Consider the following 57,671-nt stretch of genomic DNA (forward strand, 5'->3'; position numbering starts at 1 on the left):
GTCTCGACTGGTTCGCAAAACCTTGTCATTTTCAAAATCCGTAGAGAATCATATTGGTGCCCTTTGGTATTTCATCCATCACTACAACGCATCATTACTTGTGTAGCACTACCCAGCTTAGTTCAGAGGCGTGAAAGCCTTATTTTAAGCGGTTTTAGCCATCCAAAATTCTGCGCTACTCATTTGCTAGCAACTTTAAATAGCTGTTTTTATGGGAGAGCAAGTTTTGCATCACCTACTTCGGCCCTTGGCGAACTAAAGTCTTTATAAATCAATAGTTTCAGCGACCAAAATTCTGCGCTACTCATTTGCTAGCGCCTTTCAAAGCAGATTCTCATCCGAAAGATTTTGGTCATCGTCAGAGAATAGTTTTGCGCTATTGATTTGCTAATAAGGGTTATCAGAGCTTGAAAGGGGTAAAAAACCTAAAAGTTAATCTGAGCAACAATTTTAGCCATTAAAAAACTGCGCCACCTATTTGCTAATTGCGCCATTTTACGTGCCTAGTCACAACTGCTGAAGGACTGAAAGTCTTGTTCTCCAAAGGATATAGCGATCGTAAATTCTGCGCAACTCATTTGCAAGTGCTTTAGAAGGGAAATTTGCAGAAGCAACAGACTTTGTGCGTGATTACTTACGACGCGGATTTAACTAAGCCTAGAACCCTTTCGTAGTAGTGACTTCAGCGATTAAAATTCTGCGCAACTTATTTGAAAGCGCCTAAAAAGGGCAATTTTCGCCTGAAAGATTATTTGATTCTCTAAAGAATAATTCTGCGCAACTCGTTTGCTCTTAGGGTTGATGGGGGTGTGCAAGTTCTAAAAAACTTGAAGTTGCTGCTGTATAAAGATTTCAGCCTTTAAAAGAAAGCGCAAGTCATTTGCAAATTGCGCAATATAATGTGCTCAGTCACAACCCCAGAACAGGCTCCTACAGGTGTACGCTTGCCTGCTAAATGTCGCTATTTGCACGATCATGTCGCTCATCCAAAAATAGCTACAACGTTCCTCCAGCAAGCGTTTAAGCCATATTAGCTCGTCAAATAGTCTTTGCACGCTAAATGTCGCTACCATCCGATTTGCACGCTCTATGTCGCTACACGCTTAAAAAAGCTTAATATATCATTTGCGAGCTAGGTGTCGCTACTTGGGTCAGTTTGCAGTACGCTTGGGCTAGAACTTCTTCTGTCAACGAAGCCAAGGCGATGCCTTCACGAACTGACTTTTCACACCATGACTTCTCCCAATGCTTTTCTTGATTTGACTGAAACGCTCGGCATGCTAGATGGCAGCGTGGGAGTTCCAGATGATTTTGATTCTGTAGAAATCGAATCGGTCATTGTTAGCTTTTCCAACGACCCTAAATTTAGATACGCCCTCATCGAATGGATAGCAAAGTCTCATAACAATACAACAAAGCGCAAGCGTAAGGAGGTGGTGAGAAAAGCGCTCGGTTTCAAAGATATTCGCCAGGTTGAGCGTTTACTAAAGCAGTATAAGAAAGGAGAACTCCAGGAAAATTGTGGGAAAACACGCTCTGACAAAGGAAAAGTATTAATTGACCCGTACTGGCTTCAGTACATGGAGGAGTATTGGAAAAAGTCTCTTGGGGAGAAGGAGATTTTGCGTGGGATTGACATTTATCGCGAACTCAAGCGTCATGCCGAAGTTGATGGTCGGGGAAAAGCCTTGCCACCTTATCCTCACTATGTAACTGTCTATCGAATTGTAAATCCCTGGATTGATGAGCGCGATCGCGCTCAAGGAAAAAGAAGCCGCAATCCTGGCTCGGGTTCCTGGTTAGCGGTTACGACAAAAAACGGCAAGATGCTGAAAGCAGATTACAGTAATCAGATTATTCAGGCTGACCATACAAAACTCGACATTTTTATTCTTGATGAGGAGGGCAATCCCTATCGCCCTTGGCTAACCATTATTGTAGATACCTTTTCAAGTAGCCTATTGGGCTATTTCTTAGGTGCAAGGCAACCAGGTACGAATGAAGTTGCCTTAGCATTACGTCATGCAGCAATGCCTAAGCAATGTCCAAGCGAGTACTTGACTGAAGAATATATTGAGATTTTGCAGGCAGAAAAGATCCCAACGACCTGGGGCGCTTATGGTCTTCCCAGCCAATGTTTTTTCACAGACGGTGGCAGAGACCTGGCAAAGGCTAAGCATATGAAGCAGATTGGACGTAAATTTGATTTTGAGTGTGAAACTCGAAGAAGTCCTAAGGAAGGCGGGATTGTTGAACGTTGGTTTAAAACAATCAACAATATTCTCAGAAGGTTGGGAGGATTTATTGAGAAAGCCAAAGACAAGGATGCGATCGAGAAGGCTCAAAAAGGTGCCTTCTTAAGACGTAGGGACTTAAGAAGAGTATTAGACGGTTTCTTCTGGGCCTATAACCATGAGCCTTATCCAAGAGACAAACGCCACACTCGCTACGAGCGATGGGTGAAAGGATTAGGGGGAGTTTTGCCCGCAGTCCTCGACGAGGAGGAATTGGATGTTTGTCTGATGAAGGAGGAAACTCGAGTCGTCCAGGAACTTGGCTCAATATCTTTTAAGGGGCAAATCTACCGTGGGGAGTGCTTGAAGGACAAGAAGTATCTTAGTGAAACAGTTACCGTAAGAGTTGACTATGAACACGCTCTACGGCTTCGTGTTTATATCAATGAGGATGAAACCTACGATCGCATGGGAGCGTTTCTTGGTTTTGTTGATGCTCTTAATTTAGAGTATCAGGACCTGAGCTTGGATGAACTTGAAGGGTTGGGTAAGGGTAAAAAAGACCCTGACAACTTTGCATCACTGCTGGAATTAGGCTTCAGAAATGAATTGAATGAGCGAGGTAAAAAGGACAAACAAACTCGGCAACGGGAAGAGCAGAAGCGATCGCGCCGGGATGCCAAACCAGCCTCTAATAATGTCGTCTCGATCAAGAATCGAACAGCTAAATCTACCCAATCTGCACAACCTCCATCAACTGCTTCAAAGAGCGCTTCTGCAAACCAAACCACTACCAAGCAAGGTCAGTTAGAAGCCAAAGAAGTTCCTGCTCAGCAAGGTGGGCAGGCTGAACCGATTGTGCTCATTCCGCTGCGCACATCATCCTATGACGATTGGTAGCAATAATGACATTCTCCGAAAGCATCTCCCAACCTGCAATTCAAGTTCTCCCTCCATGCCGTGACCTTTCTGTGGGTGTGGAAGCAGTCATTGCTGACGTAGTGACATCACTACGTTCAGAATTTATTGAGACTGAGTACACTGCTCATTACTTCAAGTCCCTTGATAACTATCGAAAAATGGGGCAGGGGGTTCGTGTCATTGGGCCACGATTGTCTGGAAAGAGTAAAGCGTCGAAACGTTATGGTGAGCTAACAGAGAAGAAGACCGCTTATACTGATGTTCCAGCAAATTGTAGTTCAAGAAGAATGCACGAAAGACTGCTTAAAGCAGTGAGGCATGCTGATCCTGGTGGTAGAAGAACTGATCTTCAGTCGAAGCTGGCTGGTTGTCTGATCCCCTTTGGTTACGAAATGATCATTGTTGATCAAGGTGAGAAGCTTCAGGAGGAGGCGTTAGCAGATCTAGCAGCGTTGATGGGGGAAAAAGGAATTCCCGTTGTAGTTTGCGGAACTCCAACACTGGACCAATACCTGGACGGCATAGGGCTTCTAGGATGGTTTCCCAATCTTTATCCCTTTGGCAGTCTCACCGCCAACGACCTCACTCAAACCTTGAACAAGATTGAGAATCAATATTTAAGACTACCTGAACCTTCTAACCTTGCCACAGGTGAGAACTTTCAAACTCTTGCTATTTATACTCATTCTTACATTGGACTAATCATTAATGTCATTGAAAAAGCGGTTGTTCAATCTCTGCAAAAAGGGCACTCGAGCATTGACAGCAGTATATTGAAACAAATATCGGAGAAATATGGCAAACGCTATGTTGATCCAAAGCTCGTCCTTCAAGCCGCTTCATCAGGTAGTTCAATGCCGTCTCCTCCAGCTCTTCCTTCCCAGGCTGAGACAAGTGAGCCGCCAAACACAAGCACTTCGTAGTTAATTCCGATGGCAGAATCAGAACATACTTTGAGACCCAACAATGTCAGGTTAGTTTATCTCGAACCTTATGAAGGGGAAAGCTTACCGCACTATTTAGGTAGGCTTCGACGATTAGAAGGTAACAATGTACGCTCTGCAACAGCATTATCGACAGCGGTTGGAATTGACGCAATTATCCCTCAGTGGGAACAGGGATTCTTCAATCCTTTCCCCACTGAGGCACAACTTACTGCTTTGGGAGAAGTCATTGGGTTAGAGGTTGCTCGATTAGCTGAGATGCTACATCCAAAAGGGGTAACGTTAGATCCAAGACCGATTCGTCTATGTGGCGCTTGCTATGCTGAATGTCCTTGTCACAAAATTCAGTGGCAGTTCAAATCTAAGTTGACTCCAAGGTGCGAGCGACACAAACTCAAACTGTTGATGAAATGTCCAGGCTGTGAAACATTCTTTCCAGTGCCTTCCCGTTGGATAGAAGGAAAATGTCAGAACAGAAAGTGTGGTATGCGCTACTCACGAATGGCTAAGCACCAAGCGAAAGTATAATGTCAACTACCAGTCGTCGGCTGTCTCCTCTTCATCCTCCCCGATCGCAAACTCGCTAATGTAAGCTTGAACGACTCTTTCGGCAAAGAGGGGTGCTGGCAGAATTGCCCCATCACTATAGTGACCAAAACTGTATCGTAGGGATTCTACTAATGCAACAAGCTGGTCAGGGTCATCACTTGGCTGATGGAGTGTGACAACAAGCTCAAAGGATTCGGGGTGGGTCACTAATCTGTGAAAGGAGGGGTTTTGCTAAGTCGGTGAACAGGCTGCCCTTCGGCATTAACCAGCTTCTCTTTGCTCTCCGGCTTCTTCACGACAGTACTAATTTCTCTAGTGCGATAGCAGCTTGGACCTCGCAAGTAAGCATGCAGCCTTTTACTACCTCTAAAGTGGTTTCTGCAAGCTGTCTTTCAGTTTTCTCAATGATTCCAGGGGCAAGACCTTAAATTCGAATCAACCGTGCGCCCTGCCACTCTTGCTGCAGCCATTGATGCTGTTGCCCCAAAGCGCTTTGCTCGGCCTTGATCCGGACATCTGCTAAACAGCCCCAGAGTTGAACGCAGTTGGAGGAGTCAATTAGAACCAAGGGTTATCCCCCTTCTCCACAGAATTGGAGCTAGTTTGTCAGACAACGTCCCGCTGATAGGGAAACTTGTGCAATGAATCCTATGGCATCGGAGAAAATACTCTAGGGACTGTAGCCTCGTCTTATTAAGGTAGACTACCGTTTCGGTAATGACACAGTGCAGTTTCTAGGCAACCTCTCAGCCCTTGACCGTGAGAATGGCTTTATGTGCCACTTAAACAATGCCAGCTTTTATAGCGTTTGCATAAAAGTATGTACTCCGTATGGAACACATACAGGTCGCTAAGAGTAGTTTGGTAATGGCTGTAAGCGCCCTTACTTTACCGATGTGGCACTGCCATTGGACCGGTAACAGGTGCTACTTTCGCATCACCTTTCGCAGTACCAGAGATGTCTTTTCCCCCACGATTCCGGCTGATGCCGCTCCACCTGCTAACGCTAGCAGGTGTTTCGTTGTTGCCAGCACCGACTGCCCTTGCAAGTGCCATCGTTCCTCAAGCCGCACCAGCCGCACCCAGCACCACGATCGCCCAAACGACTCAGGCTGACTACAGCACTTTAGAGCAAGACCTGCTGCGGGAAATTGATCGCGCTCGCACCAATCCAGCGGCTTATGCGGCACAGTTGGACGCCTTGCGGCATCATTACGATGGCACGGTCTTGAGCTTGCCTGGAGAAGACTCAATCCAGACGCAGGAAGGAGTGGCGGCCCTAGACGAGGCGATTACCTTCTTACGCTCCCAACCGCCGCTGTTACCAAGCAAGCGCGCGTCTGGGATGGCTCAGGCAGCGCGTGATCAGAGACGTGATCTGGGCGCTAGTGGCAGTCAGGGTCCTAGCGGCAGTGATGGGAGTAAAGTAGGAGATCGCCTGAAGCGCTATGGGGTATGGAGTGGTAGCGCCACGGCGTTACTGAGTTACGGCAAGCGAACGGCCACTGCCATCGTAGAACTTTTGCTCATCAACGATGGCTATCCCAACCGCAGCCTGAGAGCCGCCTTGTTTAACCCGGACTATCAGTTCATGGGCCTTGCCTGCGGGTCTCATGCCACTCACCAAACTTTGTGTGTGCTCAACTACGCCGCGCAGTATACAGATCATGACCAGCGCTCGGAGACGACTAATGCGGGTACGCTAACGCCAACGGCTGAGGCAACGCTTGTCAGTTCACCAGTTGTGCCAACGCTCGCTCCAGCAATGCCTGAGACGCAAGCTTCGACGGTAGCAGATGCAGACGCCTCCCCGTCCGTAGCGACGCACCAACCTGTACTACCAGCAGCAGCACCTGCTCTCTCAGTCGCCCCCGAGGCCGCGCTAGACTCAGGCACTCCCAACGGCTTGTCCACCTTAGAACTCGCTATCATTGCTGAAACCAATCGGCTGCGCCAAGATCCAGTCGCATATGCGGCGGCACTAGAACGGTTGAGGCCGTCCTACGAAGGTAAGTTGCTCAAACTGCCGGGGAGTCCCGCCTTTGAAACCGCAGAAGGGGTCGCAGCCCTAGATGAGGCCATTGCGGCTTTGCGCAGGACGCCACCCTTGCCGCTTTTGGCTCCTTCCCAAGGGATGTCGTTAGGGGCGCGCGATCATGTGAAAGATTTGGGTCCGGCGGGCAGGACTGGGCACAGCGGCAGCGATGGTAGTACGCCCTTTACCCGACTGAATCGGTATGGCACCTGGCAGCTTACAGCAGGCGAAAATATTAGTTACAGCCCACTCAACCTGGCACAGTGGCATCTTATGCAACTCCTGATCGATGATGATGTACCAGCACGAGGGCACCGCAAAGCTTTACTTAATCACAAATTCAGGGTAACGGGTGTCGCCTGCGGGACGCATACGGTCTACCAAAACGTTTGTGTGATGACCTATGCCGAAAAATACCTGGAGCAGGACACGCCTGTGGGGCTGCAACATAAAGACTCCTGGTGAGATGAGCACGCTTGCGAGCGCAACTGGCACGCATCAAGTGACTGGCAGGTGCTGCTGCACCGGCCTTAACCATTTGCAGGAAATGGGTTTAGCCCTTTCGTTACACTGCAAATAATGGTTTCCATGAGCTGATGCTTGGTGAGTGACCAGTGTTTTCGGGTGCGTCATTAGCTGTTTCTAGACTTGACTCACAGCCAGTGGGTCAACAAAAGTCAGCAAGTCATTCTCTCCCCCTTTGAAGGTGAACGTGAAGGTATCACCACTCGTTAGCACCTGCTGCATTTCCTCATACAGCGGTGATGCTCCCTCAATTCCACTCAAGCAAGCCCAGCCTTTGGCTCGAGTCAAGGCCACAAACAGTTGACTGCGGAGGGTAATGCTACTTTCATCCTGAGCCACCTGGTCAAAGCCGACGACACAGACCCTCTCAGCTTCATTCCCTTTGGCGCGGTGAATCCGGGAGACTGTCACAGCTCCATCCCACCAAAATTGATTAGGATGCGTTTTACCAGCCTCGGGAAACCAGTTGGGCTGATGGGCGCTTGGAATATAAAAAGCAAGCCCTTGTCGCTTCAAAGCATGAGCACCTGCTGCTCTAGCGCGATCGCCGTCTTTTTTCGGAATGTTTTAGCAGCAGCAAGAGAACTTCTGGCATGTCCCTAGGGCAGACTTTGCAGGTGCTACGTGGCACTTGGACGCAGCTTTGCTACCTTTACCCTGCTGCCAAAGCAAGCAAGCGTGCTAACCCCTCTCACCCTCAAGCAGCGCTGCTTGAACTAATTGAACAAGTTCCTCCAAATGATGCTCACAAAACTGCTCGGCTTGGTTCAGAGGCATACCTCGGGCCACAGCATACGTCTCAAACGCGTTGTAAATCATGGCTTCAGCCATTTCACGTTCGTCTTCCCCAACGGCCCCTCTGGAAGCAAGGCAACCGTTGATGATGAGATGCACCAGTTGGCTCTCCTGTCTAAAATCGTCCAGCAGTTGCTCCGCAATTGATCGAGATGAAGCAGCATCCATAAAGTAATTAACTACCGATCCCTCTAAGATAGCGAAGCAGAACGAGCGTGTTGCCACTCCAGCTTAGTCACGGGGGGCTAAGCCGACTGATACCGTTGACAAAGCAAAGAGAGAAAAATCAATGTCAGCCTTGGGTAGAAAAGCTGAGTGAACGGGAGCTGATTCAGGGTGGAACGTGCCCCTTCTCTATCACAGCAGGAAGACCTCAGGAACGGTCGTTTGTTTTACAGTTGGACCCACTGGCTTAAAAAGGGACTTTCAGGTTTGTCAGTCTGTAAATCAACTCGTCAATGAATCTATGTCTCAAAAGCACTCAGTTTCTATGAGTTCTGAGACAATCACAGTACCTTAGAACGCTCCTTATGCTCATTGGATACGAACGGGTCTCGACTGACGACCAAAAGCTAGCGTTACAACATGATGCGTTGCAAGCCGCAGGCTGTGAAAAAATCTTCGCTGACAAGATGAGTGGTGCCAAAGCCGATCGCCCTGGCTTGCAAGAAGCTTTTGAGTTTGCCCGAAAGGGGGACACGATCGTCGTCTGGCGACTGGACCGCTTGGGTCGCTCACTCAAAGATTTGATGGCACTGGTTGAGGAATTGGAAAAGCGCAAGATTGGGTTTCGCTCACTGCAGGAAAGTATTGACACGACGAGTAGTGGGGGCAAGTTAATCTTTCACATGTTTGGTGCACTGGCTGAGTTTGAGCGTAATCTGATTCGGGAACGCACTCAGGCAGGCTTGCAAGCGGCAAGAGCGAGAGGTCGCAAAGGGGGGAGACAGCAGAAGTTGACTCAGCAGCAAATTGACATGGGGCGATCGCTGGCGGCAGACCCATCTCGGAGTGTGACCTCAATTTGTGAACATCTGGAAATCAGTCGCCCAACATTTTACCGTCATATTTGTGAAGACATAGCCAAAAGCAGGAACAAGACACCATAAACTCTTCCCTCACAATAAGGAGTCTGACGTTGAAGGCAATTTGGCAATTGAATTACTGGAATAAGTCTGCTGCACCATGTTGTTTAACCAATTATTCATACTCACCCTGGAACAAATCTTGTTTCAGGGTTGAGTGTTTTGCCTAACCAAACGTTATGGGTTGGTAGAGAGCAGAGGCAGAATGGAACAGCTCCGTGGTTAAGGTATTGCCTTGCACTCCCTGCAGAGACATCAAGAGTGAATCATCCCCTAGCACACGGATTGAGGTGCTGCCAGCATTGATACCAGTTCCCTGCTCGATTCTAAGTTGCTCAAAGATCAACCCACTACCTAATCCAATAAAGTCTTCACTGACATTGAAATCGGCGACTAGATTAAAGCCGCCCAACTCCATGACAAAAGTATCAGCCCCTGCATTACCAGTGAGGATGTTATTGCCAGTGCCGCCGATCAAGACATCATTACCCAGTCCTCCACGCAGAAGGTCATTGCCCCCCAAGCCCATAAGTAGGTCATTACCTCCCTGACCGTTGATCACATCATCGGAGTTGTCAAAGCCCATCGTGTCGTTGTCGAGGTCGTTGAGGAAGGTAACAGTGTTCGATCGCAGCACTTGATCCAGCACCCATTCAGAGTTGAAGACATCAAAACTGTCCTGGATGGTGGTGTCGCCATCGAACTGGAACAAGCTGTTGCCAATGGGCGCTCCATTGGCATTTAGCGTGGGGAGATTGTCCAGGTTTTCCATGGCAAAGTTGGTCAGTTTGACCGTGGTGTCCGTGATGCCTTCAAAGGTGATGACCAAGCTGCTGCCAGTTGCAGGCTCGTAGTCGGTTTGGGTCAGCAACATGTTTTTAGCCAACAGTCCGGTGCCCAGGAATTGTAGAATATCGGCTTCGCTGATGATGTCAGCGTAGGGTGCAGTACCGGGGCCGACTCCGTCAAAGTCGGCGATCGTGTCCACACCGTCGCCCCCGTGGATCACGAACCGATCGCGTCCTCCGGCTCCAAACATTTGATCGTTACCCAGTCCCCCTTCGAGGCGATCGTTGCCAAAGCCGCCGATGAGGGAATCGTCACCCTCACCACCGCGCAGGTAGTCATCTCCCAGTCCCCCTTCTAGATAATCATTGCCCCATTGTCCAGCCAGGTAGTCGTCCCCGGCACCACCGAGCAGAATGTCATTGCCTTCGCCACCTCGGAGCAAATCATTACCGCCCAAGCCCCTCAGGGTGTCGTTACCGCCCTGACCGTTGATCACGTCATTAGAGTTGTCAAAACCATTGGTTTTGTTGTCTAGGTCATTCAAGAACGTGACGAAATTGGGGCGGAGGACTTGAGTCAGGGTGGCATTGGCGTTGATCACATCGAAGCTATCCCAGATCGCGGTATCGCCCTGGAACAGGATGTTGCCGACGGTGAGGGATGCGCCCGTGCTGGTGCTGTGATTGTCGAGATTTTCCAGGGCGAAGTTTTGCAGGGTGACACTGGTGTTGGTAATGTCTTCAAAGTCGATCACCAGATTGCTGCCCGTTTGGGACAGGAGCATATTCCGGGCAACCAGATCGGCTCCAGAGAAGACGATCGTGTCCATTTCGGGAACCAGGTAGGGGGCGGGATTGGTGCCGCGACCGACTCCGGTAAAATCCAGAATCGTGTCTGGGCCTTCGCCTCGGTTGATGTGGAACAGGTCATGACCGCCGCCGCCAGCCAGGATGTCGCTGCCCTGATTGCCATTGAGGATGTCATCGCCGGTGCCGCCGTTGAGTCGATCGTCGCCTAGCCCGCCTTCCAGCAGGTCTTCACCCGCTTGACCGAAGAGTTGATCGTTATCATCGCCACCGGAGAGGACATCATTGCCTGCACCGCCTTCCAGCAGATCATCCCCGGCTTGACCCAAGAGTTGGTCATTGCCCTCGTTGCCGAACAGGGTATCGTTCCCCATGTCGCCGTCTAGCCAGTCATCTCCCAAGCCACCACTGAGGGTATCATTGTCCGCTTGACCAAAGAGTTGGTCATTACCGTCGCCGCCAAAAAGGACATCATCACCAGCACCGCCGTCCAACAAGTCATTGCCAGCTTGACCGTTGAGGGTGTCGCTGCCGTCGCCGCTCCAGAGTTGGTCGTTGCCCCAACCCCCATCTAGGGAGTCATCGCCAGCTTGTCCATACAGGATGTCTTTGCCATCACCGCCGGAGAGGACATCATTGCCTACCCCCCCGTCGAGCAGATCGTCTCCGGCTTGACCCAAGAGTTGGTCGTTGCCGTCATTGCCGTTGAGCGTGTCGTTGCCAATGCCGCCATCTAGGGAGTCATCGCCTGTGCCGCCGTTCAGGGTGTCGTTGCCTTGATCACCCCAGAGAGTATCAATGCCGTCGCCGCCGTTGAGCAGATCATCGCCTGCGCCGCCGTAGCCAGTGTCGTCCCCTGCATCGCCATTTAGGGTGTCGTTGCCTAGGTTGCCGTAGCCAGTGTCGTTGCCTGTGCCGCCGTAAACCAAGTCGTCTCCGGTTTCGCCGTAGAGAGTGTCGTCGCCTGTGCCGCCGTAAACCGTGTCGTTGCCGCCGCCTGCGGTGATGATGTTGGCTTTGGCATCGCCTGTGAGGGTGTCGTTGAAGCGGGAGCCGACGATGTTTTCGGTGTCGAAGATGCGATCGCTGCCACCCTGCCCATCGGTGGCGCTGGTGGTTTCCAGGTTAACGGTCACACCGCCGAGACCACGACGATAGCTGATGGTATCAATGCCGTTGCCGCCGTAGAAGAGGTCGTTGCCGCTGCCGCCCACCAGCAGATCGTCGCCGCCCAACCCGAAAATGGTGTTGTTGCGATCGTTGCCAATCAGCACGTCGGCAAACTGGGAACCGGTGATGTTTTCCAGGTCTGTGAGAGTGTCAGTGTTGCCATAGCCGTCGGCAGCACTGCCGGGGTTGATCGCGAAGTCGGCTTCCAAGTCGGTGTAGTAGGCAGCGGGATTGTCGGGGGTGATGGCGTTGTTAGCGTTGGACTGGCGATCGTTGCGGTAGTTTTTGTTTTCGTCAAGGTTGACGACTACGCCGCTGGGGGAGGTGAGGTAGCTGACCATATCCACGTCGCCGCCGCCGTTGATGCGATCGTTGCCTGACCCGCCAAATAGGATATCGGTGCCTGCGTCACCATTCAGGATGTCATCGCCATCATTACCGTAAAGGGTATCGCTATCGGCTCCACCAAACAGGGTATCGTTGCCCTCGTTGCCTTCCAGGTAGTCGTTGCCTGCCCCGCCGTAGATCGTGTCGTCGCCTGCGTTGCCGTAGAGGACATCGTTTCCGGCTTGACCGAAGAGTTGATCTGTCCCATCGCCGCCGAAGAGTTTGTCTGCGCCGTCGCCGCCTTCCAGATAGTCGTCGCCTGCATCGCCATTCAGGATGTCGTCGCCATTTTGCCCGAAGAGTCGGTCTGTGCCGTCGCCGCCGTTGAGGGTATCGATGCCGTTGCCGGCTTCGAGGAAGTCGTCACCGATGCCGCCGTCGATCGTGTCGTTGCCGTCTTGCCCAAAGAGGCGATCGTTGCCTTCGTCGCCAGAGATGCGATCGTTGCCGCCTTCGCCGTAGATGCGATCGTCGTCCAGCCCGCCTGCGATCGTGTCATTATCTTCACCGCCATAAATCAAGTCGTTCCCAGCATCACCGTTAATGATGTCGTCGCCATCCTCGCCCCAGAGTTCGTCGTTGTCGCTGCCACCAGAGATTGTGTCGTTGCCGGTGCCACCGTAGAGGAAATCATTCCCTTCATTGCCAAAAAGCTGGTCGTCACTGGTGTTGCCGTAGAGTCGATCGTCATCTAAGCCGCCTGACAAAATATCCTTGTCAGCGCCGCCGTAAAGGAAGTCGTTCCCAGCATCGCCGTTGATGATGTCTTCGCCATTTTCGCCCCAGAGTTGATCGCTATCGCTGCCGCCACTGAGAAAGTCACTGCCGATACCGCCGAAGATCTGGTCATTCCCTTCATCACCGTAGAGAAAGTCATCACCTTCATCTCCACGAATAACATCGTTATCAAGACCGCCAGAAATAGTGTCAACTCCAGGATCACCACTGATCTGGTCATCACCTTCGTTTCCAAATAGAAAGTCGTTGCCAAGACCACCAGAAATAGTATCTCTGCCAGTCTGACCAAAAATTAAATCGTCGTCTTTCTCACCATAAATCTCATCATCGCCTCCATCTCCACTGATGACATCGTTGCCAGTGCCACCGTAAATGACATCTCCCTCATCTTCATCTGTTGAAGTTATGGCGTTCATTGCTTGAACAAATCCAGCAACAGACTGAAGGATCTCAGAGGGAGTTGAAACAACTTCTTCAGCACTAAAGCTAAGTCTAGAATTGACGAAACTGAAAGAGTCAAAAGAGAGGTCGGCTAGTGCCAGACTTGAAGAACTGCTGGCGGCAAAAGGAATTTTGTTTGGCGCTGATTTTTTGTCTGGTGCATTTTGCTTGTTAGGTTGAGGTTTTGGTCCCTCATCATTGCCATCTTCTTCAATCGCGCCCTCAAACCAATTTACGCCACCTTCCCAAGAACCTCCACCTATATTGTCGTCACCACTGCCGCCATAGATGTAGTCTCTACCATTTTCCCCGCGTAAATAATCATTGTTAGCACCACCGTAGGCAGTATCGTCGCCGTCTGCACCGTAGAAAGTGTCGTTTCCAATACCACCATCAAAGTAGTCATTGCCAGAGAAAGGTAGCCCATTCCCGCCATCATCATCGTAGGTATCCTCCCCAGCACCGCCCCAGAAGTTATCATTTCCTGAACCACCTTCGGCATAATCATTGCCACCTTCACCAATCAGATTATCGTCACCATTTTCGCCGTACAAATAATCATTGTCAGCACCACCAAAGGCAGTATCGTCGCCGTCTGCACCGTAGAAAGTGTCGTTTCCAATACCACCATCAAAGTAGTCATTGCCAGAAAGAGGCAACCCGTTCCCGCCATCATCATCGTAAGTATCCTCCCCAGAACCACCCCAGAAGTGGTCATTTCCCGATCCACCTTCGGCATAATCATTGCCACCTTCACCAATCAGGTTGTCGTCATCATTCTCGCCGTACAAATAATCATTATCAGCGCCACCAAAGGCAGTATCATCACCGTTTGCACCGTAGAAAGTGTCGCTCTCAGTACCTCCATCGAAGTAGTCATTGCCAGAAAGAGGCAACCCATTTGCACCATCGTCATCGTAGGTGTCATTGCCAGAGCCACCCCAGAAGTTATCATTTCCTGAACCACCCTCGGCATAGTCCCAGCCACCTTCACCAATCAGGTTGTCGTCACCATTTTCGCCGAACAACTTATCATCATCAGCACCGCCAAAGGCAGTATCGTCGCCATCTGCACCATAGAAGGTATCGTTTCCAGTCTCGCCATCAAAGTAGTCATTGCCAGAATTGAACAAGTCGTCAATTAGCCCATCGTCATCATAGGTGTCATTCCCTGAACCACCATAAAATTTGTCGTTGCCCAGTCCACCTTCACCATAGTCATTATCCTTTCCACCCAAAAGCTCGTCATCGAACAAAAAACCTTTTAGCTTATCGTTGCCCTCGCCACCGACAATGAGATATGCCTGAGAGGGGTCAAGAACCAGTTTGTATCCCTTCACGTCAAAGATGTCGAGATCGTCATCTTTGAGACTACCGTAGATTACCTTGAGATCACCACGCTTGTAGGACAAAAATGGATTGTTGTTAATTTCATTTTGCAAATACGAAGCATATTGATCTGCTTTCAAAATTCCCGAAAATGCATCTACTGGAAGTGTTACCCAATCCAAAATTTCTTGAGCTGAATCAGGTACATAATTTTCATAGTAGCGGTAATGGTTATAATTTTTTCCTGCACCTGTGAAGGTAATTTCTACTTCTTTACGTGCCAATCCATATGGATCAATCATAGGAGCTAAGACTAAATCGTTGAACCATTGAATAGGTTTTTGCGTAATGCTTTCTCCAGTCTTGAGATCAAAATTATCTTTGTCCGGACTAATTGTCATGCTTGAAATCCATCGTCCTATTCCAAGATCATCCATATCGAACTCAATTGAATCAATCTTGAAGATAGTAGAACCGTAGATATAAGAACGATCCTTCCAATCATCAGTTCCAATTTCAGTCGCATATTGATAAATTGTGATTTTATAATCTTCATTTGATAAGTTAAGTGCATTTCTCATTTGATCACTGTTCATATCAGAAGTAATTACATTTGAGTTAAAGAATTTTTCTACAGCACCAAACATTGACGGTAGAACAAAGCGCCCAGGTCCTTCATTCATATAGTTGAAAGCATCTAGCTTAACTGCTTCTGGAGTAGCATTCTCAGGTCGAATATGCTCGTTGTAATCAACTGCTGGTGCTTCTGAACCAAAAACTAGACGCATAGAATAGCTAGTAGCACTAGGAGCATTAAAAGACTTTTCACCTTTGATCAAATTACCATTCAAATTTAGAACAACTGAATCGTTTTCTTGCTTCATCTGTTGAATTTCAGATTCAGTTAGATCAACCCCATCAATGATCGCAGAAAACAACTCGCCCTCATCTCCAGGAGAATCGATCGCGTTCACACTCCAATCCACAGAATGACCAAACTCTTCGATCAAAACACTGGCGATCGCCTGTGTTTTGTTGGCATTTTGACGCAAGAATCCCTCAGAAAAATAGATCGTGTTGGTTGTACCCGCATAGGCAGCATTTGCCCCCGCCAACTCCGCAACCGTCCGAATTTCGATCGTCGGGAAAGCTTCAAACTTACCCGCCTGCCACGCCGACTTCAAGCCGCTGTAGTCATTCCCTGCCCCAAACGCCAGCGCCATCTTCGAGTCAAACCCCGGATCGCTGGCAAACTGCTTCACCGCCTGCTGGATCACCTCAGCCATGCAATCTGTCGTCACAGAAAAATTCGCAGATCCATCCTGTGGCACTTCCCAAGAAAACGGTGCAGCAGCCTCAGCTTTCTGGGGAATAGGCAGATCAAGCCCTTCGCTCAGTAGCCTCTCAGTAGAAATATCAATGAAACTGGTGTTGGTTGCTTGAGATTGGTTGTTATTAGTCATAGTACTTAGTCTCCTAGGTAGATGAGGTAGTTGAGTTGTGGTGAGATAGGTCGATCGCGCCTTTCAAAACGGGGTTTGGGGAGTAACGGAACAGTGAACCGACTTAAGGCTGTGCGCCTGCTTTGGACGCTGATACTACGCTATATCGCCCCTATCACTTTGCCATGCCGAAGCTGCTGAAGCAGCGATCCTTATTCCCAACCAAGCTTGCACAAACGTTCCTTTGTGCAACGATGCGAAGCTCACCTAAAATAGACCCATAGCCTGTTGCATAAACGTATTGCATTGTTACAACCATTGACAACAGGTTTTTGCAATGATGCTCATTGGTTACGCACGGGTTTCAACTCAGGAGCAAAACGCTGGACCTCAAATTGCGGCGCTCAAGGCTGCTGACTGTGAACTCATTTTTCAGGAGACTGCCACAGGCGGTCGCTGGGAGCGATCGGAATTGCATCGTCTACTTAGGCAACTACGCAAGGGTGATGTCGTAGTGGTCTGGAAGCTCGATCGTCTGTCACGTTCCTGAAAAGATGTTCTGGCCTTGATGGAAAAAATCCAAAAGGCCGAAGCGGGCTTTCAGAGTCTAACGGAGGCCATTGAGACCACTTCGCTGGCTGGTCCGTATGATGATGCAAATGGTTGGTGCCTTTGCCGAGTTTGAGCGCGCCATGCTACGCGAACGTACATGTAATGGCTTGAATGCGGCTCGAAAGGAAGGGCGCGTTGGCGGTCGTCACCCCAAGCTCAAAGCACACCAGGAAAAAGAAATCCAACACTTGGTGGCTTCAGGACAAAAGACCGCTGCCGATGCGGCTCGCCTGTTCAATGTGCATCCGGCTACGGTATCGCGCTTGCTCGCGCGTCATCAGGTGATTGCAGAGGGACATCAAGGAGCGTATTCGCTAATCGGCATTAACAAAGACAGGTTCTTCTTCAACTGGATAAGGTGACGGATCGGGTAATCCGCGATAGGGATCTGGTGGAAGCGGTTGAGAGGGTGCAATCTCCTGAGTAGATGAAGCATCACCTTTTCCGCACAACTTGTTCAAGTTAACCGTTTGTCCAGAAGGCGTTTTCATATAGCAAGCTGGCTCATCCGCTGATGTGGCATGAACCTGTCCACTGAAAGAGGACAGCAGTCCAAAGCTGATCACTGCAACAACGGCGACTGCAACCATCATCACGAATCTTAGTGGTCGTTTGTTCATCCGCATAAGTTAAGCCCCTGATAGGTAATCCTGCAAATGTTGATGAGCTGAAGCTAGTCTTCAAACGTCCATTTCTGGGCGGCGGTGCCGTTGCAGGCATAAATCCACAGGGGTTGACTCTCTATGTCCGTCTTACCGTCCTTTACGTCTAGACACAAACCGCCATCGTTCCGAATTGCGCCAGTCACTCCATTGGGGGGAACACTCCACTTTTGAGCAAGTGTCTGATTGCAAGTAAAGGTTTGAACGGGGGTTCCCCCTATCAGAGTTGTGCCATTCTGAACATCTAGACATCTGCCCTCAATGTTTCGAATGGAGCCGTCACTGCTGTAATAACGCCATTGCTGAGCCGCAGTATTGTTGCAGCCGTAGATTTGGGATTGAATTGAATTGTCAAAAACGTAGCCGTTCCGAACATCTAGGCACTTTCCTCCAACGTTTTTGACTGAGTACTTAGGATTGTGCACGAACCCATTAGCCATCACGACTGAACCGTCTTTTTCCATTCGTGAGCCTTTCCTGTCTCTACCGTCATAAACAGTCCAACCACTGATCTCTCTACCGTTCCACTCTTGGTCTTCACGCGTCCCGAAATTATTAAACTTTGAGATACTAAAGTGGGTATGAACCCCTGTTGCCGATCCGCCGCATCCTCCTGTATCAACTTTTGTAGAAGTCTTGCCCAAAACAGTTCCGCGCTGCACGAAGGTGTTGTTTGGGATCTTTGGGATGCCATTTGCAGAGGTGTCAATCAAGTGGTAGTAACTGGATCTCCATCCGTTTTTTTCATTTATGTTGCTGCCAACGTGATCGATAGCGATCATCACTCCATTACATTGATTTGTGACATAGCCTGGACCAGCAGCTCTGACTTCAACGCTTTCGCCCACCTTCCGGTTAAAGTCAAGCGAATTTTTGGGTTTACCAGGTGTTGACCTGACGTGGGGGCCTTGAGTCATCCGCCAATCCTCGCCAGGTTGCCAAGGAAGCGTAAAGTTTCCCTCTGGGTCTCCCGCGTGAGCAGGCGCATTACCTAAGCTCAGAACTAGAACCAGCAAAAGCATCGCGATTAGGGCAGACAGCCTGAATCGCGTACGTTTACGCAGTGGAAGCCATAGCCTTTGTAGAAACTCCATTAATGCTGCCTCCTATTTTGTAAGGCTTAGGGTACTAATATTTTTCATCTGAAGCTTATTAACGCGAAGACCACAATTGCTTCGCGTTAATGAGACTTTTCCTAAGACTCCCGGTACTGTCAAACTCTGTGAGTCCCCCAGCAGAGCTAGAGGTTTACCCGACTAAATTAGCTGTCCGAAAATCTGCTAGCTATCTTTTTTCAGTTTTGTAGCAGGCGTGTCTGCTGTCACGCTTTGCCTTGGTCACGTGCTACGGTCTTTAGACCCCGGTGGACCCGCCAAAGCCGTGGCAGTTGGCTTCTTTAGTGTTGCCTTCCGCTTTGCTAACAGCGTCGGCATCCACGGTTTCATTTCATAACGGGGCTCAATCCCTTTACGCTGTCGCATTGCAGCCCATGACCTCCTTGTGTACGCTTCGCCAACGAGGTTGCCATCGCTAACGCAACACTCAGTACCTGGTGCCTTGCCAGGGCTTCCAGAACTGGGACTCTCACCCAGTAGACAAAGCCGAGCTTCGCTCGGCGCACTAGCAACGGACAAAAAGTGGTCGTTAAGGCTAGAAAGTTCATGAAATAAAGCTTTCAGCGATCGCTCTAATTGACTGCCGAGCGGCTTGAGCTGTCCCGTTTTCACCCCTAAATGGGACAGTCCGAATCACAAACAACGATTTTGCGCCATTACAGGTTTCTCAGCCATGATCGACAAGGCTCCGTAAATGGGACAGTTCACTCCAACTGCTTACTAGCGACCAGAATTTTTCCGCTGCTATAACTAAGCCCACCAGGAAAAGAGATAGGTCAAACCGTAAACAAGACATTGCTTTGCACTAATCCAAGATCACTACGCCAGATTGATTGGCTCTACCCATCTGACAGCCCAAACATAGAGCCTTTAAGGATCTACCGTATTCATATATCGGCTTGTTGTTGGAGCAGGATCTGCATTGCTAGGTAACGTGACAGAACAAATTGTATTAATACCTATCCCTATGGCTAGGAGTAAAAGTTTATCCATAGTTAAGAGTAGAGATGTGTCGGCAAGTAAGCTTTGGAATTGAACTTGAGTTTCTCTTTGCATATTTAGCATCATGCTCACTGAAAGTAGAGTTGGCATTGCCCCTGTAAATTAGCTGAGTAGCCAACCCAACAAGCAACCCAACTATTCAGTAAGGAGTTGGGTTCTTTGAACTTAATGATTGTGATATTGTTAAAACTATTAAATCCACTTCCCTGAGCACATCATTCTTTAAATGAATAAACAGCTTTGCCCAGAGTGCATAGAGGCTGAGAAAAAATCAGGGATAGATATAGTTCGTCTCTTAGAACGCCTTACCCTAATTAAGGGTAATCAGCTCTCAGATTCTGAGATTACTTATCTATGTCTTTCACTTTATGGATATAGCAACTGTCAGATAGCCTATAAGCTACGAAACCATAAGATACCTTCGCCACAGGAATTAGCCTTGTGCAAAGACATAAAAAGGATAGAGCGAAATATGAAAAGTGAAATGTCGGATCGGGTAAATAGTTACATTAAAGAATTATTGGGTTTAGAGAGGGAAAAGCGTAAACCAGCCTGGTTGAAGGTAATTCATTTCCTAAAAAAAAATGGATATACCGCCTTGCATGCGCGCGAAATTATTTTGAATTCAAAACAAGAGTTTTTTATTTTATGTGAAGGAGATAAAAGTCAAGAAGAGGTTAACGAAATGCTAAGAGCATGTGGTATGCGAACTATAACAATTCGAAGAGTACTTTAAGCAGTAGTTCTAAATAGGTAATGATAGCTGAAAATTTCTGCTAGTCTTGAATCTAAGAATTATGGCTTTTGAAAAGGGGTTGAAGTATCTCGCAAGATGGGAGCTGAATACAAATTGTGGTTCCAGTCAGTGCATTTTCGATTCGAAATTAGTCCCCACTCAAGACGTAAAACTTCTGATTTAATTCCTATAACATCTGCGGAGACTTCATGACATTTAGGGCACTACCCTTTAAACTTATCTCACATAAAGAGCAGTGAAATGACCATAAATAAACACAAACGCAGCAGCAAAAGCCTATTTATCCTTCAAAGTTCTCAAAAGGAATTCGAACAAATTCAAGTTCTTTTTGAATCGGGAGAGTTAAGTGAGATACTTGGCACTCAGGTTATGGATGTGGGTATAGTTCCAGAATCTCAATCATCTGAAGGCGCACAGATAAGCTTGAACCTAAGCCAGTGGCTTCAGGGAATTTTCGAGGAAGGCTGGGAACCTATAGAAACACTATTTAGCAGAGTCACAACCAATCCTGCTTCTAGCTTCAGGAGTTTTGGAGATTCCCTCAGACGAAGCAATGCTGATCATCTATTTACTGAAACTAGTCGTGGCAAGATTCTCGACCTAGGAATACAACTAGCCCATACCCGAGTAGCTCTGTTAGTCACTCCAATGTCGACAGAATCTAATGAGGAAATCAGCATTCGCTTGCAAGTCTATCCCGCTAATGGACAAATTCACCTTCCACCAGGGTTACAACTAACCGTCTTAGATGAATTTAGTACCGCTATCCCAGAGTTAAAAGCTGAAGCTAGAACTGAAGATAATTATATACAACTGGAGTTTAGTGGCAAGCTTAGGGAACGGTTTAGTGTTGAGGTGGCTTTTGGTGCTGCTAGCATCACGGAAGAGTTTTTAATTTGAGTGCATCACTGTCACTAAGGAGCAGCAATGGCGAGACGAATCATTCTCACAATAATGGAAGGAAGCTTTACTGAAGGGTTCCCGATTATCTTGCGCATTGGGCGAAATAACGCAATTACTGAGACAGAACTTGAAATTCCTGGCAAACTACCTCCGGCTCCTCACATCCCTGAAGCAGTTAAGGACTGGCAGAAAAGCTACTACCAGGTAGTGAGGCCTTATTCTCGCATTAAACCTAAACCAGGACAAGTAACTAACGTTTCTTGCAAGCAAGCAGGCAAGAATCTAGCAAAAGACCTCAACAATTGGCTCAATTCAGGATCACGAGAGTGGCAGAAAATTCGCGATGGGCTTCAGCGGAATTTACGTGAAACTGAAGAAATTCAAGTCCTTATTCAAACTGACGATAGCCTCCTACGGCAGATCCCTTGGCATACATGGAATTTATTTTCAGACCATTATAAAAAATCAGAAATAGCCTTGAGCGCACCAGAATATAAGCTCCAAACTGTTCTGATACCTCCTACTAAAAAACTTAGAATCTTAGCCATACTATTAGCCATACTACATATTCTGGTGCCTCGCACTAAAAAACTTAGAATCTTAGCCATACTAGGGGACAGTACAGGAATTAACGTTCAAGAAGATAAAAAAATTCTTAAAAAATTGCCGCACACAGAAGAACCATTCTTTCTTGAACAACCTCAACTTCAGCAATTAACCGCTCAACTCTGGGAGCAGCAATGGCAGGTTCTTTTCTTTGCAGGGCATAGCTGTAGCCAAGAGGAAGGAAAGACAGGCAGAATCTATATTAATTCGACTGATAGCTTATCAATTGAAGAATTCAAAAAGACTTTAGAACGGGCGATCGCCCACGGATTGCAGTTAGCAATTTTTAATTCCTGTGATGGATTAGGTTTGGCGCGAGAACTAGCTGATTTGCAAATTCCCCAAATCGTTGTTATGCGAGAACCAGTACCAGATTTAGTAGCCCAAGAATTCTTGAAGTACTTCCTGGAAAATTTTTCTCAAGGAAAATCTTTGTACTTAGCAGTGCGAGAAGCACGGGAAAGACTAGAAGAGCTACACTCCAAATTTCCTTACGCCTCTTGGCTACCAGTCATCTTTCAAAATCCAGCAGTAGAACCTTTAACCTGGGAGAAACTGCGGCGTAGTAACATTAAAAACCACGGCCTAGAACGGATTTATAAACCACTGTTATTAGTACTTGTATCATCACTCATATCATCAATATCAACACTACAACCAGCTCGACATATTGCTTGGAACTGGATTCAAAACAGATTTTACTCAATTCCATCTAACCACTGGAAAGCCGAATATTTTAACAAGCCTATACCCAAAGATGCACCTATTTCTCCTCCACAGGATTTAGGAGATTGTAATAAGCCGATCCTTTTAGTTTGGGGGACTGAATCGCCATCTGAGACACTCCAAGATAATTTTTCAGCTCAGATAACCACCAAATGTTATTTTCCTAAAGGTCTGAATTTACTTAAGATTAAAGCCGACGATGGCAGCAAAGTAAAAGTTGGTGAGCAAACTATAATTGATGAATTGACAAATGAGCGGGGGTGTAAAGACCAAGAAAATCATGACCATGCTGAATTCTTCTACTCAGAAGGTAGGGAATATCCAGTTACTGTTGAATACTGCGAAAGGGATGGCTATGCTCAACTTCTACTTAATATTAAGCAACATAATTTCTTTGAAGAGTCTGTAAATCCGATTAAGGAATGGCAAGCCACTTTTTATCGGTGGGACAAGAATAGGCCTCGGGATAAAGAGAAAGATGAACCGCCCAAAGATTTCTACAAAAAAGAGACTGAAAAACTTGGTATTCTAAATCTTGGTTCAAATCAACGTAGTGACACTAGAAAAGGACTTGAGCAATATTGGAAAGCTAGTTCTCCTAAAGATGATGAACGCCTTTCTACTGATTTCATTTTGGCAAGTATGTCTACCAAAGCCAATTTTAAGGCAGGCAAGAAATATCGAGTAGTAGTCAAAGCGGCTGATGATGGCTTCCAGCTACTAGTTAGAAATCCAAAAACAGCGCAATTAACTTTTATCACGCCAGAAAATAGCTGGCAGAAGATTCTCAGTACTCCAAAGGAGTTCTCGTTAGAGGTTCCTCATAATGGTATATATGATTTCTATTTCCTCCATTACGAGCGTGATGGTCATGCCTCTATTGATTTTTTCTGGGAAGAAAGCACGCCTTTATGCTCTGGCGTTTCATGTATAGGACGTGATCCACACGATAATAAATGCGATATTAGCTCAGAACCGCAAGTAGTAACATCTACAGTAGGAAACTTTCAACCTTCGGAGGGAAATCTTGAAACTTTTCAAGTAAGGATGAAGTATTCCAAAGAATGTAATGCTACTTGGGTCTGGTCTACTGCTCCCTTTCTTTCGACTCATTACCTTGAAGATCGTCACGGCAATCAATATGGGAAGGCAGACATCCCACAGGATAGGTCTCCATACCACTACAGTGATATGGGACCTGGAAATATTGAACTTAAGGCTTGCGCCCAGATCCTAAATAAGAAACCAACGTGTACAAACTTCGTAAAACTATGAGCTAGAACTGTTTCAAGAAGAAATTTAGTCTCGAAAGATGAAATAAAGCCTAACCTTTGAAATGAAGCTAATTAATTTATTTTTTAATACTAAAGTTTGTAATAAATTCAATTCTAGCACCAGTAGATCTCGACTTTTGAATTAGGTAAAACTCAAATCCACAGACTCCTTGAGGAAAGGATACGTAATTAGACTTTTTATCTAGGTAGTCACTATCTGTGAGGCTGCTCCCAATTAACTTACTACCTTCCGCTCCAAGAGTAGCACCGGAGCATAAGTATGCTTTGTAGCGAACTGTTGCCGTGGAATTGGGGCTTGTTAAAATAACATAGAAACCACTCACTTCTTTTGAATCATCAGGCTTACTGTAGACATCACCAGGGCGACGACCAGGACGAGGAAAGAAGCAGTCATTTGATGCTACCCAACATGATCCAGGCTTCTGAGCTTCAGACCAGCATAAACCAGGTAAATCCATTTTGCCTGAAATACAAGATACCTTTCTTACCATGCTGAAGTAGGAAGGTATAGAGATGATCGAAAGAATGCTTATAACAAAAAGGACAGATAAAGTTTCGGGTAAGGTATAACCCTCAGCATCACATTCTTTAAGAGAGGAGCATTTATAGGTCATTCTCTCCTGGCCTCTACATATCTATCTCAACATAAAATTTACACCAAGCAGCGAAAATAGTCACTATAGTTACGGGTATGACACCGTTCTTGGACATGAAGTACCACATCGCCTGAAAGTTTTTCTTAGCTTAACTTTCAGATTGTGATCTTGCCGCTTTTGCTCAACGTTAAGGCACAGCCGTCGCGACGCGAGCGTTGAGGAGCAGAGTAATTGATAACTTCTGCTCCTCATTTTGTGAAGCTTGTGCCGTTGCACCCCGGAGCAACGGTGCAACGAAGGCATCGGGGATGCAGCCGCTGAAAACAGGCAAAAGCGCCTCTGTACTACCCTCTTTCCACCAAAAAGTAGTCCAGGTTTAGTCCAGAGCCACTAGTACACCCTCAAAAGCGGTTGCGGTACGACCACTCGCAGTCCGCTCCCGGTGCCTCATTGTCTCTTGGTCGAGACAGCCTAACAGCCACAGGCGATCGCCGCGCTGCTGCGGCTTCAGCACCCTTCTCGACGCCCTGCCCTGGTACCACTTGCCCGCTGGCAAGTTATATAATTGCCTCTGGTAGCCGCTGCGCTTCAAGGGGACCGACATGGAAGCACCAAACCGACCCAACAACGCTGATCCGCTGCTGTTTCGCTACGTCGCTACGGCTGAAGAGAGCAACCAACCCTCGATTACCGTGGTGCTCAGTGTTCAGGGCGCACTCATCGGCGGGCAGATCATCAGCGCGGCGCTTTATGCTGAGGCGCTGAAACCTGGCGCTAACGTCAAAGACGCTGCCACGGTGTTTGCGCTGCTGCAGCAAGACATCCTCGCCGAAAGAGGACGGTACATTCACCTGCAAAACCCTTGGGTTGTTTCGGTTGCGGGTCAGATTCCCTTTAATCCTGGGACCGTTTGGCGGTGCCGATTAGACGCGGTCGACGGCTTCTTCTTCGGACCAGTCCGGTAGAGACCGGTTGAGCCTGCCAGGGCTCACACTGGCACCAGTGCTTAGGCAGACGAGCGCTTGGGGGGTGCGTTGTGATCCGTCAAGCCAGACGAAGTGAGTGCCGCGGCCTTGCGTCCAGCGGGAAGCTGAAGCTCAGCGTTGAGTCGTTTGAGCTTCAAACCCCAAGCGACTCCAGTGATCACTGCACTTCCGCCTACGGTTTGCCGTGAGATCAGTAGCGTAAGCTGCTCGATGCCTACTGCCCTTTAACGAATGGGTGTCATCTGCTACTTCTCAAACGTCCTCTTACCTTGCATGTGAGACAGAATCTAAAGCGGGAGGAAAAGGAGTTGGACATGAATTTATCGCCGGTCTACGAGCAATGGAAAGCTGAAACTTTAGAAGCAGGTGAGCGACGCGCCACTGAAGGGCTACTAGTGGCACGGTTTGGTCCACTCGATGAAGTGCTGACCCAGATTGTGCCAAACCTAGTAGCCTTGCCTCCCGTTGATCGGGCACGACTCATCCTCAACCTGTCCCGCACTGAACTCATCGAACAGTTCGAGCACAAACTGTCACATTGAGTGCTTCAGACCAGAGTTGGACTAAAGCTGGACTGATTTAACCGTTTCTCAACCTTGAGCGATCACTGAAAGCCTGATGCTTCCGTGGGGCAACTGGCACACTCCCAACGGTAGCATCGCACTTTGAGGCGGGGTGTTTGCGAGCGTGAGCAACGAACCGAGCCAAATCAAGCGATTGAGTAAAGTGATGACACTGTTGGCGAAACATTGCTTAATACTCTGCAAGTCCTGTAATCTTGCTGTCCTCTTGTTAAAGCTGATTGAGTTTTGTAGAGCCGGCAACGCTGGCACAGAGGTTCCAGGTATGAAGAAATAATTCGCCAACAGTGTCTTCGCTGCAATCACCCCTACTAGGCACGACGCTGATTGCTCTCTCCTCTAAACGGTTCTTTGTCTGCTAGTAAGGCTGTATCAGTATCATTATTTCGCACGTCTAAAACCTTCCTAAGCAGCTTAAACCAGAATTCTGCTCCCATAGAGAAGGCGATCCCGCTAAGAATCCAGCCTATTAGTAGGCTAACTAGTTCAAGAGGCCTTTCAATAATAAATTGAAAGATAAAATTAATGAGTTGAGGAATTGATTGAGGCTTTACAAAACTCTGTGTTGTAAGACAGGTTTTGGCGAACTCACTTCTATTGTCATCAATTTTGGCCTTACAACCTAATTGTCTGGTTAGGTTCTGAGCTTTCCAACCGATCGGTAGTGAAAGATCACTTAGGACGCTATCCAGTTGCTCTTTTTCATTCTCAAGCTGTTGTTGTCTGTCAACCATAAAGCTATTCAAGCTAGATTTGGAAGTATTACTAGAATTAGCCGAAGGAGACGGGCTAGAGTAAATTGAGAGCGCTCTATCCTTCATCGCTTCACGTAAGCTCTCATTATTGGAAAGACGTTTTATGATATAGAGTGTGTCTGAATTAGTTAATATGGCAAGTACTAACCCAATTAAGAGCGCAATACCTTTAGCATTTCGCATAAAGACATTACTGGCACGCTCCATAGAGCGTGCATACCAAACTTCAATTTCTTTTCGAAACTGAGCAATCTGGTAATAGCCACTTTGTTCTTTAGATTGGGCACGTTTTGCAAGAATTACAAAGTTTGCTTTGGTGGCATACGGCAACTCTCCTAATAACTCTCGTATTCCTTTATAGATTTGATATTCATTGTAAACTAAGTAGTCACCATGAGTTAAACCCAACTTAGCAAAAGCCATATTGATGACGGCATTACGTTGTTCACTGCTAAGTTCTTTCAAACTCTTGTTAATGATACTTGTCCGTTCATCACTGCCGAATTGATGAAGGACAGCATTCAAAGCCTTTTGCCGTTGTGCTATTGCTAACTGACTAAGTGCTTTATGAAGCGTGCCTTTTTGCTGCTTTAGTAAATTAATTTGTGGATTCGACTTTGCTCGATAGGTCTTGCGTCTACGATGAATGAGTTGCTTTTCAACAGTCTTGAAGATACACGGTGCATCTACGAACAACTGCTCTTCAACAGTCTCAGGGTATGCCTGTACAATCTCTTTTTCAATCGTCTCTGGGTACATTTCGAAAAGTTGATACTCTAGCTCAGGATTTACCTGAGCCTCAAGCGGCTCTGCCTTTTCAAGCAACGAGCTGTATGAGTCGGCTATCTCTTGGTAGATGGGGCTACTGTCATCAATCAGTTGGGCAACTTCAGACGATTTGGGCCGTAGTCCGCCGGAGAGAATAGCTTTCTCGTTGTTCTTACCAAACAAGCTCAATTTGAAAGCTCGTAAGCGCCGTGCGAAGTAAAGTAAATCTTCATCACTGCTTGCTGCCTTTACTTCTAGTTCAGCGTCTTCAGGTTGAACTATTGTAGGTTCAAGTGGATACTGAGCAATGTAGGCATCAAGGCTTTCGCTCATAAGGTCGATACAGACCTCTAGAGTTATTGCTTCAGTATTGAAGTCATGAAGAATATCCTCATATTCTGCTACAAGCGTTGCGAAATTAAGATCACTGTCTAAATCTTTATTAGCTTTACCAGCAATGATTCTAATTCTCCCTTTCTCAAAATTGCTCATAGGTGCTTCGCTCACATCCGTGTTAAGGCTCCCTACAATTCTCTTAGCAAACTTTTCTAGTCTTGCTTCTGTGAGCTTTTTTACTAATGGTGCTAGTCTTAATAGCTCCATAAGAGAAGTTGCAAATGTCTCTGGAGCAATATAGGAAGGTCCAGTCGATAGATCAGCACCAAAAGAGCCTTCTCTATTGCCAGGAATAAAAAGATTAGTGATTTTCCTTAGCGTTCTAGCCACACCACTTTTTGCCTCTTGATTCATACTTTCAATTGGCGAATTGGTATAGAGCCTTGTGACTAAATCTTTTACATTTTGTTCTTCTGGGCTGCCAATACGACCAGCAAGCAGAATCTCGATAGAGTCTCTTAAATGTTTTGCTCGCCACTGAAACAGGATAGTTAGCAACTCCTGAATCTGAGTTGTGAGCAAGCTCAGAATTAAGTAGATAAAGACGAGACCGATCGTAACATCTAAAATAAAGGGTAGGCTCATGTTCGTTGCTTATCAGGCGTAAAGATGGCAGAACTGGAACGAAGTACCATTTGAAATCTGAAACGGCAGATGTATAAAGATTGCATTTAGAAAAACTGTAAAATAGCAGCTTCATCCTAAATGATGCTTGGATTGTCAGAAACGCTTATAGTAGGCTGGTATTTCAGAATTTTATCCCTAAAATAGTCATTTTTCAGAGTGTTTGAGCCAGCCACATAAGGCTAGAAAACTTGCGTGTTATATGTTGGGGTTCTTTACACAACCCCTTCAACGGGTATATTCCAGAACGAGATGCGTGAGTCTCATAACAAGAAGAGTTTTGCTCTCTTTCTTTCCTCCGGCGATAACTATATAGTCAAAGAACTTCATACCGGATATTCTGCTGTCTCATAAGGTCCAAGGCTTTGTGAGACAGGCAATTTAAGGCATGAATTGGGACGCACTGAGCGTTACGTTTCGAAAGATGGTAGTGTGCTAGACCTGTGGAATAGAGGTAAAGTACTTCTACCTCTATTGACCTAAGTTCGGGTTAAGCCGAAGGCTAAAATCCCTACTATGACTAACTTGAGCCAAGCAACAAGTCAGTCACCTTCTCTCAATAAGACCTACTACTGCAAGTGTTTGCAACTGTGAGGCTTGTTGACAAGAGCTTGACTGAGAGTGTGGTAGAAAGTCACGGAAAATTAGGGCTTCTGGCGATTCCTTATCCCGAACTGACATTCGATAAATTCTCTGCAGCTCAATCTGGATAGAGCTTTCCAGCCCAACTTGCACTTTTTTGGTCGTATGTCGGCTCAACCCCTATTCCGATTGAATGAACTCAAACAGTTTAGTTTTACCAACGAGGGGCATGGGTTCACGGTTGAGTTTGATCTCGATCAGGGTTGTAGTGAGAGGCGAGAAGAAATCAATTTCTATCTTGTTGGTGAGCACAGCACTGATGTCGAGCACCGCGTCCCATTTTCCATCTGCTTTTGGTTCCTGGCTAGCCGTATTAACTCGTTCGCTGCCGTAGCCAAAATACTCGACAAGCTGGGATCCTGAGGAGGCAATTAGCCGGATCTTAAGTTTCTTGATCTCGTTTAGCTTAAGTTTCTCAAGATCCACGTGGAAGCAGCGAAAGCTGGAATCGCTTCTATAGGTGTGAACATCAGCCTGGAAGCTTTCGAGCCTATCATCTTCATCGTTTCCTGCCAAGATTTCCAGGTAGTAATCAGGAACTGCATTACCCCTTTCATCTACGACGTGGACAATAAACTGCTGCCATTTTGCATGTTTGTCCCAGGCTGGCTTTGTTTGAGCTTTAGCATCCTGAAACCATGTCTCAAATTCTGCTTTGTTAGAGACTTGTAGTGCTCCGAGCACCAGCTTGACCAGTTGATCGTTTGGCTTGGACATAATTGTCCCGTGGTTGAGACCAGCGATCAAGAACACGGGAATTTCCAGACTGGTCCAGGAGGCAAGTGAGAACCGGCTTATGTCACTGTTGGGTCTGCCCGGTTCAACGGTTAGATCGAGGGTGATCTTGCGAGAGTTCAGCGCAGCCCCTGCTAAACGGATCGTGCCATCGGAACCCGGTGTATTGACAATACTGCTTATGCCGGAAAAGCCTTCAGTGCCACAGAAAGTAAACACGTAGGGTGTGTCAGCATCGGAACCATAAAAACTCTTGTCGTCACTTCTCACCCTCACCATGTCTTGGTGGGCGAGATCCCAGGTATAGCGGCTCCCTAATTCCAAGGCATCCAGTACTAGATCCCCAGCTTCGAGGAAATCTGGACCGAACTCTCTTTTGCCCTTAAAAAGCCCCCCTAACAAACTCCGTCCTTGGTGTGCTAACGGCGATCCGAAAGTGGCAGGAGCCAGACTAATCAAACGCTTCAGACGGCTTCTGCGACTGGCGTAAGCGGCCAACCAGGTGCGGATCACCAGCATGCCCGTGGAATGGACGATCGCATCGAATTCCTGATCGATATCTAATCCGGCTTCCAGGCGCAGTGCCCGGTCAAACCCTTCGGCAATATCTCGAATCGTGATTTCGTTGGTGAGGGTTTTGTAATTGCAGGTGCGGATGATTGAGACATCATATCCATTCTGTTTCAGTTCTTCCCTCCAGGTCCTAAAACTCTCGCCGACATCAGAATAGCCGTGAATCAGAACAAGTGGATTGCGAGAAGTAGACATAAGATTAAATTTTGCTCCTAAAAATAAATTACAAATTGGCGTTTCCGTAGCTTTTGGACCAAAAGCTACGGAAACGCCCACTAGCAAACCAGCGACCACGAGTTTTAGACATGAAGGTCTGCTTCTAAGTCAAGGAGACGGCTATAGAAGAAACCCTACTTGACTAGGCAGTTACGCGATATTAATTCTTGATAAAGAATCTTTGCTGTTCCCTAATGTGTTCTCTGTGTACGGCTTGGTTTTAGCAACGGATGTTGTTGGCGAATGTATGACAACCGTTCTTTCAAGAAGACTACAAGCAGCAGGAAGTAACGAAGATTTAGGTATTTCAGAGTTTGTCGCATGCCTGTAATCCTGCTTGTAGCACTTTTGCCAACAACATCAGCAACGGACAGAGAATGGTCGTTAAGGCTGGAAGAATTCATGAATTAAGGCTTTCAGCGGTTGCCCCGCTTTGGTGGCAGTTGGAGTGAACTGTCCGATTTTCAGTCAGAAATGGGACAGCCGCTGTCATTAAGTACTTAATTTTATAGGTCGCCCGAAGCTTCAGCCCATAAGCTTTTCAGCCTTAGCCTGAGTTTCTGCACAACTACTCATTCAACTCATACTCCCGTTCTCTCAAAGCATGCGAACGATTCGCCGCTTCATTCTGCGCCGCTTAAATGGCTTTAGGGCTGAGATGTTCATACGACCAAAAAAGTGCAAGATGAGCTGAAAAGCCTGCTTCAAATTGAGTTTGAGAGAAGCGATCAAAGCGAGGCTTAGAATCTAGACTTCTGCAGGGTAAGCAACTAAACACAAAGACAGTGAGCCTTAGCAGCAATGATTGCATTGACTTCATTTTGATGAAACGGCTCACTTTAACACGCATCATGGCTATGGGCCTAACAAGCATACAAGGGTGTCTATTTAGACTCAGTATTTGCTAGTTGATAGAGCGATTGCTTTCATCACTTACGCTTCAGAATAGGCGTTCAGAGCAGTTTTAGAACAATCTAATCGCTTGGAAAGCCTGGTATAAAAGCGTTACTACGTTTCAAGCTTTACCCAAACGACCGTTCTATTATTTTAGAACAACTAATAGAATCTTTTAGTTAAACAAAGTAGCTAGAACTCTTTATTAGCAAGCATTAAAAAGTAATCTTTTTCGCAATCTTGTCAATGACATAGCTCAAGGAGTTCACTTTGTCGTAGGCAGTAGGCTCTGCACCATCTCTCTGGTCTGCTCATCTAAGAAGGCAATGTACAAGCGTTTAGTCGCCCTAGTCATGAGCATGCGGTAGACATTGAGTCAGAACGGCACGATCGCCACAGCATCGAGCTGAGAAAGTTGAGGATCAACATTGTCATAGTGAGGGTAGCCACCACGCTGGCTAGGTTTTGTCTGCGTACGTAGTGGGTTGCCGACCCAACGCTCTTCATGCCAGAGGCTGATGTGCCCACCAGTGTGTCAACCGCTAGAATTTGTGTACTACTGACACACACGCGGCCATGCGCTTTCAGGACTTACAACAGCAACACCAACAGCTGACCGCTGCGATTACGCAGCTGCAGTCCGCTGGCGCGGCGAGTGCACCATTGTCACCCGCCGCGTCTACCCCCACCCAAGCAGTAATCGCCCGTGGTCAACAACTCCAAGCCTTTGAGCAAGAGCGGCAGCAGGTCGCTGCGGCTTTAGCGCACATCACCACTTTGGCCCAGCAGCATGGGCTCCTCCTACCGCCACAGAAGTCCCATGACTGTGCGGTGCAACACTCCAGCGACTCGAATGAGTGGTACACCCTCCCCTTCTGGGTGGATAAAGCCCGCGCGTTAATGGGTGGGATCGACGTTGACCCTGCCTCGAGTGTTGAAGCCCAGTCCTGGATTCAAGCTCAAACCTACTACACGCAAGCGGAGAATGGTCTACAGCAATCCTGGTTTGGTCGCCTCTGGCTCAATCCACCCTATGGGAAACGCAATCACGCGAAAAAGACGTATGGGGCGACCGTCTGGGTCCAGCGGGCGATCGCAGAGTATCAAGCGGGTCACATCACGCAAGCCGTGTTATGGCTGCGCGCCAGTGGTAACGCCGGTATCCGGGCCCTGGAGCAAGGTGGTTTTCCCAGAGTGACCTTAGGTCGCATTCCCCATGCGCCACCCGGTGCCAACGGTGTGCCACAGAAAGCTGTGGGTCACGATACCGTCGTCTGGTATCTGGGTCCTCAAACAGAGCGGTTTCAAGCCCTGTTTGTGCCGCCTGTATCAGGGCCGAGAGGCGTCTGACCAACCCCTCAAAAAGGTTTAGTCCACTTTGAGTTAGTTAAAACTCACGGCTATAAATCTATGCCATCTGGTGAATGAGCGCCTGGTTGCGGCTAGCTTTCGGGAAGCCCAACCGGCGCAGAGGAAAAATACCGGGTAGACTCAGAAACCGGAAAAGCTAACACGTTAAAGCTGTAACTTCGGTCCAGAAAGGGTTGCTGTTGCAACTTGTTGGATGAGCGTCTCTCAAAAACCAGCGTTTCCCAGCCGAGACTCAACCCTGGTGCACCTTGCTGCACGTGCTAGCTTCTCCATTTCTCTTGCTACCCAGCTAAGGAGAAGTTTAAAGTGGCGGAGGGGCTTTGACCTGTGGCTTGACAAGCTTGGTGGCAGGCTTAGCAGCGACTGGTGTGCAGTCGACACAGAATGTGTTCTAACCTTGTTTGCTTGTTCCGGGTAGGGCTGCCACCATCCCTGTAACTCAACCCCCATACCCCTTTTAGCGGTGAAAGGCCCGCAAAACCGTTTTAGCCTGAGCTTTACAAAGGCTCCTAGCCTCCAGATTCAAACTCTAAAACGGCTCAAAGCGGTTCAAAGCTAGTCAAAGGTGCTGCAGCATTTAGTGAAAAAAGAGGGGAAGCGAGGGTTGTTGTCAGCGCCTTTCATGGCTTTGCTTTTCGCTTTGCTTTTCGCTTTGCTTTTCGCTTTTTTGCTTGGCCTTTTGCCAATGGTTTGACAAAATTTTGAGCAACATCGGCGAACCACTGCCTCTCCTGTTGGTCTCGGTTAGAAGAGACAATCACATCGATGTCCTTGTCTTGATGCGGCGTAACGTGAGTGTGCATCGCATAGCTTCCGGCACGATAGGTCTTCGCAGGAGCATGTTCTTTCAACCAGGCAGTGAAACAGTCAGCACCACTACGGCGAAGCGTTTCTGGCGTGAGGACTTTTCCTGTCAGCCGATAGGCAGGATTGCGCAGTAGCTCCATAAAGGCTGACGCCTGACTGTAAGGCTGTCCCTGCTTCATCGTGAACAAGTAATCATGTTGAGGCTTGAAGCAACTCCGTAGCCCTGGAAGCATCACAGAACGACCCTGCTCATCCTGATAGGCATAGTGCAGGAGCCACTCTTCTAAGTACTGATAGAAACGCCGCCCATCCGCGTAAGCGAGATTAGGCACTGGCAAAGGCGGTGCTGAGGGCGTGTGCTGGCGATCGACAAGCTTGAGCCACCACTGCTCCTCATCCCTGTAAAGCCAGCTACCGGCTTGAGTCAGTGCCCACTGGCTCAGGGCCGCCTTCTCAGCGATTGAGCATGAAACCTGTAAGGTGCGCAGCTCCTGCTGCCGTTGAGGCGGTAGATAAACCAGGAAGGCACCACAAAGAAACCGTTGATAACTATGAGCGATGGCACTCACTGAGCGCAGGGATCCCAGCGTTGTGCCGCCCTGTCGAGATTGGGTCTGTTGCCGAAAACGCGGTGTGCATTCCTGTCGCAGTTGTTCTGTCAGCTCCAGGATTTCCATCCACTCCAACCGCTTCTTCAACTCATCACTGACAGGTTGATGCGTTTTCAGCGCGGCCACCGCTGTTTGTCTTAACTCATGCAAAGCAACAGTTGCTTCGCCTAAGGACTCTGTTGCCAAGTCTGATCGTTCCAGCGCCTGCTGCTGACTCAAGTTAACCACTTGTAACCAGGTATTGACCGTTTTGATCACAGTATGGGGGCTCAATGGGGGTGGATCGACTAAAGCAGCCGTTTCAGCTCGCGACGCTTGTTGCCATTGCAAGTAAGCCTGCACTAACTCAACCGAATTTTTAGTACCTTCTGGCTCCAAAACTTGTCTCTGCTGGTTTTGACCCCAAGTTTCAGGCACCAACAGGTGCAGGCTCAAAGCGTCTTGAGCAATGCCCTCGACGTGATGCAGCCAGCCCAGAATCCGTCGGACCTGGTTGAGCGTTTGCTGGATCGTTGCACTGGTCCGTTGCTGGCTCCGCTCTGAGGATTTTGAGTCCGTCAGATACTGCTCCAAAGCCGCCAATTCTTGTTGCAGAGACGCTGAAAGCGCCGCATCCGGCAACCGATAAGCTTGACTGGCTTTCCGAGTCGTTACACGCACGTCGGTGGCAGACCCTTTCTTCTTGCGTTTACGAGGCGTCGGCTGTTCGGCTTCAGACCAGGTGTTGGTATCCAACCACGACTGCTGCTGGCACCAGTCAAGGAACTGATGCAGCGCCCAGCGGTAGTTCCGCCTGCTATTACCAGCGACACGGAGTTGCTCGAACAAGTCCTCTTGTAGCGCCGCAGCCTCCTGCAAGTGTGCAACGCTCACCTGACTTAAACATTGCAGACCCTGTGCAGACTCCTGAGCTGTTAACCGCTGTCCCTTGGGTGGCGGGAACCCCCATCCCGGTAGGGTGTAACGCAAGAGAGCCGTGCGTGTCTGAGCCAGTAGCGCCGTCGCTTTCGGCTGCGGTTGCGTTGCTAACACAGCGGTTTCATAGCGTTGCCAGACCTCCAATAGAGAGAGTTGTTGTTTTTGCGGAAGCATGGGCACGGCCAATCTACATCAAGAATTTTTCTCTAGGACTAGACTAGAAAGAGTTTATATGACACTATTCGAATTAGTTAATTTAGTTCTTTCTTGAGATTATTTATAATGCCCACTGGCAATCTAAAAGATTTTGCTCATAAGCTCAAATAGGTCAATCGGAGGCTGAAAGAATTCAAGATCCGAGCCAGACTATAGCGCAGAGGTGATTCTCTGTATGCTAGAGCCACTTTGCTACCCAAGCCCAAGCCAGGTTCGGAGAAGACAAAGACCTTTCAACAAGATATAGGGGACTGAGGCTCAGTGGAAGGAAAAACAAGGTTAAGCGGACAATTTGCATAGCCAAATGAAAATTGAACAAGCTGGCGTGCCAATGTTTGCGTCTAGGTGAAGTCTTGAAAGTTCATCCCTATAGGTTTTCAAGCATGGAAGTTCTTCGTGACAGCTTTGCTTCATGGCTGCAGGTCGAAGGCGAGCAGCAATCTCTTTGAAGCGCTGAGCCATTAGGATATACCCTAATTGCCCCCTCCTAGTAGTGCTAGCCAAAAACAAAACTGCCAATGTTAATTGGCTACAACCTCTTTGGCTATGTAAAAACCCGATTTTCCGTTCTACTGCACCTCAAAGCTCAAGTTCGGCGCGATCGCTCTTAGTCAACCGGACAGACGAGATTTAGGTTGGAGCGTAAAAATTTCCTCCTGCTTGCTTTCAAGCCACTGCACTAGCCATAGCTGCAGTCGTTTCAAGCTGCCGTTTTCGTCTGAGCAGCAGCGCTAGAAACCCTACTAAAAAATGAACCATCAGGTGCGTTGGTCAGAGCTATAGCCCTGCCACCATCGTGGTTCTTTTGCTAGAGCAGACGGACGTTGGCATCCATCTGCTTTTAGTCAAACCAGCTGCTACCGCTAACCCTTTGGCAAAGCTTTCAGAAGGAATGGCACTTTTACCATAGACAATTTCATCTCTCAACCGTTATGAAAGCAGCCAAAAACGTTAGGTAGTTAGGAAAAAGAGAGGGTTGAAAGCCGCATTTCATCGTTGTCCACTTCGAACTGTACCAATACATGCCTTACAGCAAAACTAGTACTTTCATAACCAACTCACTATGGCTAAAACATTGTCTGATTTCCTTTTGGCATATCAACTATTCTCTAGTAATCGAGAGTTTAGTAACCTCCGCTCGATTCTGAAGAGACGCATACTGCCTAGTCTGCTCAAGCTGGATGGCTTGCAACAGCTACAAGGCAAAAAATTGGATTACATTTTTGAGCACCTGCCACTCGCTGGTTTCATAGCGAGAGCAAATCCGATCTTTCAAAGTCAGCTACTGCAACTGGCTCGCTCTAACACTTTGAAAGTTGAGAAAAGCCAATGGAAACGCTTCTGCACTTGGTTACAAGCACACGAGCAGTATGTTCCTGATCCGGCTCCGCTGGTGCCGGTTTCAGAGGCAGTCCAACCTGCCTACACCCATCTCCCCAAAGGTACTCTCAAAGCAGTAATGGCGCTAAAAGAAAAGAGGGAGAGCACCAAAGAGAAGATCGCCTTGCTGGAACGAGATTGGACAGCAAAACTCATAACCGATAGCCAAAGCTTCGATTCCTTCCAGCAAACAGTCACGCGATGGCGCAGAAAGGCTGTCACTCGCTCAACACTGGAGCATTTCCATGAAAGTATCGCACGAGTGCTGGGGTACAGAGCCTGGGAACAAGGGATTGACCTTGAAGCGTTAGCGATTACTGACCTCTTAGACCACACTTTACTGCAAGCTTATGTAGAGTCCAGTCGAAAGCGGGGCCTGTCCTCACACACGATTAAAACTGATTTGGCAGTTGTCATTCCCATTGCTCAATGGCAATTTCACTTGTCTAAACCTGATGAAAACTACAGCAATCCTGAACCAGTGAAAGCGCTTCGCAGCTATCTGAAAACGATTTTCATTGATTACGGTGATCGACCACTCGTTTCCGATGAAGCCTGCGCCGAGAGGGAATTAACCAGGCAGCAATGCTGGGACATCTTGGACTATCTGGGCTGGCGCTGTAAAGACTTAGAAAAACAGTACGGTATGACGCACCAGGTGATTGACGCGTGGATGGATTATTTGATCATTGCTTTCTTGGTCACAACGGGCGCGCGACAGCGCGAGCTGCGCGAGCTGCAGCGTCAATCCTTAACGCTTGAAGACAATGTCTTCTTTGTCACGTTGCCACCGGAGGGGCACAAAAATGGCAATAAGACCGGTAGGGGCAGAGCGTATCCGCTTTTTGTGGGACCCATGCAGAGCACCTTAACCGCTGACTTACAGTACTACCTTGAGCACATTCGCCCACAAAACCTGGACCATAATTTTCTCTTCTTCCTACGCCTAAATCGCGTTAAGCCGCATGGACAGATTCGTCGAGGTGATCCCATTCGAGCAGACGAGTATCTCTCTCGTCTAGTTTCTAAGCTAGTCGCTGGCGTCACCGCTCATCTGTATGGGCTTGAGCAGGCTAAATGGACGACCCCGCATGATTTTCGGCGGATTATTGCAACTTGGGTCTGTACCTATGGCGAGCCGAAGCATCTGCCCATTTTCGCTGAACTTTTGGGCAACTCCATGGACATGTTGGTGAAGATCTACAACAAAAGGCACCCAGATGCCCTAGCACGTCAGTCCCTGTTTGCTTATGAGGAGATTGTGGCAAGAGAGGAGCGGATGCAAGCTTTCAAGTCCTTAGGCAGGGCCAAGGCAGCCACTTCTATGTCTGAAATGAGCGCAACGGCACTCGTAGCCATGCTCCAAAAGCTCGTGCGCAAGCTCTGGCATGCTTTGACCCAGCGCAAACAGCAGGAGGTGCTAGCATCGTTGTCACCCATAGAGCGTGAGGCGATCGATGCCTGAAAAGGCTCAGCCGCGTTTCACCTTGACGCTTTGGCTAAAGCTTAGTGGCGGTCACGACACCAAAGGCAGGACCAGTGGGACTGTTGAGGGGGTAAAAACGTTTCGTTTGCCTGGCATACCAGTAGCAGTACCGTCCTTCAGTGCGACAGCGCATCCGTTCGGCACAATCGGGTCGCTGCTTCCACTGTTGCAAGGTCGTGATGGGGATACCCGTGAGCCTGGACAACGCCGATTGGTACAAACCACCCGTCCCAACATACTGTTGAGGCTTAACTGAAGTGGACTCCTGCTTGGGTTCGATGGGGTTAGAGCGCGTTAGTGCCGGCAGTGCCTCAACCTTAACGGCTGCAGTGGGTCGCTCCGGACTCGCACCGTGCCCATCTGACTCCATCCGTTTGGGGTAATAGCACTGTAAGAGTGGATCGTAAACCCACCCGAAGCCTTCTGGGTCTCGTTGCACGGCCCATTGGATCTGCTTCAAGTCCCTGAGATACTTTTTGAGCGTGGTGGGATTGGTCTGTAAGCGCTCTACCAGGTGCTTGGTCACCAGCCCTCTGGTCCAGTCTGCTGGCGCGAGCGCGACCAGGGATGGGCTGGGAGACGCGGCGCTGGCTGTAGCGACACTCTGAGCCTTGCTGCTCTCGGCTGGTGATCGCGTCGGTGGGCGCGTGTCAGGCTGATGTGCGTCTTGAGAGGGTTCTGGACATGGCTGATGGGGGTTGGTGAGGTACGGCTGGTAGGGTGGCGCACGGGGGGGCAGCGACCCTTGCTCTAAGAGGGCTAAGCGCTGCGCCAGTTTAGTGGTGAAGGCTTCTAGCATCTCAATGCGTTGGCACAACAGAGAAGACTCTGTTGCCCTCGCGCGGCTCTTGCAGTCAGCCCCACAAACGCCGACTAGCGTCGTTGCTGGTGAGGGAAGAGGAGCTTGAATCGTGTTAGCTGGTGCAGACGCCCTGAAGGGGTCTAGAACAACGTACGGTCTACCGTCTTGCTTTTCAAGTGTTTCAATCATCATCGGTTTCCTTCCTTGCAATGGTCAGGCGTGAGGGTGTGACAGGCGCTGGCGGTACTGACCGTCAAGGACTGTGAGCCCTACCGCAACTGACAGGCAGCTTGGTGATGCTAGGGGACTGGGCGAGTCTGAAACAGCGCCAGTTCAGCTGACCGTGGTCCGCTGGCGCTTAGACAAATCATTGCCAGGGGAGCCGAAAGGTTTGAGGTGGTGCTAACGTCACATCAACACCTGGCACTCCAGGCGCGATCGCTTGCGACAACAACTGCTTCAATGCCGAACTCAAGCTCATGCCCAGTCTGAGCTTCAGGAGGTCATTCGTGGCACTGGGTGAGCTTCAGTTGAACTTGACTGGATGTTAGCACACGGTGTGCAAAGAGTGTATACACTTAAAGCAGATAATGTGCTGTAGGGTAATCTGAAGGAATTCAACAGTGTATGAAACCGAAGTGGCAACCAACAAAGCCCGGATTGTTAGCTACGTCGATCCGGAAATCAAGGAAAAACTCGAAAAGTTGGCTGAGGCACGTCTCAGAAGTCTTAGTAACTTGATTGAGGCAGTGTTGGTTGATGAAGTTGCCAGTGCAGAAACTAACGGCGAACTGCCCAAAAGCGATCAACAAAAGAAATAAATGCACCGTTTTTTAACACAGACGAAAACAAAGTGTGTCCACTTTGAGATCTGGGTATAAGATCACGACACAAGATTGAAGAGGCAATCGGCATGAAGCGTGTTGTCGTTAATGTCAGCGACGAAATGTTTGAGACTCTGCAAAATCTAGCGGAGCGCGAAGTTCGTTCGGTCCCTAACCTGGTGCTTTGGCTTGCTCAGAAAAGCTTGAGCGAAAAAGAGCAGCCGCAGTCTAAAGCAAGTTAGTGAGATCAGGCAATGACCGTAAACCGACGAAGCGGAAAACTCAGTATGTGCGGCAGTCTTATTCAACTGGGCTTTTCAGAATCTTTTGCATTTTCCAGAATCTGCGATCAGGTACTAGTGTGCTTACGGCGGTCAACTAGCTGGCAGAAGCATAGACAGCAGATGAATCAACAAGTTTCCACGTTTGAAGCAAGAGGAGCGTCCATCATGTTCTAGTCAGCCTAAAAGCCAAAAACCCCAACTGATGGTACAGCAGGGGTCAAAAGGCTTGTTATTCAATTGAAAGATAGGAGCGGGAACGCTAACTGATGCTTTGGCGGGCAGGACGTTAGGTTATCCAGCTTTGCTATGCCAATTTTAGTGGCAATTTGTCAAAAGGTGCAACCTTTTTGATGAATTGCTCTCGTTTCGGCATGGCTTCCTATCTGCTGTTGTTCCAGCCATAGGGAGTGAACTTGTGCATCAAATTTTTTATGTCTTGAGGGAGGGCAGCCCATGCAGTTAGCCCCCTCCCGTGCTTTTCCATCGGTGCAGGAAGGTGATGATCCCTTCCTCGCACTCTGGCCCCACCGCTATGACTATCTCTGGGCTGAGCATCCACATCCTGACGAACGACCCGACTGGCAAACCGAGAGCCGTCATCCCTTGAGCGATCGCCTGCTCCAACAGGGAGCCCTGCTCTACGGTGTCCGCTTTGGTCCCACCACCCGCTACTGTGTCCTCGATGTAGACAAAGGCAGTGCTTACCACCCCACGCGCGATCGCTTCGCCTGGCGACGGTTGGTCGGAACGTTAGAAGTCTTAGGACTGGTGCAAGCCGTTGTCTGCACGTCCAGCTACAGCGGCGGTCTCCATCTCTACTTTCCTTTTGATACCGAGCAGAAGACATGGGCGATCGCCCTGGCCGTCTCCACCCTGCTGGAAAATGCTGGCTTCAAACTGGCACCGGGACAGCTGGAAGTCTTTCCTAACTGCAAAGCCTATGTCACCAGTGGCGAGCACAGTCTCTACAACGGTCATCGTCTGCCCATGCAAGCGGGGTCGTATCTGCTAAATCAAGACCTCCAGATGCTTTGGGGCAATCAAGCGGCCTTTGTGCAGCACTGGCAGTTTGCTCAAGGCCGCAACAGCCTCGACACCAAAGCGTTGGAGCGGATTCTGAAAGCCGCACGCCGGCGACAGTTTCGCGTCACTGGCAAAGCCGATAAGTTCTTGAATGACCTGAATGCCGAAATTGAGCAAGGCTGGACCGGACCCGGACAAACTAATCGGTTACTCGGACGCATTGCCATGCGTTCTTACATCTTTGGGCATGTTCTCTATACCGACAAGCCGTTAGAAGGTAGTGCCTTAGTCCACGATATCGTCACGATCGCACAAGCCCTACCAGGCTATCAAGACTGGTGTCAGCATCAGCAGGAAGTGGAGAAACGGGCTCAAGACTGGAGGCTCGCCATCGAGCAGAGCCGCTACTTCCACTACGGCACCGACAAACGACCGGTTGAGTTAAGTCCTGATCGACCTGACGAGTCAGAGCCCAGTTGGAACCAGCAACAACAAGCTGAGGCTAGAGCACGCATTCAACAGGCCGTTGCTGACCTCTTAGAAAAAGAAGCACTACCATCAGGCATTACCGAACGCTTCGATGCGCTCATTCCCTATGGACTGAGTGGTGCCACCCTCTATCGTCATCGTGATCTTTGGCATCCCCGTCATTTACAAAACGCAACAATGGGCGCGCTTCAGAGTGCTGTGGAGCCGGATTGCTCGTGGGCGGCATCCGGCTCCAACAGTCACACAAACTTATTGGGTGAAATTGGGTGTAATACACTGCCTGAAGCAGTTTCTAGCGCTTTGGAAAGTGTGGAGGCACGGGCGATCGGGTGTAATAACTTGCCTGATGCGGATTTGAGTCAGGCAGAGACCAGAAATATGACCCAGGAGGAGGGGATTGCGTATATCAAACAGGTGTTGAAACAGGTTAAAGCCAGACGACAGGTCGAAACAGCCCAGAAAGGGATTGCGACAGGATACGTGTAAAAACCTGCAAGATGCCCCTCAAAGGCTTTCTCATCGGGACTTTCAGTAAACATCACAAGAGCGAAGCGTAATGTCTGCACTGCTGCTGTGCACGCAGCAGTGCCACGAGAGCATGGGGCTTTCAGCCGTTGAAATGGCACCAAAAGGGGTAGTGTACTACTGATTTTTGGGTAGTACTGGGTCCAGAAATAGTCCAACCCTGTACTAATCAAGGTTTTCGGCGGCTTATTGCAGGGACTGAAAGCTGTAAGCTCTACAGGATAAGGGTTTTACCCCTATCTTGCAGGTTTTTACACGTATCCTGTCGCAATCCCATCCTGGTCCGGCAAAGGCCATTCAAAGCTTTTCAATTTTTCCAGAAAGGGATCCATGCTTGCCTGACTATGCTGTATTTGTGTGCTCAGAGGATATAGCGCAATTCTAAAACAGGAAACAGGCTCTTGTTGGCCTAATTGAAGCGAAGCTGCCATAAAGTGCAATTAGGCTGGAACTATGACAGGGTAAGGGTTCAAGGGTAGTTATTCCGTATTAATTTTTTGTCATCTTCCACAGCAGTCTCTACTAACTAACGAATTTACGTTGTTTCAGGCTCTGGATTTGGTCTGATTGCATCTGGTGACAGCTTCGCTTCAATTAGGCCAATTACGTGCATCCTGATTACACCCTTCATTGCCCCTCATGGCAGCTACGCCCTCATTACCCCTGAAAGGCATTGTTTGAATGGACTTTTCTGTAAGCTGCACCTTGGTCAGTCAACAGTTTGGGGCACTGCTCCTCTCATTATTGCTTGAGGCCTTCATGGCAGTCATCGTCGGCTACGGCTGGTGGGGCCATCCTTACACCTTGGCAATGATCGCGATTGCTGCCACCCTGATCACACACCCCTTCGTCTGGTTCCTGTTTGCCGCGGGGGAGGGGTATCTAAACTATGGCTTACGGTTAGTTTTCATTGAGCTGCTTGTCGTTGGCGTCGAAGCGGTTGCTTTTCATTGGGGCGCGCGCTATCCCCTCCGCAGAAGCGTGCTCCTTTCCCTGCTGACCAACAGTGCCTCGTTACTTGTTGGCAAACTGATCTTTCAAGTGTTTGGGTGTGAGTAGGACCAACAAGAGAGGAATTTCCACCCAAGCATGAAGGCTGGCAAGGACGCTATAGAAGGCCCGCGTGGTCAAGAATGACGTTTGAAAAGCAAAAAAGAAGAGCGTGGCGATGAGCAGCACTGTGAGAGAGAACACTGGAGGACGCATCCAGGGAATTAAACTTTCTGGCTTCGATGGGGTCCATGCGGAGAACAAGCCGATGACTACCATGTAATGCATGCATTGACAGAAGGTGGCGGCAGCAAAGAGTGGAGCGGCAAACTGACTGTGTTGGATCGAAGGCGGGACAAAGGCTGCCACATAGGCGGCCATGCTCGGTAGTGCATACCAACCCGCTCCCAACCAACGCCCATAAAAGACGAGTAGCGGCAGCAGTCCAAAAATGAAGAGGCAGCCCAACCAAGGGAAACGCTGCTGGTGGGGATGATGATAGAGGAAGCCGATGGGCGTCAGGTTATGAAGAATGGCGAGAAGCACCAGTGTTGTGATGGGGCTTTGCATGATGCCAAAGACGAGCAGCGTGGCGAGCGCCAGGGCAACTCCGAATCTCACGCGCCTTTCAGGACTGCAACCGACTTTAAGCTGCTGCCAGAGCACGCGTGTGGCAAGGAGTACCAAGCCTAAGCCACAGCCTAATTCCAGACCGAAGCCGATCGAGCTGGGTAGCCAGCCCAGAAGCACGACACAGCGCAGTGCCGCAATCACTAGCAGTAGGTTGACTAACCAGAAGACAAAAGAGGCGTCGCACTGTTGCTTCAAAGTTGAAAAATATTGCGCATCAAGATAGCGCAGCTCAATGAAAACGTGAGCCACTCCAAAGAGCGATAAGGTGCCTAAGTAAGTGGCCATGGGAGCAAACAGTGATGCCACTGCACTTAAGGTAACCAAGCTGATTGCCCAAGACCGCTTCATGGCTTATCTGAAGTAGCAGAGTGTTTGTCAGAGGGGTGAAGCTGCGCTCGCTGGTGGTACCACTTCACCATGACTAAGAGAATCACTCCCAGCAAAGGGAGTCCAAGTAAAGACATCCCCATCCCATTGGTATCACGCTGAGACTCCTGGATCGTGAATGTCTGATCGGTCAACGTTGCGATGGTGTAGTGACCTTCAATGGTTTTTCCCTCAGCCCAGAATGGAGCAGTGGAGGGTGTACGAATCGTAGGAGACGCAGGTATGCCGTTGGCTGCTAAAACCTTGGCGTCTTTTAGCACTGTGCCTGAATACGCAATAGGCAGAACCCTGTCACCTTCTCGTACTTCGAATCCGTACTTTGGGTCGGGCTGCTGCGCTTGCTCCTGCGCTTTAGGGTCGAAGTAATGTGACTTCTCTCGGCTATCGATAATTCCCACTAAATTGCCTTCTGGATCGACGATTCGTAGTCCGCTAAAGCTGGTTAACTCCAGGTTAAACAGGTCATCTGGTGACACTTTCGCTTTAGACACTGCAAAGAGGGTGATTTGGGGTCGATCAGTGACCCTTCCCATCGATAAACAGGTGCCTGGGTTTAGAACAAGGGGATCAGAAGAGTCATCTTGGCCCGTAAGTCGCGAACTGATCTTTGCCACAATCAGGTAATGAGGATAAGCCGTCAGGTTATCCAAACGAATGCAGTAATCAAAGGCGCGGGTTCGCCCCGTAGGCGGTGCGACATCCGCTAAATATCGAGGAAACATAGGCTAAGTGGTGAACAGAGCAGCACAGGCAACATGGCCCTGGTATAGCAATCAAGTTAGACTCAGCGGAGTGGGTGACTGCTCCGCTGAGTCTAACTCCGTTGCTGCTGTGGTTGGCGAAAGTGTTACAAATGTCTCTCAAAAAGTGTTACAAGCTTGATGAGCCATAAAACGGCAAGCCTTTGAGAGCCTGCCATCTTTGCCTCATCTTCTGTAGAGTACTTTCGCCAACCACAGCAGCAGCGGCACAGCAAGTGACGCTAAGCGGTGTACCAGTTGCACCGGCTGCAAAGCAGGAGCCTGAAGCCCCTTGTCTTCCGTTCAAGCTCTTTGGATCAAAGAGCCTCAAGGTCAATTGGTACGTCTCAATGAGACTGAGAAGTGCTTTTTGAAACGATTACTCAGTCGGCGTTTCAACCTTGGCGGTACTTTCTGTTCCGGTGACACTCAACCCCCGGCTGCTGCCAATTCACGTTTTTCATGATGGGAAAGTCTTCCTGTTTATGATCGAGAAACTGGCGCACTCATTGCGAACTATGTTCTTCATAAGTGCCAGTATTGCTGCTCGCATTAGATCGATTGACTATGGAAAACAAGCTGATGCGGTTGGTTTTAACGAGAAAAGTAAGAAGTTTGAGCTAAGAGCAGTTGGATGGGGACATTTCTTAAACCCTTTAGCTCCGTACATGCTTTTGTGGGAGGGGATTAGATCGATTGTTGATCGTCTGAACTCACCAGGAAATCTTGCTCAAGATGACGCTGAGAAGATAAGAAAAATGATTGAAGCAGGACGCAATCAAAGAGTCGATGAAATGGAAATGGAAAGGAGCCGCAACGTTGCTATAGGCTTTAGTGTAAACAACGTAGAGGGCGCTGCTGTAACAGTAGGAAGTAAGGGGCAAACCAAGTACGTTATGAAACGTAAAGACAAAGATGATGAGTAGTCCATATCTTTCCCTTGAGTACATACGGTCTAACAATCCCCTTGCGGCGGCTTGTTAAAAGCTGCTTGTGCCAAGTTGAATTTTCTCTGCAACCGCTGAAAGTAGACGTTAGCCCACAAAGCCCATGCCCAACTCGGAAGCCGTCAAATTGCAGATCCGCTCGGCGTTCGCGAGCGTCGAGTTCCCAGGCGATTGGTGCCTACGCGGCAGCAACGAAGGTAACGAGCCCTTCCTGCTTGAGCAGGAGTTCAAAGGCAAGACCGATTGGCAAGCGCTCGACCCAGCCTTCCTTGATGGCGCGCCGGACGGATATGGGTCTGCCCTCTGCTTCTTCTCAGACGAAGCTTTTCGGTTCTATCTGCCGGCGTACCTGATCGCGGATGTTGACGGCAAGCTGAACACGCACAATCCCGTTTTCTACCTGACGCACGGTCTGACAGACGAGGGAAGAGGCGAACGCGTCAACCCGCGCCGTTACGGAGAACGGACGTGGTTCGACGTGAAGGGACACAAGTTCGCCGTGTTCGATCGTGAACAGGTGCGCGCGATCGTGAGCTATTTGGAGTTGAAGCGCGAGACCGAAGAGTTTCAACGCGACGCGATTGATCAGGCGATCGCAAATTACTGGTCGGGGCGCGCGGCAGCCAGTGCGGGATAACCACGCACTGCAACGGATCGGGCGGGCGGAACGGTCCCTGTGACTGCAACGCGGCCCGGCGCCGAGCCGGCCGTTGCATGCTGGTCCGTTCATGCTTAGAAACAATGCCGAAAATGCTTTTAAGTCGGCAATGTTTTCCTTCCTATCCCCTTTCCAGCAAAGTTTTAAGCCGTACTACAAGCAAAGGCTCATCGACTCTTTTCGGCACTGTTACGACCTAGCATCAAAAAGGCGCAACATCCTGCCACAACTCCGCTTTCCGGCTCATACGCTCGGTTTGGTCTTGGTCACTCACCTTGCTGATGGCATCAGCCGTTGAAGACAGTACCAGTGGATGGTGGTCGCCAGCAAAACAGCAAGCGGCTCCAGTCAATTCGATCGCGGTTCTGAGTGCCAGCGTGTCATGAATCGGCGGCAACGTAAGCATGGTGAAACCGTCGTACTCGCACTGCAGCATGAAAGAACCGCTCGGGCAACCGCTGGAGTGTCAAACCGTAAGCGCATTGAGTGCATGACACGATGCTAACTCAAGAACAAGTTACTCTTGACCGTGATGGCGATCGCCAAGAGGGGGACTGGCAACAAGGCGTGTTAAAGTGAGCCCTTGCAGCAAAAGGCAGTCCATGCGGGCACTTTCACTCCGGCTCACTTGCTTCGTGGTGAGTTGCTCCACCCGCAACTAACCAAACAAATTAGCCCTGTTCTGAGTCGAACAGCAAAAGCCCCTCCGTGTAAAGCTTTGATACCCATGTGATAAACTTTTGCACGTAACTTGGCACGATGCCTAGCCAGCACAATGGATGGATCAGTCCCCAGCCTTCCAGGATTAACCATCAGAAGTGACGGCTAAGACCCCAAAAGCACGAACTTAACCTGAAAAATTTCTGTTTGATTCTTTAATAAGAGGGTATTATCCCGCAGAGCTGGCAGATAATCCTAGAGAAATGGGTGCTTATCCAGCAGAGCTGACCGTGAATACATCGTTGGGCTGCTTGAGTTAGTAGTGGGGCAGTATTTTGAATTAGTCGGTTGAGCGTTCAAAGGTTAAATTGGTTGTTGAACGGAAGGAATGACCATGATGCAAGACCTGGTTAATCTCGAAGAGCAAGGATGGCAAGCCCTATCAACGGGAGTGGAGTCCAGCAAAAAGTTCTACAGTTTCATTCTCCGTCATGATGCAGTCATGCTCTTCCCAGGCGGGATGATCATTGAGGGGAAAGAGAAAATCTTGCAATCTTTAGCTGCTCAACCCTGGAAATCGTTTCAAATCGAAGAGCCGCGAGTCATCTCATTATCAGAAAGGGCTGAAGTGCTCGTATACAGGGTGACTGCACAACGTGAAGGTAGCGAACCATACGTAGCTCTGATCAACAGCACGTATGAACTCAGTAATGGAGTGTGGAAGTTAGTTCTTCACCAGCAGACACCAGTGTAATTGCCGCCCAACAAGCCCGCCGCACCAGAACAAATCCAAGCTATCGTTAGACCGCAAAGTTCCTCCGCGTCCGGTGAGGGGGAGCGTTAGGACTCTAGAGGAAACTCCGACATGAACGTTCCATTTTTCGGCGGCTGCACATGCGGAGCCATTCGCTATGAGTGTGCGAGCGCGCCTATCGCAACTCTCAACTGCCATTGCCGAGATTGCCAGCGAGCGAGTGGCGCGCCTTTCGCGTCCGGGGTCGTCGTCATGACGACTGACCTTCAGGTCAGCGGTACGCCGAAGACGTACTCAGTGCGTGGCAGCAGCGGTGGTCTCACGACTCGCAGCTTTTGCTCGGAGTGTGGCACGCCTTTATGCACATGGGGCGAAGCGAATCCAGCATTCACGTCCATCCGTTTTCCCTCCTTGGATGATCCATCGGCGTTTCAGCCGCTGCTCGACATCTGGACGTCCAGTGCGCCATCGTGGGTTTGCTTTGATCAAAGACTGCCTCACTTTCCTCAATCACCCCCAGCAGCCGAGTAAACGGGGAAGGCGCGCTTTGAGTCCTAACAGGTCGTCAACGCCGACGTTAGTGCTTGTAACCAGACCGAAAAGGCTTTCAAGTGGCAATGTTTTTCTCTCTAGCCCCCTTCCCAGCAGCGCTTTGAGCCGGACTACAAGCAAGGGCGCAACCACTTTTTTCGGCCATGTTGCGGCTGGCCTTGGAAGTGCGCCACATCCTGCCATCACGCCGCTTTCCGGCTCCTCCGCTCGGCTTGTTGGTCCCTCACTGGACTCACGACCTCAGTCGTTGAAGACAGCACTAGTGGGGGTCAGCTCACGAAACGGAAAAAATCGTACGTTAAGGTTTAAGCCCGTGATTTGACCCCAGTGCCACCAGGATTTGGCGGCAAAGCGCCGCATCGTATGCTGCCCGGTGGTGCCTGTCCGCCACCGATGGCACAGCCGCATTCACCAGCTCCACAACCACCATCAAGCGCGGCCAGCGGCCGTCGTTGACCTCTGTCAGCAGCACCATCGTACAATCTTAATGGGATTGGGGCATCGGCAGTCCGTGCCGCGTATAGGACTGCCGCAACATGCGCAACTCGAAGTCGGCCTTGTGGCATACGACCAGTCGACCTTCGATCCGCAGGGAGACTGCCTGCGCCACTTCCGGACAGCCGGGCGCTGAGGCCAGTTCGTCGTCGGTAATACCGTGTACCGCGCGGGCACCTTCCTCAATGATTCCGATCCTTCAAATTGATTGAACGGAACGTGTTGCATTGATCGGTTGCATCCATCGGTACTATTTATTGGGGTAGGGTCACTCTTTTGACTGCCGCGCTTCTGAGCACCGGGTCAGAAGTCCACCAGTAGTTCGGCTGGTATCGGCACGCTGTTCGTTTCCTTGTCCCAAGCCTGCGCCGCTATCTTCCAATCTCCCCCGCTCTTGACGAGCAGCAACATCTCCACATTGCGGTTGACCTCGCCTTGGTTTTCCGTGTTCTCACAGGCCGCTGCAGCCACCGCGACATTGCCGAAGACCAATATCTGCGTTCCGATCACCCGCTCATGGAGGGACGTCAGCGTTGTTCGAGCGAGTTCACCCATGCGCTCTGTGAACTCATCAAGCGACTTCACCGAAACGGGACGGGCGGACGGATAAAGCGGCGCGCCTGGGATGAAGTCACTTTTGAACATAGCCGTATCAGGGCCTCCTCCTACCGACCAGCTCATGCTCGAGAACTGGCGTTCAATGAGGTCCCTGATCGCCTTGAGGTCAGCCGCTCGCTCCTCCATCTCACTCCTCCATACAGGTGCTCCAATCCAATGCGCTGGTGACTCCCTCCAACTGCGTCGGCGGTATAGCAGTATCAAGTCCTCCGACTTGGTCGAGCCGCCGCGCTCATACCGCCCGCTGCCGCTTCGCCTATCCCGGACCTCAGCTAAGCCCGGGATAGGACTTGTCCTCAAACCGTTCACGACTGTTACCTCGCAGCCACCCTCCGCGAGATGCCGTTCAAGCGCCCGGGGCGAAGGTCGAAGCTGAAGAAGCGCAGTGAGACTAGGCCGGTCGGCAGATCTGCCCTTCGTAGCGCAAGATCGCTTTGCCTTCCTTCGGAGCGAATGTGCCCCAGGAGCGGAAGGTGCCTTTGAAATCTTGGAACTCGCCGGTTCCTTCGACCACGGTGTAGGCGGCACCGCCGACGATATAATCCGTACCCGGAACGGCTACGCCCCAACTTTTGTCGCGTGTCCGCAGCGTCGACCCATCTTCAGTGACGAACATGTGTTCGAACTCCCCCTCCAAGCGACCGTCTCCCAAGGCGCGGAACTCTCCGATCTGGCGGAAGTGGACCCCTCCACGGAGGTTGCCGGCCAGGGCAGCGACGCCGCTCCGTCCATCGGCGGCGTAGTTATAGTTGCCGAGTCCGGCCATCGAGCGGCAAATCTGGCCTTGCGCTAGTGTCTGCAGTGTATCATTAGCCATAGCTTCATCTCCTTTGAGGCTCTACTGGTTATAAAAATTGCGAGCGTCCGTCAAGTCGGCTCCAATCGTAGTGGGCTCATAAGCCAAGTCTGGGCCTCGAACGCTCGTTAGGCGCTCAGACGCACGGCATCATGTTGCACGCGCTTAGGACCGTGTTGCACGCCCTTAGAAATACGTTCGGGCGCGACTAGCCCGGCCCCGAGCGCGCGGGCGTCGACCAAATACCCTGCCCGACGCTCTGCATTGGCGTCACCGTCGACGTCGAGCAACAGGTGCGTCTCGACGTCAGTCATGCCGCAAAAGTTGAAAATGCCGACTTCGATTTGCGTACGCATCGCGTCTTCGTAGCCGTACTTGTCGTAGGTGGCTTGGCGCGTCCCGCCGACTCCGATCAGCATGACCGGCGTGCCGCTCAGGTGCCCCCGGCTGTTGGATTTCGCGTCGAGCGAATAGGCCCAACCGGTTGTGAACACGCGGTCGACCCAACCCTTGAGCAGGGCGGGGAATGACCACCAGTAGACCAGAAAGACGAGCACGATCGCGTCGGCGGCGTCGACGCGCGCCTGTTCCCGAGCGGCCTCGGCGGGCCGCGGGCCGCCCCAGAAGTGCGCGTGGTCCTCGGCGGTGAAGCGCGGGTCGAAGCCCTCGGCGAGCAGGTCGGCGACCTCCGCCGTGTGACCGGCCTGGACGACGCCTTCGACGAAGGCGTCGAGCACCGCTCCGGGGAAGCTCTTACGCTGCGGATGGCTGAAGACGGTTAAAACGTGCATGTTGGTTCTCCTGGTTAGGTGATGAAGTCGGAAATGAGGCGCGAGATTTCGCTGGGCGCGTCCTTGAGGCTCTTTCGCTCGGGACGCTCGATACCGGTCCTGGATCCTTTCAAGGTTAGTCATGGGCGGAGTGGTTGAAGGCGCGATCGCACGACGACAAGGTCGGCGCTCGCCGTGCGTCTAGGGTGCAAGCGCCTTAGCGACTAGTTTTGGGAATGACCCTGATCAAGTAGCGCTCCAGGATTAAACGGTCGCGCTCTAAGAGTGGCGTTTGACCGTTGGGTGGTGCCACTTGCCGCTGGGCTGTATCAGCCGGTAATCGCTGCGGCCGCTTTGCCGAGCGCGGTGCGGGTGCCTGTGTGGCGGGTGGGATGGGCGCTGAGCGCGCCGGTAAGGGAGTTTCGGCACTGAGGGCTGGCAGCACGGTGGCTGCCAGTTGTAAGGTGATGCCGATCACAAAGATAGCTTTCAGCATGAAGTCTCCAGCATAAATAAATGGTATGAACCTCGGGGCAAGCCCCGCTCTGTCTGCCGCCTCAAGGGGCAAGGCCTCAGCCCCTGGGGCTTGAAAAAGGAAGGAACCACGTGCCTCACACGTAACGACCGCCGCCATTCAGGCGCAGCACTGCTCCGGTCGTAAAACTAGTCGTCATCAGAAATTTGAGTACTAATCCAGGATGAATTTGAGCAGTCTAGAGATGGGTTAAGTAAGCATTGAAGCTGTGCTTAAGCAACACCTGCATTGCAAGTCTCATCCGCTTGCTTTGCTGCTATCAGCCTCGTCCAGTCCCCCATGTTCTGAGTTAGTTGTTGCACCAAACCAGCGATCGCGGCATGAGCAGACTGGATAGATTTTTGATGTCGCTCGTCCCCAAATTCCTGGTACTCAATGCGAATGACATGGTGCTCACTGACTCCCAATAGTCTTGAAGCTGTCACGATGTGGGAATCAAGATGGTTCATAGTGGCCTGAACGCCACCAAGTTCAAAGCCGCCTTCCCCCGATGACGACAAAATGACTAGAGTTTTGCCGGTCCCAATCGGCTCGATCGGTTGTTCACCACGTGCCAGATCAAAGGAAAAGGTGCGTCCAATGCGAATCACCTGATCGATCCAAGCTTTTAGTGCTGCTGGCATGCCGTAGTTGTACATGGGTGTACCAATCACGATGAGGCTAGCCGGCTCTAGCTCTTCGAGCAGTTGGTCGGAAAGCTTGAGTACGGCCTGTTGCTGGAGAGTCCGCTGCTCCGGTGCCGTGAAAGCGGCGGCGATCCAAGCCTCACTAAGGGCTGGCGGTGGATTTAGCCCTACATCCCGCGTAATAAGGGTATCGTTGGGTCTAGACTTCAACCATTGTTCAGTGAATGCAGTCGTTAGACCGCGGCTAAGAGAACGGGTCACGCGTGCACTAGCGTCAATTTTCAGTACTGTAGCCATTTTTGTCATCTCCTAGGGAGGGGGTGCAGGGAACCAGGCTTCCGGTTCTGGATACTCAAAACCAGGTGGAAAGAAATACGTTTCAAAAATAGTGGTGGTAGCAGGCTCAGTATCAAAAAAGGCAAAGGCATTTTGCCCCATCCACTTGCCCGACTGAATCAGGTGAAACCCTCTGGATTCAAACGCTTGGATACGCTCTTCCCAGGGGCGGTCGCCACAATTAAAGGCAATGTGGTGAATCCCTTCGTTGTGTCGATCAAGGAATTCTTGAAAGATGGTGGGACCAGAGAGCGGCTGCATAATTTCCCAGACGACGTTCTTCGCTTGAGCAAAACAGACTTTAATCGAGTACTCAGTCGGCTGCCCTTTGTAAGTCTGTTCCGTAACGGTTTCAGCGTTAAAGGTATAAACTCGCCAGGGTCCAATGCCCAATTGGACGAGACCGGCCATCGTTTGCTGATAATTGCGAGTGACAATGCAGATCTCAATGGCATCCCCTAGAAACTGATTCGAGAGTTGGGAGGCGGTGAGCACTTGGATTGAGTTTAAGTTCAGTACCATCTTGAGCAACGGCTAAGGGTTTTCAGTCAGCTGATGAGTGATCAGAAAACTGTTTCGTTTCCTTAACTTGAACAGTAGCAAGGGGCAGTCGGGGATTGCAAATTCAATCTACTCATGCTTAGGTGAAAAAAACTCATCCAGACTCTTATGCGATCGCTGCCGCCCCTTAACGCTTTGCATACCTTTGAGGTTGCGGCTCGACATCTGAGTTTTCAGCAAGCGGCTGAAGAACTGGCGATCACGCCAACCGCAGTCAGCCACCAAATCAAAGTGCTAGAGGATCACTTGGGGGTGTCCTTGTTTCGCCGCCGCCCCCGACCGCTGGTGCTGACAGAAGTAGGACAACGCTTGTATCCGGCCGTGAGCCAAAGCTTGGATGCGATTGCAGCAGCGATCACTCAATCAACGCAAGTTTCAGAAGCGACGACCTTAACTGTGAGCGTGACAACGGTCTTTGCAGCTAAGTGGTTAGTGCCTCGTTTAGCTGCATTTCAACGAACCCATGCCAACATTGAGCTTCGGCTACAAACTTCAAATGATGTTGTCGATTTACATCGGCAAACGGTTGACGTGGCGATTCGCTATGGCAAAGGCAACTATCCGGGATTGACCGTGCGGAAGCTGATGTCAGATGTCTTTATGCCCGTCTGTAGTCCACATTTATTGAAGTCAAAGCAGCCGCTTAAAGAGCCAAGTGATCTATTGCATCATCCTCTGCTGCATTTTGAATGGCTTCATTTTGGCACCGAAGCCCCTGACTGGAAAAACTGGTTTAGACTGGCAGGGCTGAACACGATTGACCCAACTGATGGCATTAAATTTGACGAAGAAAGTTTAACTATTCAAGCCGCGATCGCCGGTCAAGGTATCGCTCTATGCAGCAACATTCATGTCGCTGATGATGTGGCCTTGGGGTTTTTAGTGCAACCCCTTGATGTGGCCCTAGACGGTTTTAGCTATTCGGTCGTGTATGCCATGAACCACCCTAAAGAAACACTGATCCTCAAGTTTTTGGCTTGGTTGGTTGAAGCGGCTGGTAGTTTTGCTCAAAACAGAGCTTTGGAATAGAGTGGAGCTTGACGATCACCGTCTTGAACCCCTTGGACAGCTGTTGTTGGATGGGAGTCGGGTGATCAAAAAGGACTACTTGGGGTTTGAGTATCATCGGATATTGTTGGCGAATATACTACGACTATCTCTACAGGCGTATTACAAGGATTAATGAGCGACGAAAGAGCAGTCGCTAAAGCGATTGTAAGCTGTTGGTAATCTTGCACGTAGCACGTTCACCAACAGCATTCGTTGCTAAGCCTCCTTATGCTTAGCCTTAAAAACAGGATCAATCTTCACCAACTATCAAGGTTTTCAGTTCTGCCAGCAGCTTCTTTAAGCGGCGCTGCTTCTTAGGGTTAGCCCATACTTGCGATCGCTTGGCTAACCGCAAAACATCGTCAATTTGGCTCTTTAAAGATGAGTCTCCTGCTTCAGCATCCTCTTTGACCACTTTAAGATTCGCAATCTCTGTTTTGATTTGAGTTAGAGATAAGTCTTGCGAAATAGCCTCTAGCAAAAGCTGGCGTCGTTGCTGGTCATCTTTAATTCGAGCAATTGCCTGTGCTTTTGTATAAGCAATCTTTCCACTCCGAAGAGCCTCTAAAATCTCAGGCGGTAGGCGGAGTAAGGGTAGCCGTGTTGTAGCAAAAGATTCCCAAGAAATTGTCCCAAGTTCCGCAAAGACCTTCTCCACAGCTTGTGCTTCCGAGTTAATCAAAACGTTTTGATTAGTATTGCCGATCGCTTCGTTTCGCATCCGATAGAGGAGCGGTGGCACATCCATCGAGGGGACGTTAAGCCTAAGTCCCAGTAGCTGTAAGACGCCTTCGGTTTCCTCTACCGGGTTCAAATCTTCTCGCTGTAGGTTTTCAACCAGAGCAAGTTGGAGAGAGTCCTCATCACTCAGTTCCCGAATTGTTACCGGGACAGCCGTTAGTCCAACTGCTTTAGCGGCTCTGAACCTCCGTTCCCCAGCAACTAGTTCAAAGAGCCCAGTTTTACCAGCAGGACGTACTAGCAGTGGTTCCAAAATGCCATGTTGACGCACAGACTCCGTCAATTGCTGCAGTTTTTGTGGGTCGAAGTAGCGACGCGGTTGGCTAGCCGGTAAAGTGATTGCATCAATCGCAATGCTCTGATTATTAGATACTAGTTCCGGTTCAAACTTCCATTCGTCCTTTAGACTATTTCGCCTTGCCATATCGTATCGCCTCTTCAAACAGACAGTCATAGTCCTTTGCAACCGAACTTGCGGGTTCTCCAGGCATGGTGAACACGGTTGCTGCTTGACCAGGAGCATCAGCAATTGCCTGCCGCTGGTAAATAACAGAGTCTAATAACACGAACCCTTGCGTTTTACTTAGCGCTTCCTGGGCTTCTCTCATTAACACCGTTCCGCGCGACGCACGGCTCAGAAACATTGCGGCTTTCGGCGCTCCTTGGCGAATCTTCTGCGCTTGATGAACCAAGCGAACAATGTCTTTAGCCGCGAGCAAATCCAGATTAGAAGGCTGGATGGGCACCAGTGCCAAATCAACACTCAATAACACTGACTTTGCTGGTTCTCCCAGTACCGAAGGAGAATCTATCACAACTGAATCATACTCTTCTGCAAGCTTGCCGATTTGATCGAACAAATCGTCGGGATCGTCAATCACAATGGATGGCATTCCCAGCTTCGTGAGCCATTGGCTAGAACTCATCTGCCCATCTGAGTCAATTAGAATCACCCGCTGCTTCTTTTGGGACAGCCAGTATGCCAGATGGACGGCAGTCGTTGATTTTCCGCACCCACCTTTCCGATTTAAGACTCCAATTAACATCTTCGCTGTTTTATAATGCTCAGCTATTTTGAGCTAGATGTATCGAGATTATGTCACGATCAGGAGCAGAACAACTACCTTTTAGAGCACATCACTTGTGAGCGATCGCCTGCTTTCCGCGCCTCAAAACTATGACGATTGGCTGCGCCATCTGAAAGAGCGCATCAGAACCGCTCAAGTTAGGGCTGCACTTGCTGTTAACCAAGAACTGCTTCTCCTCTATTGGCAAATCGGGCGCTCTATCCTTGAACAACAGCAACAGGAGGGCTGGGGAACAAAGGTTATTGAACGGTTAGCTAAAGATCTGAGAAAAGAGTTTCCCAATGTCAAAGGCTTCTCACGCTCTAACCTGTCATATATGAAGGCTTTTGCTGAAGCTTATCCAGATGATGCAATTGTCCAGCGCAGCGTTGGACAATTACCTTGGCGGTATAACATCGCTCTGATTGATAAGCTTAAAACTCAGGAACAACGCCTTTGGTACGCCGAGAAAACAGTGGAGAATGGCTGGAGTCGGGACATTCTTGTCTATCAAATCGAAAGCAATCTGTTTCAACGGCAAGGGGGAGCCATTACCAACTTTGACCGTACTTTACCCCAAGCACAATCTGACTTAGCTAAGCAGTTAGTCAAAGATCCTTATAGTTTTGAGTTTCTCCCATTACAAGAGAATGCCCAAGAACGAGAACTTGAGCAGTCGCTAGTTACGCATATTCGTGACTTTCTGATGGAATTAGGAGTTGGGTTTTCTTTTGTCGGTAGCCAGTATTACCTTGAGGTTGACGGGGAAGCTTACTATCTGGACTTGCTCTTTTACCACCTTAAGTTGCGCTGTTTCATCGTCATTGACTTAAAAATGGGCGAGTTTCAACCCGAGTACTCTGGCAAAATGAATTTCTATGTCTCAGCAGTAGACGATCTGCTACGGCACTCGACTGACAATCCAACGATTGGGCTGATCCTCTGCAAGTCCAAGAGCAAGACAAAAGCAGAGTACGCCCTACGCAACCTGAATACCCCAATAGCTGTAACAACTCACCGATTACCAAAGTCACTCAAAGAGAATCTGCCAACAGTGGAGCAGTTAGAGATAGAGATGAATGCTGCCATTTCTGAACTAGCAGGGCAAGCCAAGCCGAAGTCGGACACAGCCGACAAGTAGAACACAGTTAAGTTCCAACGGCGATCATAGCGAGATGTCAATCATGTGCCAGTTGAGAGTGTCAAACAAACGGTCGTTTGATTGACAGTTTTCACCTCTTACCCGAAACAACCCAAAAGCTCACTTTCAGGTTGACCGGAGTGTAAATTAACTTGTCAATGAATCTATGTATCAGAATCACTCAGTTTTAATGAGTTCTGAGACAATAACAGTACCTTAGAACTTCCTTTATGCTCATTGGGTA

At 49.4% G+C, this 57,671-nt stretch carries 47 protein-coding genes and 2 pseudogenes (1 of these 49 running past the window's edge); 24 read left to right on the top strand and 25 right to left on the bottom strand.

The window, feature by feature from the left end; all coding sequences use genetic code 11:
- From H6F76_RS25040 to H6F76_RS25050, 3 genes and pseudogenes are all read left to right on the top strand, one after another.
- A pseudogene (locus H6F76_RS25040) lies at positions 1-106 on the top strand (IS1 family transposase); the annotation flags it as partial.
- Positions 107-1,232: 1,126 nt separating this feature from the next.
- Positions 1,233-3,134, top strand: a complete 1,902-nt coding sequence (locus tag H6F76_RS25045) for a Mu transposase C-terminal domain-containing protein (RefSeq protein WP_190512367.1) — start codon at positions 1,233-1,235, stop codon at positions 3,132-3,134.
- A 5-nt stretch (positions 3,135-3,139) separates the two neighbouring features.
- Positions 3,140-4,078: an ATP-binding protein gene (locus H6F76_RS25050; RefSeq protein ID WP_190512369.1), complete on the top strand. Its 939-nt coding sequence runs from the start codon at positions 3,140-3,142 to the stop codon at positions 4,076-4,078.
- Positions 4,079-4,633: 555 nt separating this feature from the next.
- Here H6F76_RS25050 and H6F76_RS25055 read toward each other — a convergent pair.
- The gene (locus H6F76_RS25055) at positions 4,634-4,855 is read right to left on the bottom strand and encodes an RNaseH domain-containing protein (protein ID WP_190512371.1); all 222 of its coding nucleotides are present in this window, start codon (positions 4,853-4,855) and stop codon (positions 4,634-4,636) included.
- Positions 4,856-5,606: 751 nt separating this feature from the next.
- Between H6F76_RS25055 and H6F76_RS25065 the strand changes: the two genes are divergently transcribed.
- The gene (locus tag H6F76_RS25065) at positions 5,607-7,148 is read left to right on the top strand and encodes a CAP domain-containing protein (RefSeq protein ID WP_190512375.1); all 1,542 of its coding nucleotides are present in this window, start codon (positions 5,607-5,609) and stop codon (positions 7,146-7,148) included.
- Between the two features lie 177 nt (positions 7,149-7,325).
- Here the strand turns inward: H6F76_RS25065 and H6F76_RS25070 are convergent, their stop codons facing one another.
- Both H6F76_RS25070 and H6F76_RS25075 read right to left on the bottom strand, forming a co-directional pair.
- On the bottom strand, positions 7,326-7,724 hold the full coding sequence (locus tag H6F76_RS25070) for an ATP-binding domain-containing protein (RefSeq protein WP_199322451.1): 399 nt from the start codon (positions 7,722-7,724) through the stop codon (positions 7,326-7,328).
- Between the two features lie 165 nt (positions 7,725-7,889).
- Entirely contained in the window at positions 7,890-8,171 is a 282-nt protein-coding gene (locus tag H6F76_RS25075) for a hypothetical protein (protein ID WP_206754414.1), read from the bottom strand.
- A gap of 362 nt (positions 8,172-8,533) precedes the next feature.
- Between H6F76_RS25075 and H6F76_RS25080 the strand changes: the two genes are divergently transcribed.
- Positions 8,534-9,112 (top strand): recombinase family protein, encoded by a 579-nt coding sequence (locus H6F76_RS25080; RefSeq protein WP_190512377.1) that lies wholly within the window; start codon positions 8,534-8,536, stop codon positions 9,110-9,112.
- Between the two features lie 142 nt (positions 9,113-9,254).
- On the opposite strand, the gene H6F76_RS30730 is transcribed toward H6F76_RS25080, so the two are convergent.
- Positions 9,255-16,211 carry a calcium-binding protein gene (locus tag H6F76_RS30730; RefSeq protein ID WP_190512378.1) on the bottom strand — a complete coding sequence of 2,319 codons (6,957 nt, stop codon included), beginning with the start codon at positions 16,209-16,211 and terminating at the stop codon, positions 9,255-9,257.
- Between the two features lie 319 nt (positions 16,212-16,530).
- Here H6F76_RS30730 and H6F76_RS31620 point away from each other — a divergent pair.
- Positions 16,531-17,164 (top strand): annotated as a pseudogene (locus H6F76_RS31620) (recombinase family protein).
- Here H6F76_RS31620 and H6F76_RS25095 read toward each other — a convergent pair.
- The 3 genes from H6F76_RS25095 to H6F76_RS25105 all read right to left on the bottom strand — a co-directional run bounded on the left by H6F76_RS25095 (position 17,117) and on the right by H6F76_RS25105 (position 19,191).
- Positions 17,117-17,395 carry a hypothetical protein gene (locus H6F76_RS25095; protein WP_190512379.1) on the bottom strand — a complete coding sequence of 93 codons (279 nt, stop codon included), beginning with the start codon at positions 17,393-17,395 and terminating at the stop codon, positions 17,117-17,119. The pseudogene H6F76_RS31620 and the gene H6F76_RS25095 overlap by 48 nt on opposite strands.
- A gap of 80 nt (positions 17,396-17,475) precedes the next feature.
- A complete protein-coding gene (locus H6F76_RS25100) occupies positions 17,476-18,381 on the bottom strand; it encodes a ricin-type beta-trefoil lectin domain protein (RefSeq protein ID WP_190512380.1) in 906 nt (301 codons plus the stop codon).
- Between the two features lie 420 nt (positions 18,382-18,801).
- Complete coding sequence (locus H6F76_RS25105) at positions 18,802-19,191, bottom strand: hypothetical protein (RefSeq protein ID WP_190512381.1); 390 nt, start codon at positions 19,189-19,191, stop codon at positions 18,802-18,804.
- Between the two features lie 616 nt (positions 19,192-19,807).
- On the opposite strand from H6F76_RS25105, the gene H6F76_RS25110 reads away from it, so the two are divergent.
- The 3 genes from H6F76_RS25110 to H6F76_RS25120 all read left to right on the top strand — a co-directional run bounded on the left by H6F76_RS25110 (position 19,808) and on the right by H6F76_RS25120 (position 23,848).
- Entirely contained in the window at positions 19,808-20,317 is a 510-nt protein-coding gene (locus tag H6F76_RS25110; protein ID WP_190512382.1) for a hypothetical protein, read from the top strand.
- A 261-nt stretch (positions 20,318-20,578) separates the two neighbouring features.
- Positions 20,579-21,238, top strand: a complete 660-nt coding sequence (locus H6F76_RS25115; protein WP_190512384.1) for a DUF1822 family protein — start codon at positions 20,579-20,581, stop codon at positions 21,236-21,238.
- Positions 21,239-21,265: 27 nt separating this feature from the next.
- Positions 21,266-23,848: a CHAT domain-containing protein gene (locus H6F76_RS25120; protein ID WP_190512386.1), complete on the top strand. Its 2,583-nt coding sequence runs from the start codon at positions 21,266-21,268 to the stop codon at positions 23,846-23,848.
- 76 nt (positions 23,849-23,924) lie between these two features.
- Here H6F76_RS25120 and H6F76_RS25125 read toward each other — a convergent pair whose 3' ends face one another.
- Positions 23,925-24,482, bottom strand: a complete 558-nt coding sequence (locus tag H6F76_RS25125) for a hypothetical protein (RefSeq protein ID WP_190512388.1) — start codon at positions 24,480-24,482, stop codon at positions 23,925-23,927.
- Positions 24,483-24,840: 358 nt separating this feature from the next.
- Complete coding sequence (locus tag H6F76_RS25130) at positions 24,841-25,068, bottom strand: hypothetical protein (RefSeq protein ID WP_190512390.1); 228 nt, start codon at positions 25,066-25,068, stop codon at positions 24,841-24,843.
- Here H6F76_RS25130 and H6F76_RS25135 point away from each other — a divergent pair.
- Positions 25,067-25,429, top strand: a complete 363-nt coding sequence (locus H6F76_RS25135) for a hypothetical protein (protein WP_190512392.1) — start codon at positions 25,067-25,069, stop codon at positions 25,427-25,429. The genes H6F76_RS25130 and H6F76_RS25135 overlap by 2 nt on opposite strands.
- Positions 25,430-25,764: 335 nt before the next feature.
- Entirely contained in the window at positions 25,765-25,992 is a 228-nt protein-coding gene (locus H6F76_RS25140; RefSeq protein WP_190512394.1) for a hypothetical protein, read from the top strand.
- Between the two features lie 350 nt (positions 25,993-26,342).
- On the opposite strand, the gene H6F76_RS25145 is transcribed toward H6F76_RS25140, so the two are convergent.
- On the bottom strand, positions 26,343-28,535 hold the full coding sequence (locus H6F76_RS25145; RefSeq protein WP_190512396.1) for a hypothetical protein: 2,193 nt from the start codon (positions 28,533-28,535) through the stop codon (positions 26,343-26,345).
- An 801-nt stretch (positions 28,536-29,336) separates the two neighbouring features.
- Entirely contained in the window at positions 29,337-30,818 is a 1,482-nt protein-coding gene (locus H6F76_RS25150) for a hypothetical protein (RefSeq protein ID WP_199322453.1), read from the bottom strand.
- A gap of 1,392 nt (positions 30,819-32,210) precedes the next feature.
- Between H6F76_RS25150 and H6F76_RS25155 the strand changes: the two genes are divergently transcribed.
- Complete coding sequence (locus H6F76_RS25155; protein WP_190512398.1) at positions 32,211-32,984, top strand: hypothetical protein; 774 nt, start codon at positions 32,211-32,213, stop codon at positions 32,982-32,984.
- Between the two features lie 641 nt (positions 32,985-33,625).
- On the opposite strand, the gene H6F76_RS25160 is transcribed toward H6F76_RS25155, so the two are convergent.
- Positions 33,626-35,515 carry a hypothetical protein gene (locus tag H6F76_RS25160; RefSeq protein WP_190512400.1) on the bottom strand — a complete coding sequence of 630 codons (1,890 nt, stop codon included), beginning with the start codon at positions 35,513-35,515 and terminating at the stop codon, positions 33,626-33,628.
- Positions 35,516-36,620: 1,105 nt separating this feature from the next.
- Here H6F76_RS25160 and H6F76_RS25165 point away from each other — a divergent pair.
- Positions 36,621-38,402, top strand: coding sequence for a site-specific integrase (locus tag H6F76_RS25165; RefSeq protein WP_190512402.1), 1,782 nt, complete (start codon positions 36,621-36,623; stop codon positions 38,400-38,402).
- 34 nt (positions 38,403-38,436) lie between these two features.
- On the opposite strand, the gene H6F76_RS25170 is transcribed toward H6F76_RS25165, so the two are convergent.
- On the bottom strand, positions 38,437-39,417 hold the full coding sequence (locus tag H6F76_RS25170; protein WP_190512404.1) for a hypothetical protein: 981 nt from the start codon (positions 39,415-39,417) through the stop codon (positions 38,437-38,439).
- A 431-nt stretch (positions 39,418-39,848) separates the two neighbouring features.
- On the opposite strand from H6F76_RS25170, the gene H6F76_RS25175 reads away from it, so the two are divergent.
- The 4 genes from H6F76_RS25175 to H6F76_RS25190 all read left to right on the top strand — a co-directional run bounded on the left by H6F76_RS25175 (position 39,849) and on the right by H6F76_RS25190 (position 43,429).
- Positions 39,849-40,046 (top strand): ribbon-helix-helix protein, CopG family, encoded by a 198-nt coding sequence (locus H6F76_RS25175; RefSeq protein ID WP_190512406.1) that lies wholly within the window; start codon positions 39,849-39,851, stop codon positions 40,044-40,046.
- Between the two features lie 92 nt (positions 40,047-40,138).
- Positions 40,139-40,291, top strand: coding sequence for a hypothetical protein (locus tag H6F76_RS25180; protein ID WP_190512408.1), 153 nt, complete (start codon positions 40,139-40,141; stop codon positions 40,289-40,291).
- A gap of 495 nt (positions 40,292-40,786) precedes the next feature.
- A complete protein-coding gene (locus H6F76_RS25185; RefSeq protein WP_190512410.1) occupies positions 40,787-42,331 on the top strand; it encodes a hypothetical protein in 1,545 nt (514 codons plus the stop codon).
- A 720-nt stretch (positions 42,332-43,051) separates the two neighbouring features.
- Entirely contained in the window at positions 43,052-43,429 is a 378-nt protein-coding gene (locus H6F76_RS25190) for a hypothetical protein (protein ID WP_190512412.1), read from the top strand.
- On the opposite strand, the gene H6F76_RS25195 is transcribed toward H6F76_RS25190, so the two are convergent.
- Positions 43,385-44,299: a hypothetical protein gene (locus tag H6F76_RS25195; RefSeq protein ID WP_190512414.1), complete on the bottom strand. Its 915-nt coding sequence runs from the start codon at positions 44,297-44,299 to the stop codon at positions 43,385-43,387. The genes H6F76_RS25190 and H6F76_RS25195 overlap by 45 nt on opposite strands.
- A 38-nt stretch (positions 44,300-44,337) precedes the next feature.
- Complete coding sequence (locus H6F76_RS25200; protein WP_190512416.1) at positions 44,338-45,102, bottom strand: hypothetical protein; 765 nt, start codon at positions 45,100-45,102, stop codon at positions 44,338-44,340.
- A 419-nt stretch (positions 45,103-45,521) separates the two neighbouring features.
- On the opposite strand from H6F76_RS25200, the gene H6F76_RS25205 reads away from it, so the two are divergent.
- Entirely contained in the window at positions 45,522-46,046 is a 525-nt protein-coding gene (locus tag H6F76_RS25205) for a hypothetical protein (protein ID WP_190512418.1), read from the top strand.
- A gap of 124 nt (positions 46,047-46,170) precedes the next feature.
- The gene (locus tag H6F76_RS25210; RefSeq protein WP_190512420.1) at positions 46,171-46,704 is read left to right on the top strand and encodes a DUF6714 family protein; all 534 of its coding nucleotides are present in this window, start codon (positions 46,171-46,173) and stop codon (positions 46,702-46,704) included.
- Between the two features lie 223 nt (positions 46,705-46,927).
- On the opposite strand, the gene H6F76_RS25215 is transcribed toward H6F76_RS25210, so the two are convergent.
- Positions 46,928-47,161 (bottom strand): hypothetical protein, encoded by a 234-nt coding sequence (locus H6F76_RS25215; protein ID WP_190512422.1) that lies wholly within the window; start codon positions 47,159-47,161, stop codon positions 46,928-46,930.
- A gap of 618 nt (positions 47,162-47,779) precedes the next feature.
- Between H6F76_RS25215 and H6F76_RS25220 the strand changes: the two genes are divergently transcribed.
- Both H6F76_RS25220 and H6F76_RS25225 read left to right on the top strand, forming a co-directional pair.
- Entirely contained in the window at positions 47,780-48,139 is a 360-nt protein-coding gene (locus H6F76_RS25220; RefSeq protein ID WP_190512424.1) for a DUF4440 domain-containing protein, read from the top strand.
- A 111-nt stretch (positions 48,140-48,250) separates the two neighbouring features.
- The gene (locus H6F76_RS25225) at positions 48,251-48,670 is read left to right on the top strand and encodes a GFA family protein (protein WP_190512426.1); all 420 of its coding nucleotides are present in this window, start codon (positions 48,251-48,253) and stop codon (positions 48,668-48,670) included.
- A gap of 261 nt (positions 48,671-48,931) precedes the next feature.
- Here H6F76_RS25225 and H6F76_RS25230 read toward each other — a convergent pair whose 3' ends face one another.
- From H6F76_RS25230 to H6F76_RS25260, 7 genes are all read right to left on the bottom strand, one after another.
- The gene (locus tag H6F76_RS25230) at positions 48,932-49,099 is read right to left on the bottom strand and encodes a hypothetical protein (RefSeq protein ID WP_190512428.1); all 168 of its coding nucleotides are present in this window, start codon (positions 49,097-49,099) and stop codon (positions 48,932-48,934) included.
- A 390-nt stretch (positions 49,100-49,489) separates the two neighbouring features.
- Positions 49,490-49,930, bottom strand: coding sequence for a hypothetical protein (locus H6F76_RS25235; RefSeq protein WP_190512430.1), 441 nt, complete (start codon positions 49,928-49,930; stop codon positions 49,490-49,492).
- 265 nt (positions 49,931-50,195) lie between these two features.
- On the bottom strand, positions 50,196-50,621 hold the full coding sequence (locus H6F76_RS25240; RefSeq protein ID WP_190512432.1) for a hypothetical protein: 426 nt from the start codon (positions 50,619-50,621) through the stop codon (positions 50,196-50,198).
- 107 nt (positions 50,622-50,728) lie between these two features.
- A complete protein-coding gene (locus H6F76_RS25245; protein ID WP_190512434.1) occupies positions 50,729-51,391 on the bottom strand; it encodes an NAD(P)H-dependent oxidoreductase in 663 nt (220 codons plus the stop codon).
- A gap of 196 nt (positions 51,392-51,587) precedes the next feature.
- On the bottom strand, positions 51,588-51,866 hold the full coding sequence (locus H6F76_RS25250; protein ID WP_190512436.1) for a hypothetical protein: 279 nt from the start codon (positions 51,864-51,866) through the stop codon (positions 51,588-51,590).
- Between the two features lie 251 nt (positions 51,867-52,117).
- Positions 52,118-52,828: an NAD(P)H-dependent oxidoreductase gene (locus H6F76_RS25255; protein ID WP_190512439.1), complete on the bottom strand. Its 711-nt coding sequence runs from the start codon at positions 52,826-52,828 to the stop codon at positions 52,118-52,120.
- Positions 52,829-52,840: 12 nt separating this feature from the next.
- Entirely contained in the window at positions 52,841-53,389 is a 549-nt protein-coding gene (locus H6F76_RS25260) for a VOC family protein (protein ID WP_190512441.1), read from the bottom strand.
- Positions 53,390-53,536: 147 nt separating this feature from the next.
- Here H6F76_RS25260 and gcvA point away from each other — a divergent pair, with 147 nt between their 5' ends.
- Positions 53,537-54,457, top strand: a complete 921-nt coding sequence (gene gcvA / locus H6F76_RS25265) for a transcriptional regulator GcvA (protein WP_190512443.1) — start codon at positions 53,537-53,539, stop codon at positions 54,455-54,457.
- Positions 54,458-54,728: 271 nt separating this feature from the next.
- Here gcvA and H6F76_RS25270 read toward each other — a convergent pair whose 3' ends face one another.
- Positions 54,729-55,643 carry a ParB/RepB/Spo0J family partition protein gene (locus H6F76_RS25270; RefSeq protein WP_190512445.1) on the bottom strand — a complete coding sequence of 305 codons (915 nt, stop codon included), beginning with the start codon at positions 55,641-55,643 and terminating at the stop codon, positions 54,729-54,731.
- Positions 55,627-56,265: an AAA family ATPase gene (locus tag H6F76_RS25275; RefSeq protein ID WP_190512447.1), complete on the bottom strand. Its 639-nt coding sequence runs from the start codon at positions 56,263-56,265 to the stop codon at positions 55,627-55,629. The genes H6F76_RS25270 and H6F76_RS25275 overlap by 17 nt, the downstream gene beginning before the upstream one ends.
- 97 nt (positions 56,266-56,362) lie before the next feature.
- Here H6F76_RS25275 and H6F76_RS25280 point away from each other — a divergent pair, with 97 nt between their 5' ends.
- A complete protein-coding gene (locus H6F76_RS25280; protein WP_190512449.1) occupies positions 56,363-57,427 on the top strand; it encodes a PDDEXK nuclease domain-containing protein in 1,065 nt (354 codons plus the stop codon).
- A gap of 230 nt (positions 57,428-57,657) precedes the next feature.
- On the top strand, positions 57,658-57,671 hold the beginning of the coding sequence (locus H6F76_RS25285) for a recombinase family protein (protein ID WP_190512451.1). The gene runs 556 nt beyond the window's last position; only the first 14 of its 570 coding nucleotides appear in the window; its start codon is at positions 57,658-57,660; its stop codon lies off the right edge, out of view.

The sequence above is a fragment of the Leptolyngbya sp. FACHB-321 genome (assembly GCF_014695975.1).
Classification (GTDB): Bacteria; Cyanobacteriota; Cyanobacteriia; order Leptolyngbyales; family Leptolyngbyaceae; genus Stenomitos.

What these genes read in the sequence shown, in the direction of transcription:
- H6F76_RS25080 (WP_190512377.1), top strand. Translation starts at nt 8,534, where the DNA reads ATGCTCATTGGATACGAACGGGTCTCGACTGACGACCAAAAGCTAGCG.
- H6F76_RS30730 (WP_190512378.1), bottom strand. Translation starts at nt 16,211, where the DNA reads ATGACTAATAACAACCAATCTCAAGCAACCAACACCAGTTTCATTGAT.
- H6F76_RS25250 (WP_190512436.1), bottom strand. Translation starts at nt 51,866, where the DNA reads ATGCTGAAAGCTATCTTTGTGATCGGCATCACCTTACAACTGGCAGCC.
- H6F76_RS25200 (WP_190512416.1), bottom strand. Translation starts at nt 45,102, where the DNA reads ATGTTTCCTCGATATTTAGCGGATGTCGCACCGCCTACGGGGCGAACC.
- H6F76_RS25110 (WP_190512382.1), top strand. Translation starts at nt 19,808, where the DNA reads ATGAATAAACAGCTTTGCCCAGAGTGCATAGAGGCTGAGAAAAAATCA.
- H6F76_RS25115 (WP_190512384.1), top strand. Translation starts at nt 20,579, where the DNA reads ATGACCATAAATAAACACAAACGCAGCAGCAAAAGCCTATTTATCCTT.
- H6F76_RS25275 (WP_190512447.1), bottom strand. Translation starts at nt 56,265, where the DNA reads ATGTTAATTGGAGTCTTAAATCGGAAAGGTGGGTGCGGAAAATCAACG.
- H6F76_RS25230 (WP_190512428.1), bottom strand. Translation starts at nt 49,099, where the DNA reads ATGCGGCTGTGCCATCGGTGGCGGACAGGCACCACCGGGCAGCATACG.
- H6F76_RS25180 (WP_190512408.1), top strand. Translation starts at nt 40,139, where the DNA reads ATGAAGCGTGTTGTCGTTAATGTCAGCGACGAAATGTTTGAGACTCTG.
- H6F76_RS25260 (WP_190512441.1), bottom strand. Translation starts at nt 53,389, where the DNA reads ATGGTACTGAACTTAAACTCAATCCAAGTGCTCACCGCCTCCCAACTC.
- H6F76_RS25065 (WP_190512375.1), top strand. Translation starts at nt 5,607, where the DNA reads ATGTCTTTTCCCCCACGATTCCGGCTGATGCCGCTCCACCTGCTAACG.
- H6F76_RS25075 (WP_206754414.1), bottom strand. Translation starts at nt 8,171, where the DNA reads ATGGATGCTGCTTCATCTCGATCAATTGCGGAGCAACTGCTGGACGAT.
- H6F76_RS25135 (WP_190512392.1), top strand. Translation starts at nt 25,067, where the DNA reads ATGGAAGCACCAAACCGACCCAACAACGCTGATCCGCTGCTGTTTCGC.
- H6F76_RS25165 (WP_190512402.1), top strand. Translation starts at nt 36,621, where the DNA reads ATGGCTAAAACATTGTCTGATTTCCTTTTGGCATATCAACTATTCTCT.
- H6F76_RS25245 (WP_190512434.1), bottom strand. Translation starts at nt 51,391, where the DNA reads ATGCACGTTTTAACCGTCTTCAGCCATCCGCAGCGTAAGAGCTTCCCC.
- H6F76_RS25210 (WP_190512420.1), top strand. Translation starts at nt 46,171, where the DNA reads ATGCCCAACTCGGAAGCCGTCAAATTGCAGATCCGCTCGGCGTTCGCG.
- H6F76_RS25125 (WP_190512388.1), bottom strand. Translation starts at nt 24,482, where the DNA reads ATGACCTATAAATGCTCCTCTCTTAAAGAATGTGATGCTGAGGGTTAT.
- H6F76_RS25255 (WP_190512439.1), bottom strand. Translation starts at nt 52,828, where the DNA reads ATGGCTACAGTACTGAAAATTGACGCTAGTGCACGCGTGACCCGTTCT.
- H6F76_RS25235 (WP_190512430.1), bottom strand. Translation starts at nt 49,930, where the DNA reads ATGGAGGAGCGAGCGGCTGACCTCAAGGCGATCAGGGACCTCATTGAA.
- gcvA (WP_190512443.1), top strand. Translation starts at nt 53,537, where the DNA reads ATGCGATCGCTGCCGCCCCTTAACGCTTTGCATACCTTTGAGGTTGCG.
- H6F76_RS25160 (WP_190512400.1), bottom strand. Translation starts at nt 35,515, where the DNA reads ATGCTTCCGCAAAAACAACAACTCTCTCTATTGGAGGTCTGGCAACGC.
- H6F76_RS25215 (WP_190512422.1), bottom strand. Translation starts at nt 47,161, where the DNA reads ATGCTGCAGTGCGAGTACGACGGTTTCACCATGCTTACGTTGCCGCCG.
- H6F76_RS25225 (WP_190512426.1), top strand. Translation starts at nt 48,251, where the DNA reads ATGAACGTTCCATTTTTCGGCGGCTGCACATGCGGAGCCATTCGCTAT.
- H6F76_RS25240 (WP_190512432.1), bottom strand. Translation starts at nt 50,621, where the DNA reads ATGGCTAATGATACACTGCAGACACTAGCGCAAGGCCAGATTTGCCGC.
- H6F76_RS25140 (WP_190512394.1), top strand. Translation starts at nt 25,765, where the DNA reads ATGAATTTATCGCCGGTCTACGAGCAATGGAAAGCTGAAACTTTAGAA.
- H6F76_RS25185 (WP_190512410.1), top strand. Translation starts at nt 40,787, where the DNA reads ATGCAGTTAGCCCCCTCCCGTGCTTTTCCATCGGTGCAGGAAGGTGAT.
- H6F76_RS25050 (WP_190512369.1), top strand. Translation starts at nt 3,140, where the DNA reads ATGACATTCTCCGAAAGCATCTCCCAACCTGCAATTCAAGTTCTCCCT.
- H6F76_RS25220 (WP_190512424.1), top strand. Translation starts at nt 47,780, where the DNA reads ATGATGCAAGACCTGGTTAATCTCGAAGAGCAAGGATGGCAAGCCCTA.
- H6F76_RS25120 (WP_190512386.1), top strand. Translation starts at nt 21,266, where the DNA reads ATGGCGAGACGAATCATTCTCACAATAATGGAAGGAAGCTTTACTGAA.
- H6F76_RS25095 (WP_190512379.1), bottom strand. Translation starts at nt 17,395, where the DNA reads ATGATGGTTGCAGTCGCCGTTGTTGCAGTGATCAGCTTTGGACTGCTG.
- H6F76_RS25045 (WP_190512367.1), top strand. Translation starts at nt 1,233, where the DNA reads ATGACTTCTCCCAATGCTTTTCTTGATTTGACTGAAACGCTCGGCATG.
- H6F76_RS25145 (WP_190512396.1), bottom strand. Translation starts at nt 28,535, where the DNA reads ATGAGCCTACCCTTTATTTTAGATGTTACGATCGGTCTCGTCTTTATC.
- H6F76_RS25130 (WP_190512390.1), bottom strand. Translation starts at nt 25,068, where the DNA reads ATGTCGGTCCCCTTGAAGCGCAGCGGCTACCAGAGGCAATTATATAAC.
- H6F76_RS25155 (WP_190512398.1), top strand. Translation starts at nt 32,211, where the DNA reads ATGCGCTTTCAGGACTTACAACAGCAACACCAACAGCTGACCGCTGCG.
- H6F76_RS25190 (WP_190512412.1), top strand. Translation starts at nt 43,052, where the DNA reads ATGGACTTTTCTGTAAGCTGCACCTTGGTCAGTCAACAGTTTGGGGCA.
- H6F76_RS25270 (WP_190512445.1), bottom strand. Translation starts at nt 55,643, where the DNA reads ATGGCAAGGCGAAATAGTCTAAAGGACGAATGGAAGTTTGAACCGGAA.
- H6F76_RS25170 (WP_190512404.1), bottom strand. Translation starts at nt 39,417, where the DNA reads ATGATGATTGAAACACTTGAAAAGCAAGACGGTAGACCGTACGTTGTT.
- H6F76_RS25100 (WP_190512380.1), bottom strand. Translation starts at nt 18,381, where the DNA reads ATGACTCAAGGCCCCCACGTCAGGTCAACACCTGGTAAACCCAAAAAT.